The following is a 57671-nucleotide window of genomic DNA, read 5'->3' on the forward strand; positions in this document are numbered from 1 at the left end:
ACGGCGATCTCGTCGCCGCCCTCGGCGACCGCAAGCTCCAGCCCGGAATGCCGGTCGAGGTCTTCATCACCACCGAGGAACGCACCGCGCTCTCGTTCCTGACGAAACCCTTCGCAGACCACGCCAACAGGATCTTCAAGGAGAGGTGAAACGGAGCCGACACGAGGGGAGGGGCGTGGCAATGCTTCAGACAGGCGTGGCCCGTGGCCACGATCCCATCAGGGCAAGGCGCCTTGCCAAGCCTGCTTCTAACCGAACGGCCCTGACAGGGTGTCATTCTCGATATCGCCACGCAGTGTAGCTGCTTGGCTGAGACCTTGCACGGCAATGACGGCCTCCAGGCGATTGCGGGCGCGGAGCTTTTGCATCAGCAGCGTCATGTAGCCCTTCACGGTCCTTTCGCTCAGCGACAGGGCGCTTGCGATCTCCCTGTTTCGCTTGCCGCTGGAAAGCAGCCTGACGATCTGATGTTCCCGGGCACTGAAGTTCGGCATGGGCGTCGGTCGCGTGTTGGCGGGCTTGTGTTTCAGGGCGCCGATGATCCGGGCTGCGAATGAGGGGGAAATGAACACCTCGTCGCGGCGTATTGCATCGATCGCCGTACAGAGTTCATCCGTCGAGCTTGATTTCAGCACGAAGCCGCTGACACCCGCATCAAGAAGCGCGATGGCGAGATTGGTATCGCTCGAGGCGGTGAAGACCAGGACCTTCATTGCTGGCCAGCCCGAGAGAACTTCCAGAAGCGCGCGGAAGGCGTCTCCGGGCATATTGAAGTCGAGGATCATCGCATCGGGGCGGTGATCGGTGGCGATGGAGCGGATGTGCCCGACAGTGGAGCCCATCGCGCTCAATGTCAGGCCGGGTTTGCGCCGGACGAGCGCAGCCATGCCCTCCAGGAGAAGAGGGTGGTTGTCTATGATGGATATTCTGTATTCGGCCATTGATGTTCCCCTGAGGCTGCGGAGAAATCAATTTTTGTGTCTATGAATATTTGAGTGTTGAGAATTTTGTCTGGATTTTGGGGGGCGAATGAATGGGCGTCTCTGCGCATGATCGTTCGAATGATCGAAGCGCGGAGCTGAATTTCACGCCGTCTTGTTGTTGGGAGGATTGGCGGCGAAGGGCGGTCTCTCAAGGAGTTTGCTCCGCAATCTGGCCCTGCACGCGCCCATCTGCATGACCAGCCTGCAGAGTACCACGTGGCAGAGGCCCCACGAAGCGACGTTTCATCCTGCAGAAGCCGATGCAAGCCTGCCGTCGCGGCTGCAGTCCAGTCCGGCCGTCGGAGTTGCCAATGCGTCGGCGAGCCGAGGTTTCGTCCGGTCATCTCTTCTACTGCGGATTCCCGGTTACTGTCTCATATTTGTCTTCGCGTGCTTGGCGTGCGTTGCCTGCAGGGAAATCGGCCGAAGAGCCCATGAATACGGCTCGGGGGCACTGTTGCGCAGACGCTTATTATCCAAGGAATAAGATCACGCCCGATCGAATTTAATTGGAATCGAACGAATCGTTCGCCAAACTCGCGAGGCGTACCAGCAAAGCGTTGCCTACCTCATTATCAGTAGTTGGCGGGACATGGCTCGTACATCCGTAGATGGCAGGAAGCCGCCCCTCTCTAAAAGCCCCAGATGCATTGCGTTGGCTCTGCTTGGGGCGCTGCTGTTGAGCGCCTGCCAGGAATCCGGAATCGTCTCCTTCGAGAAGCAGGTCAACGCCACTCACTCGACGCGTTCGGTCGACGATGACGGCAAAAGGCGCCCCTTCGGACCCTATGCGAGCCTGCCGGACCCGAGTGGCGCCGGGCCGGCGCAGGCCGCCAAGGTCTTTTCGGGGGGAGAGTTCACCGGCAATCCCGACCAGTCGCGGATGCCGAGCGCTCTTCCGCGGGCGTCCGGGGGGCAGACTTATACACTCAATCTCGTCGATGCCTCGGTGACCGAAGGCGCGAAGGCCGTGTTGGGTGATATCTTCAAGACCAGCTTCACCGTCGATCCGAAGATCGAGGGCCGGATCACGATTCAGACGACGAGGCCGGTCGACAGTGCCGGCATCGCTGAACTCTTCGAGGCGTCCCTGCGGACCGTCGGCGCCGCGATCGTTCAGAACGGCAACATCTATCGGGTGGTGACGGCCGATCAAGCGGCGATGGGGGCGAGACTCGGCGGATCGGATAGCGGCGGCCAACAGATCGGGAACTCGGTCAAGGTGGTGCCGATGAGGTACATCGCGGCGACGGAAATGAAGCGCATCCTCGAGCCGATCGTGTCGTTCGGCGGAGTGGTGCGGGTCGACACATCCCGCAATGCGCTGCTGATCTCGGGCACGGCCCAGGAAATGAACTCCATCGAGGAGGCCATTTCAGTCTTCGACGTCAACGCCATGAAGGGTATGTCGTTCGCGCTCGTCCCAGTGCGAGGCGGAGAACCCGATGCCATTGTCGATGGGGTCAACCGCATCTTCTCATCGAATGCCGAAGGCGCGATGAGCGGCATGGTCCAACTGGTGCCGAACGCGAAGCTCAAGTCCATCCTGATCATAGCGAGGCAGCCGCAATATCTGCGTGAGGCCCAGCAATGGGTTCGCCGCCTCGACGATCAGGCCGCCGGGCCACAGCGGGAAATCCACAGCTACGTGCTCCGCAACCGGCAGGCCAAGGAACTCGTGGAGGTCCTGAATTCGATCTTCGCCAATGAGGTTACAGGCGGCGGAGATGCAGGCAGACGCGGCGGGCAGAGGGTGCGCAGCTCCGAGCCGGATGCCGCGGGCGTGCCGGGCCAGCTGGCCCAGGCCACGGGATTCTCGGGTGGCGGCTCGGGCGGTGACCGATTCGCAGGCGCTTTCGGGGGCGGCGCAGCACGCCGCAGCTTCGACATGTTCTCGGGCCTGCCCATCGGCGGTGCGACCCTGGCCACGGGAGGCCAGGAGAATGGCGCTGCCTCCGAAACGGCCGCGACGGGGTTCGGAGCGGGTGGGCCGGGCGGCGAGCCGCGGATCAAGGTCGTGGCCGACCCGGCGCAGAATGCGCTTCTCATCCTCGCCTCCCAGGAAGACTTCAAGCGGGTGGCCCGGGTCATCGCCAATCTCGACATCGTTCCCAATCAGGTCCTGATCGAGGCGACGATCGCCGAGGTGACGCTGAACGACGACCTCAAATTCGGCGTCCGCTGGTTCTTGCAGAACCAGCGCGGCAATCAGACGGGAACCTTCACCAACGCGATCGACGGGGCCATCAGCGCCGCGTTCCCGGGCTTCTCCTACGTTTTCAGGGCAGCCCAGGCCAACGTCACGATCAATGCGCTCGCCGAGGTCGGGCGGGTCAACGTTCTCGCTTCGCCGAGTCTCATGGTCGTCGACAAGAAGACCGCGACCCTGCAGATCGGCGATCAGGTGCCGATCACGACCCAGTCTGCGGTGAGCGTGCTGACGCCCGGCGCTCCGGTCGTGAACTCGGTCTCCTACAAGGACACGGGCGTGATCCTCAACATAACCCCGCGGATCAATGAATCGGGCCGCGTCCTGCTCGATATCGAGCAGGAGGTCTCGACCGTGCAAAGAACAACCACCTCCGGCATCGACTCGCCCACATTCGGGCGCCGGCGGGTGCGCACCACCGTTGTCGTCAATGATGGCGAGGGCATCACGCTGGGCGGCCTGATCCAGGACAGGACATCGCGGGTGGCGACGCAGGTTCCGGTCCTTGGCGACATCCCGCTGCTCGGCAATGCGTTCAAGGACAAGCGGGATCAGGTCGAGAAGACCGAACTCGTCATCATGCTGACGCCGCGTGTCGTGCGGGACCTGAACGAGGCGAAGGCGGTCACCGACGAATACCGGCGCAAGGTCGAGGCCTTTGCCCCGACGCGCGATCCCGGCCGCGTCGTGATCCAGAACGCCAAGCGCGTGCTACGATGATACGGAGATCATCAGGGCGATCTCCGGCACTGGGCTTCCGATGGAGGGAGCATGACCGAGCACGCTCGAACCGCACTGGCAGAAAACGATCCGCATAGCCGATCGTTTTCGGAGAAATTCGGAGCCTTCCTGCTGTCGCAGGGCCTTCTGGATGCGACATCGATAGGCCGCGCTCAACGCGCCGCGGCGACCGCCGGAGATCGCTTCGACCTCGTTCTGGCCAAACTCGGCATCATGTCCGAAGCGGATCTCGCGCTCAGCCTCGCACGCTATCTCGGGCTCCCGCTCTACGCGCCTGGTGACGAGAGCCTGCAGCCGCTTCTCACCGAGAAACTGCCGCCCTCCTTCGTGATCCAGAACCGGATTCTGCCGATCCGGCTGGAGGCGGGTACGCTGACGCTCGCCGTCGTCGATCCGCTAGACCAGATGCCGCTGGATTCGGTGCGCTTCGTCGTCGACCACGCGATCCGCCACGAAGTCATCACGCTTGCCGAGTTCGAGCGGCTCGCAGCGGTACTCTATGGCGAGATGAGCGCTGCCGAAGCGCTGGCGACACCTGTTCACGCGGGCGAGGATCCCAGCGAACACGACCTGCAGCGGTTGCGAGACAGCGCCAGCGAGGCGCCGGTGATCCGCCTTGTCAACCAGATCATTTCCGCTGCGGTCGATGCCMGCGCCTCGGATATCTATGTCGAACCGATCGGGAACGGGCTCTCCGTCCGGTACCGGATCGACGGGATGCTGCGCGTCACCGAAGAGGTGCCCGCGCGGCTGCGGGCCGCCGTCATCTCGCGCATCAAGATCCTGGCGAGGCTCGACATTGCCGAGCGCCGCCTGCCGCAGGACGGGCGCATCAAGCTCGCGATCCGCGGCAATGATATCGATTTCCGCGTCGCCACCATCCCCACCATCGACGGTGAGACGGTCACGATGCGCGTGCTCGACCGCAGCCGGGTCAAACTCGACTTTTCGAGCCTCGGCTTCGAGCCGGCACAGATCGCGGTGCTGCACAAGGTCATGGAGCAGCCGAACGGGATCATCCTCCTCACGGGGCCGACCGGCAGCGGCAAGACGACGACGCTCTACACCATGCTGAAACACGTCAATCGCCCGACGGTGAAGATCTTCACCGTCGAGGACCCGATCGAATATCAGCTCGCGGGCATCAGCCAGGTGCAGGTCCAGCAGACCATCAACCTCGATTTCCCGGCCTGCCTGCGGGCTATCCTGCGGCATCACCCCAACATGATCATGATCGGCGAGATCCGTGACACGGAGACCGCCCGGATCGCCGTGCAGGCGTCGCTGACCGGCCATCTCGTGTTCTCGACCTTGCACACCAACAGCGCCGCCGAGACGGTGACGCGCCTGATCGACATGGGGATCGAGCACTTCCTGCTCGGCTCGACCTTGCGCGGGATCATGGCCCAGCGGCTGGTGCGACGCTTGTGCATCTCCTGCGCAGAGCCGCACGAGGTCGCGCACGAGATCGCGGAGCAACTGACTGAAACGGTTCCGGCACTTCGCCAACTCGGCCCCGCGAAACTGCTGCGGCCCCATGGCTGCGAGAAATGCGGCTTCAGCGGGTTCCGCGGCCAGCTGTCGATCGCGGAGCTGCTGGTCGTCGACGATAGCGTGCAGCGGGCGATCCTGCAGCGCCTGCCGGCGATCGAGATCGAGCGCATGGCGCGCAGGGCTGGCGGAGGATCGATGTATGAGGATGGCGTCGCCAAGGCCTGGCGGGGGCTGACGACGGTCGAGGAAGTGCTGCGCGTGACGACCGCGCTGACGGTGGAGCAGCCATGAGGTTCCACTTCGAGGCCTTCGATGGGGCGGGAAACCTCATCGAGGATGATGTCGAAGCCGCGTCCACCGACGAGGCCCGAGACATCATTCGCGCTCGCGGTGTCACCCCCTACGAGGTTCGGGCCTCGGGGGGAGGGGATTTCCTGTTTCGCGAGATCAGCCTGGAGCGCGGCTCGCGGCGGGTCAACGATGCGCAACTCGCGCGCCTGGCTCGCGATCTTGCTGTGCTCCTGCAGGCCGGCCTGCCGCTCGACACCGTCTTGCGCATCGCCTCGACGACCACGGAAGAGCCGCGGATGCGGGCCCTCGCGCTTCAGTTGATGGAAGGGGTTCAGCAGGGCTCGATGCTTGCGGAGATCATGGAGGGAATGCCGGGCCGCTTCCGGCCCGAATACATCCGCATCGTTCAGGCGGGCGACGTCGGCGCCGATCTCGGCGGCGCCATGCAGGAACTGGCCGAACTGCTTGACCGGCGGGTCGAGATCAGGAGCCGGATTCGCTCCGCCATGGCTTATCCGGCCCTCCTGGTCTGCCTTGCCGCGGTGTCGATCTCGATCGTTCTGGGATTGCTGGTCCCAGCGGTGACGCCGCTCTTCCTGGAGAACGGCATGCCGCTACCCACGGTCCTGGCGGCCATGGAAGCGGTTCGGCAGAATGGAGCGTGGATCCTGGGCCTTGCCGCCGCGATACTGGTCATCGGTGGGTTGGGCATTCTCGCGGCCCGGCGGAGTACTGCGCTTCGGATCAAGCTGGACAGGCTCTACCTGTCTCTCCCCGTCATCGGGCGCATTGCGGAACTCCGCGAGGCGGGGCGCTTCATGCGCACGCTTGCGACCCTGGTCAAGGCCGGTGTCCCGCCGCTGCAGGCGCTGCAGGCCTCCTGTCCCCTGGTCAGGAACCAGCATACGCGCGAGCGGCTTGACCGGGCCGTCACGGATGTTCGGGCAGGCGTCAGCATCGGAGAGGCGGTCTCGGCAGCCGAGGCGCTGCCCTCTGTTGCTCAGCAGATGATCACGGTCGGCGAAGAAAGCGGCCGTTTGCAGGACATGCTGCTGCGCGCTGCCGTGATCCTCGAGCGCCAGGAACAGGTCCGGACCTCCCGCGCGCTCGCGGCGCTGACCCCGGTCATCACGATTTTCGTTGCGGGCATGATCGCGGTCATCATCTTCTCGGTGATGGGAGCGGTCCTCTCGATCAATGAATTGGCATTACGATGACCCGCACAGCACGCGCCATACCCGCCAACGCAGGCTTCACGCTCATCGAGGTGCTGATCTGCCTCGCCATCCTGAGCCTTGCCGTGACCATGGCTGCGCCCTTGCTGAGACGCACACCGTCGCAGGCACAGGTGACGGCTGACGCGACCCGTCTGGCGGCCGCACTTCGGGTCACCCGCGCTGCCGCCATGGCGCAGAGCCGGGACATGCTCTTCCTGATTGATGCGGACAGGCGTATCTACGCCTCGCCCGTGATCGGGGAAACGCAGATGGCGCCCCGTACCAGCATCGACATGGCGCTGGCCGAGGCCGAGCGCCGCTCCTCCAGCGTCGGCGGTATCCGCTTCCTGCCGAGCGGGCGTTCGACCGGTGGCGACATCCACTTGCAACTGAGCCAGGTCGGCGCGCGCGTTCGGGTCAGCTGGGCCACCGGCCATGTCACGCTCGATCAATAGCGGCACGCAGCGCGGCGTGAATGACCGTGCCCAGGCCGGCTATACGCTGCTCGAGTTCCTTGTCGCTTTTGCGATCCTGGTCGTAGTCCTGGCCTCGCTCCTGACAGCCTTTGCCGTCGCGATGCGCGGCGACCGCCAGGCCAGCTTCCTGACCTTTGCGACGCTGCTGGCCAGGAGCAAGCTGGCATCTGCCGGGCAGGACTTCCCCCTCAGGCCGGGAACGACGGCCGCGAGATTCGACAATGGCTATGAATGGCGCGCAGTTGTGCGCAGCTACGGCTCGGTCAAGCTGGGCGAGAACCGGCAGGTCGAGAGCCTCTGGGTCGATGTTACAGTCTCCGATCCCGCCAGCAACGGCACCCGCTCGGTGACCTTGTCGTCCCTCGAGGTCGCGCCGAGGTCCGGACCATGACCGTGGGGACCCATTCCGGAGCGCGGACCGGTGGCTTCATCCTTCTCGAGGTGCTGGTCGGGCTGATCCTGCTCTCCCTGACGCTCGGGCTTTTTGCCCTGACGCTGGGTTTTGCGAGCAGGATCGCCGAGGCGGGGCGTCTGCGCGACCGCGGCGCCGAGATCGCGGTCGGCGCTGCCGCAATCTCCGGCTGGCTGGCCGGCGCGCTGCCGCTCATTCAACCGCGTGCGACGGAGCGGCCGCTGGTGATGTTCGAAGGTCTCGCCGACAGGGTGTCTTTCGTCACCTTGAGCAACGGAGACGCACAGCCAGGGGGAATACTTGCGATCACGATTGCGAGTGAGAACGCAGATGCCCAGGGCGCCGGCGCCCTGGTCTTCGGCTCATCGCTCATGTCGATTGGTGCCGCCGCGTTGTCGGCCCAGAACACGGGAGAGGTCCTTGCACGGGGCGTGGCTTCGGCAACATTCAGCTATTTCGGCTCGCGGGAAGAGGGCGCCCCCGGGCGTTGGCATGATGAATGGAGAAATTCCGAGCGGCTGCCGCGTCTCGTCAGTCTACGTGTCAGGGTTATCGTCGAGCATAGATTTGAGGATTTTGAGCTAAATTTTCCTATTTTTACAGATTGATAGAATTGTATCTGTATTATTGTCGAAACTACTTGCTGCGAGGATCGGGTCTGGTGGATGGATTTTTTTTATATTTTTGATGTTATTCTTCGTCATAGGCTGTTTGGCAATCTGACGGTTCTGTAGAACCGTCTCGCTGTGATAGCATTCACGCGAGAGAAGAGGGTATTACGACCAAGGTCACGGACTTTGGTTCCATGCGCGGACMGACCTTCGCCCCTTCAGTTGCTTCCTCCTGAAAACTAGAATTCCTGCGATATTTTGCACGTTTTCAGCTCGGGGGAGGCGGTCGTGTATCTTCCACGCGAAACCACTGGCATCCGGTTGAGAGAAGCTCAGCGAGCCCTCGAGAACCGGCTCGAGATCGTCAAAGCCCTCTCGCTGGGCGAAATCACCAAACGCGACCTGCTGCGCTGGGGCTTTTTCACCGCCGGCGGGTTGCTGGTAGCGAAAAACGGGCTCAGTCCCTTCGCCAAGAGTGCCTATGCCCAGGTCCCGACCGGGGCGCCACGCAGCCCCACCTTTGGCGCGGTCAGGTATCACGACGCCATGCGGCGGCCCGAAGTCCAGAAGCCTGTGCCGCTTCTGCGTATGCCCAATGGCGATGCCGCCTGGCAGTTCGCCTCAGGAGGCCAGGAGCCGCCTGCCAAGAATTTCTCGTATCACACCGATTTCAGCAATTCCCGTGGCGCTGCCTACCGCAATCCGGTGACCGGAGTCGGACCCATGGAAGGGCGTCCGCCAGGCGAGTTCTTCGCCCATCAGCGCTGGGAGGAACTCTATCCGAAGCAGGGCTATCTGCTGTCGCTAGGGCAGGCTCGAGTGGGCAACAAGTTCTGCGATGGCATGCCTGACCAGAACCCGAACGCGATGTGGAGCTTTGGCCCTCGGCAGCCAGGACAGGCGGGCAATATGGCCGGCACACGCAACGGTCTCGGCATGCCGATCCTGATCAAGGCGCGCTATGGCGAACCGGTCCTCACCCGGATGTACAATGATCTCCCGGTCGACCGGGCGGCCAATGGCGGCTTTGGCCGGAACGAGGTCTCGATCCATTTCCACAACGCGCATAATGGCGCCGAKAGCGATGGCGCCTGCAACGCCTTCCACTTCCCCGGGACTTTCTATGACTATCACTGGGGAATAACCATGGCCCGGCGCGACATGCCGAGCCTCTGGCCGACGGGCGACCGCGACTATGTGCGCAAATGCTCCGGCCCCGACGACGGCGATGGTCTCGTCCCCGTTCCCGGAGATTTCCGGGAAATCCAGGGCAGCCTCTGGTTCCACGATCACCGCTTCTTCTTCACCGCCGAGAACGTCCACAAGGGCATGTTCGCGGTCTGCAATTTCTACAGCGGGCCCGACCGCGGGCGGGAGGATCTCGACGACGGCATCAATCTTCGATTGCCGAGCGGCACGCAGCTGAAATGGGGCAATCTCGACTTCGACGTCAACATGGTCATTTCGAACCCGGCCTTCGACGCCGATGGCCAGTGTCGGTTCGACATCTTCGACACCGACGGCTTCCTTGGCGACATGCTCTGCGTCAACGGCACCTATTATCCGCATTTCGAGGTGCTGCCGCGGCGCTACCGCTTCCGCTTCTTGAATGCGTCCATGTCGCGCTTCATCAAGCTCGCTCTGGGCGTGAACAAAAGCGCGCGGTTCTCGCAAGGCACGAAGGTGCCGTTCTACTTCATCGCCAATGACGGCAACCTGGTGGTCAACCCGATTCTGCTCACCGAACTGGACGAGCAGGGCGTTGCGGAGCGCTACGACATCGTTGTCGATTTCTCGGCCTTTGCGCCGGGCGACAGCGTCTTTCTGGTGAATCTGCTGGAGCAGACCGACGGGCGCAAGCCCAAGGGCGCCGTCTCCATGGATAAGGCCTTCAAGGGCAGGGATGACGACCCCTGCGTCGGTCCGATCCTCGAATTCAGGGTCGTCAGCCAGGTCCAGAGCGTCGACAACCCCGGCAAGGTCTACAACGCCAATAATCCGATCGACAAGGATCGCAGCGCCAACTTTGCCGATCCCGAGTGGAGAACCGGGGTCAAGACCCTGACCACCCAGGTTCCGATTGTCGCGCCCGTTCGCGAGCGGGTGATCGAGTTCGGCAGGTCGGGGGATGGCGATTCACTCGGGGCGGACGGGCAGTGCACACCCGATTGCGGAGACACCAAGGCCTTCCCCTGGAGTATCAAGGTCAACGGCCAGTCGGCGCACTCGCTCAACGCCAATCGTATCTCGGTCCTGATCCCTAAGCCGGGCGAGGTTGAGCACTGGACGCTCGTCAATGGTGGCGGGGGGTGGGACCATCCCATCCACCTCCATTTCGAGGAGGGGGTCACCATGGACCGTGGAAACCTCTCCATTCCAGATACGGAGCGGTTGGTACGCAAGGATGTCTGGCGCCTGCGTCCTTCGGGGAGGGTGAAATTCCAGGTGCGCTTCGGCGAATTCGGCGGCGCCTATGTGAACCATTGCCACAACACGGTTCACGAGGATTTCGCGATGCTGTTGCGCTACCAGCTGCTCACCCCGCCGCCAGGCGACCCCAACTACAAGGGGCAGCCGCAATATGTGCCGACGATGACGCCTATCCCGACACCCAATGGCGTCGTCTGGAAGCAGCCCGAAATTCTGCCTGAGGGCGATCCCAGGGTGGTGAAAGTCGCTTCCAAGACCTGAGCGGGCGTCTGCGCCCCGAGAAGGTGGGCCGAATTCGAGACCGCATTCGTTACTAAAGGGGCCGTTCATGCTCAGACGACTTTTTGCGATCAGCGCCATTCTCGCACTGTTTGGAAGTGTCGGCGGCAGCATCGCGGCCCCTGGTGGCTCGCCCTGGGGGCCAGGGTACCTGCCCAACGTCCCCGTCATCACGCAGGACGGCAAGACGCTGCGATTCTACGATGACGTGATCAAGGACAAGATCGTCGTCGTCAGCTTCATCTACACGACCTGTCGAGACATCTGCCCTGTGATGACGGCGCGCCTTGCGCAGGTGAAGGACAAGCTCGGCGATCTCGTGGGCAGCCGCATCTTCTTCGTCTCGATCAGCATCGAGCCGGAAGTCGACACCCCCGACAAGCTCAAGAATTATGCGGAGGTGTTCCAGACCGGACCAGGATGGGTCTTCCTCACCGGCAATGCCGCGGACATCACCGTGCTCCGGCACAAGCTTGGCGAGCGGAGCCGCAAGGTGTTCGAACATCGCAGCGATATCATGCTGGGCAACGACGTGACCGGCGAGTGGGCGAAGGATTCGGCCTTCAGCGACCTCAACACGCTCGCCATGACGATCAAGTCTATGGATCCAGATTGGCGCAACCAGATGGGGAAAGCCGAGACCGTCGCAACAGATGGTGTTGCCGCGCGCGGCGAGCGTCCCATTGCGGCGACCTCGACGGGATTGCCTGGCCAAGCCCTGTTCATCAAGGCCTGCGCCGCATGCCATACCATCGGCAGCGGCAAGCGCGTCGGCCCCGATCTCCAAGCGCTCACTGCGCGGCGKGATCGCGACTGGATCGTGAGCTACCTGATGGAGCCTGACCAGATGCGGGCGAAGAAGGACTCGATCGCGCTCGAGCTGGCGGGAGCCTACAAGATCCGCATGCCGACGCTGGGACTGTCGAAGAATGATGCGGCGGATCTGATCGCCTATGTCGACGCCATGTCCTATGTCTCTGCGTCGAACAAGAAGGCCCCCCCTGCGGGGCATCGTCACTGACCTGCATCCTGCGTGCCGGTGGTTGCCTGCCGATGGCCCGCAACCACCATTCTCGCTTTGGGAATGACATTTCCCGAGGGCAGCGCCACAGTCCCTGGTCCTTGCCTTGGATTCGGGCGGCAGATGATGAGAGCACGGCCGGGCTGCTATCTCCATAGCCGGCCTGCGGGAAGCCCGAGGCCAGCGGACTGCGTGGAAAGCCGCAGCGACAGCGGTTTTGCGCTGCTCGTCGTGATCTGGGCGACCGGGATCCTTGGCCTGCTGTTCATGACCTACATCGTGGCGGCGCGCTATCGCGCCATCGAGGCCGCGAGCCTGTCGCAGCATGCCCGCGCCGAGGCCATGGCGAATATCGGCATCAAGATCGCGATCCTCGATCTTCTCTCCGGCACCTCGCAGGGGAAGGCTCGCAGTGGCCGCTTCGGTGCTGACGGGACGCCTGTGGGCTGCAGTTTGGAGAATGGCTGGACGTTGGCGATCTCCGTCGCGGACGAAGGCGGCAAGGTCGATCTCAACACGGGCAACCTGGAACTGGTCGATGCGCTCATCCGCGGCGTGAGCGCGAACGGCGAGGCGGCAGCCCTGATCGTACGGAACATCCGGGGGTTGCGCGAGCTCACGGAGGACGCGGCCAGCGCGGCATCCGGGAGCTCATCCTCGGTGCGGGCGCTGAAATCCGTGGTCGAGCTCGATCAGATCCCCGGTATGAGCCGCGATCTGTTCCGGGCCCTCCTGCCTTTGATCACCGTCAATTCCGGGAGCACGGGGTTCGACCCCACCGTCGCACCGCTGCATTTGCTCGTGGCCCTGGCGCCGGGGGGCGCCGCCTTGTCGCGTGAGGTGGCCCGTCGGGACTTGCCGGCCCTCTACGTCTCTGAAACAGCAGGCAGGGCCTTCCTGATCGGGAGCGAGGCGTTGACCGGTTCCGGCGTGCGCTTTGCGCGCGACGCCGTCGTGGAGATCTCGCAGGACCTGCCGACGGGCTATCGTATTCGCGAATGGCGCGAAGGGGCGCCGCGTTCGGACGCAGGCACTGGTGGGCGAATGCCGCCATGCTGACGCACCATCCGTAAAGGGGGCCGGGGGATGCCGGATCTCGCTCACCTTGCAGCGCTGGCGATTCTCGTCGGGCTGACCTGCTACGCAGCCGCGGTGGATCTCCGGCAGATGATCATTCCCGATCCGGTGAACCTGGCGATCTTCGTATCCGGTATCGCGGCATCTTTCCTCCTCGGCGTCACCGGTCCGGTCTCGGCGCTCGCCGGGGCAGTGCTCGGAGGTGGCGGTCTCTGGCTCGTGCAACGGGCCTTTCGGGCCTATCGTGGCTATGACGGTCTCGGGCTCGGCGACGTCAAGTTCGCGGCTGCCGCAGGAGCCTGGACCGGCATGGAAGGTCTTGCCTTCGCGCTCGTCCTGGCTTCGCTCTCGGCCTTGCTCTACCTGCTGGCGCGCCGCCTCGTCGATTCCGGCTTCGACGCCCGGCAGCCAATGCCATTCGGCCCGTTCCTGGCGGTAGGTGTCGTGTCTGTCACCGGCTTCGCAATCCTGACCGGTGCGTCGATGGTCGAGATCATCGATGCCTGGTTATGGCGGTTGCACGGCGGCTAAAGCATCGGCCCGAAAAGTGGATTGCGGTTTTCGGCAAGGTCGGTCCATCTGAGCGCTCAACGCGTCATCGTGGCCGACTGGCCCTGCGCGCGGGCATGGAGCGGCAGCGTCACCTGCCGTGCTCCACGGGCCAGCGTCACCATCTCCGGATTGATCGATGCGACGACCCAGCCCTCATCGGTCGCTTCGCCCAGGGCGAACCATCGCCCGGCTTCGCGCAGCTGTCGGCGCAGCAGCGCCTTGCTCAAGCCCGAGGAGACGACGACGCCACCGATCAGATAGCTCGGTGGTKGCTCAAAGACCGGGCTCGCGACCGGCTCGGGCATGGGAGCCCTGGCGACGAAGCTTGCCGGTGGCCGCCTGCTGGAGGAGAACAGCGGCCTCGCATTCACCATGTCGGGCTGATAGCGCGGCGTTTCCGCCGGCGGAGCGAGGGCGTCGCTCGTGATTGATGCGGCCTTCGTCACCGCCGAAGCGGGCGGAGGCTCGATCGGATCCGCCAGGCTTCGCCAGGCGAAATTCACGGCGACGGCCGCCATTGCGGCGAGTCCTGCGAAGCCTGCAGCCTTGGCGAGGCCAGCTCCGCCGATGCTCAGCCCTTTGACCATCGCGTCACCCCATAGATCTCGATCGTGACGCCCAGTTTGTTGTCGCTGGCCTCCGCCTCGCCCGGCGCCGTCAGTTTCGCGTTCCGGATGAAGAGAAACGAGGGACCGTCCTCGAGGCTCGACAGAACCTCGGCCACGCGCGGCGTCGCTGCGGTGAACTCGACCCTCGCTCCGATCATGCGATGTCCGGACCAGTTGCGCGCCGGCAAGGTCGTCACCGAATTGAAGCTCACGGCGTGCTGATCGGCGGCCTCGCGGAGCCGGGTCAGCAGGTCGGCGGTCGAAAGGCTCTCGGTGTCACCCTGGAGAAAGCGCCGCCTGGCCCCGTCGACATCCTCCGGGCGCAGCGCGGACAGCGACTGCCTGCGCGCGACAGCCGAACCGAGATGCTCGATCATGACGGCGTTCTGCGTGATCTGGGTTTCCTGGTCCCTCAGGATCTGGAGCGCGGGGTCGATCACGAACAGGTAGATCCCCGCCAGGATCAATCCGTTCGCGGCGATGAAGGCGGTGAAACGGGTCCAGCTCTTGATCTGACGCCACATTTCATTTGCCCTCCTCGGTTGGGAGACGGGCCTTGCGCAGGGTGGCGCGGAGCGAGAAGTTCTCCTTGCCTGTGGCGCGGTCGAAGACCAGTGGCCCGGAAAGGGCCGCATTGTGCAGGATCGGCGATTCCTCCAGCAGTTTGATCAGGGCCGGAGCCGCATCGGAATAGCCGGTCGCGCGCAGATTGGCGCCGGTGATCTCGAGTTCCGTCAGGAAGGTTGAATCGGGAAGGATGCGGGACATCTCGTCCCAGACCTGGACGATGCCAGGTATGCTCCGCTGCGCTGTCAGCCGCGAGACGTCGTCGGCGAGCCCAAAGACGGATCTGAGGCTTTCCGTCGACTGCTGGGCGGGTCCCGAGATCTCGGCAATCTCCGCTTCCATGCTCTTCAGGAGCTGGGCCTGCCGCCAGGCGAGGACGAGATACCCGGTTACTGCGCCGAGCACCGTGAGCAGCACGAGCGCGATGGCGATCCGCTTGAACCAGGGGGAGGGTGTGTGTGGCTTCTGCGCAAATGGGACGGATACCGGGGGCAGGCCTTCGAAGACGGGCCCCTCCAGCGTCGCGATCTCGGAGGGAGCGACGGCAAGGCGCGCCAGCATCTGATCGAGCACCGCGCGGGGAAGCAGAAGATAGCGCAGTTCGAGCTTGCCGGCGGCTGCTCCCCTCAGATCATAGCCGACAAAGATGTCCTCGGGCTTGAGCGGTGTTTTCCGCGCGATGTGCTCCCGAACGATGCCTTCGGCCCGCGTCTGGGCGCKCCGCGGGATGACGAGCGACTGGGCGATGGCCTGAGGAGCCGAKAGCACGAGCCGGATTCGGCTGCTGGGTGCGAAGGAGGCCGCCTGCTCCTTGCAGCGGTTGAGCACGCTGCGGCTGTACTGCGCCCAGTTCGCGCGCTCGGCAAACAGCTCCCGGCCATCCGGCGCAAAGAGCGTGATGGTGACATGCTCCTCGGCAGGGACGATGACGAGCCGCAGGAAGCGGTCGGGCGCGGCCCATCTGCGGAGCGTATCGGGAAGAGAGGCCCGTAGCTCCTTGGCCCAGAACTCCGCGAGGGAGGCGATCCCTGAGCTCAGCCGACGGGAGCCGGTCATCGGGTCACGTTCCCGCGTGTCGCGGAAAGCTGCCTTTGCGCCAGGCTGTCCTCGCCTCCGCCCGGCCGGTCATTGCCGGCAATGGTGATCGCGAAACCGCGCCCATCATTCTGCACGGCATAGCCATAGGGCCTGCCCCACGGGTCGCGCGGAACAGTCGAGCCCTTGAGATAGGGGCCGTTCCAGGTTCGCAGATTCGACGGTGCGGCGACCAGAGCCTGGAGACCCTCCTGTTCCAGCGGGTAGCGGCCGTTGTCGATGAAGAACAATTCCACCGCGTTCGAGAGCGTCGTCGCCTGGATACGCGCGGTCGAGACCTTGGCATCGGTGAGATAGCCCACGACACGCGGGCCGATCAGGCCGACGACCAGGCCGATGATGCTAAGGACGACGAGCACTTCGACGAGGGTGAAGCCGGCCTGGCTCCGTCCCTTGTGCTGATGGCGGGTTGCCGCGACCATGCCACGCGATGACTGGTGCGGCAGGCCTTGCGATGTCGGGGGCTTGAGGCGATGCGGTTCCCGCTGATCCTCGCGTCCCGCAAGCTGAACCGCCGCCGGCATGCTTGCCGATTGCGTTTCCGGTCGCCAGCCAGGCCGCAGCTTCGCTGCGCTGGCGAGCATGGTGGCACGCATGCTGTCTGTCATCTTGGTCATGCCATTCCCCGCAGTCGAAGCCAGGTCCGAGGACGTCTATGGCGGGGACGCCGCCACGACGATCAACCTGGCGCACGGGCCGGGGAAACGCCTCGATGCACCGGGACCAGGCCCGGCGGAGGCTGTTCGATGCTTGAGGAACAGGCGCCGTATCACGTCGAGCGCTCCCTTCCGTGGTCCTCCATTATATCCCTCCTCGCCAGCGGTTTGGAACGGACCTTGGTCTGACGAGCTCGCCTCGTGGCCACCCTAGAAACGTCGGATGAAGCGCCCGCCCAACCCGGCGGGACCAATGGTTCCGGCGGACAGGCCTCTGCGCGATACTGGCGCCCGGATTGAGTCGTCTGGCCGCGCCCACGCAGCTCGACGGGATTTCAGCAGGGCAGAGAGCCATGGCAGGTCAGATGTTCGATGACGCGCCCGTACAGGTCGAGGTCGAGACGCCGGAGGGGGCGTTCCTTCTCGCCATCGACGTGGCGCGCGCGCCCCTGACCACCCGGAATTTCCTCGCCTATGTCGATGGCGGGCTCCTCGACAATGCCTCGGTCTATCGGATCGTGACGCTGGCCAACCAGCCGCCAGCGACGGTACACAAGATCGAGGTCATCCAATGGGGCTGGCCGGCGCCCGCCGACGAGCGCGAGCCACCCTTTCCGCCCGTGCCGCATGAGCCGACGTCGGTGACCGGGCTGCGGCATCTCGACGGCACGCTCTCGCTGGCGCGGCTCGCGCCAGGCACCGGCGGCCATGGCTTCTTCATCTGCGTCGGCGACCAGCCGGAACTGGATGAAGGCGGCGGCCGCAACCCGGACAGGGCGGGCTTTGCGGCCTTCGGCAAGGTGATCGCAGGGCGCGACGCGATTCAGCGGATTTTCGCGCGGGCCGAGCCGGTCGAATATCTGGAGACGCCGATCCGGATCCTGCGCGCACGGCGCCGGATACAGTCCTGAACGCGGCATGCTGCCATCAAAGCAGATCGCCCCGCGAACTGGGTTCGCGGGGCGATCGTGGACTGTTGTCCGACCTGACCATGCAGGCCTCGGACATGGGCTGATGGGGCTTACTCGCCCTGGTTCATCACGATCGGCTTCAGCACATTGCTGGGCAGGCCGTATTTGGCGATCAGCGCGTCATAGGTGCCGTTCGCTTGGAGACGATCGAGCGCACCCTTGACCGCATCGCGCAGCTGCGTGCCTTCGGCGGTCTTCGGGAAGGGGATGCCGGTCAGCGAACGGGTGAAGGGCGTGCCGAGCGGGACATAAGTGTTGGGCTCGAGCTTCTGGTTGTGGCTCATGGTCTCGCTGCCCTGGACACCGCCCTGCAGGCGCTGCGTCTTGAGCTGCGTGCGCGCATCGACCGAACCCTCGGTGCCGACGACGTTKATCGCGGGCTTGCCCTTGGCGACGCAATTGGCCTCGCTCCACTCGCCGATCTGGCGGGGCCAGTTAGTCGAGCGGCTGGCGCCGACGCTCTTGCCACAGAGGTCCTCAGGCGTCTTGATCGAGCCGGCAAGCGCGGTGACGGTGTAGAACTGGGCGCCCGAGACCATGTAGTCGATGAAGTCGGCAGTCTCGCGACGGGCCGGCAGGTCGCTCATGCCGGCCATGACCATGTCGACGCGGCCGGTATGCAGCGACGGCAGCATCTGGGCGAAGGCGGTCTCCTGCCACTCGGCCTTGACGCCAAGTTCCTTGGCGATGGCCTCGCCGAGCTCGTAGTCGAAGCCGGTCATCGTGTTGGTGGCCGGGTCCTTGTAGACGATCGGCGCATAGTTCGGCTGGGTCGCGATGATGATCTTGCCGGCGGTCTTGATGCGCTCCGGCAGGGCCTGGGCCTGGGCGGACAGCGCGGTGGCGGCGAGCAGCGTCGCTGCCAGGGTGAAACGAAGCATCGGGTTCTCCTTTTTGACCGATTATTTCAGAACGGCGGCGATGAAGTCGCGCGTGCGGGCCTGTTGCGGCGCCACCAGAACGGCATTGGGCGGGCCGCGCTCGACGATCTCGCCCTTGTCCATGAAGACGACATCGGTTGCGACCTCGCGGGCGAAGCCGAGCTCATGCGTGACGACGATCATCGTCATGCCGCTGGCCGCGAGATCGCGCATCACGGCGAGCACTTCGCCGACGAGCTCGGGGTCGAGCGCCGAGGTCGGCTCGTCGAACAGCATCAGCTTCGGCTTCATCGCCAGCGCGCGGGCGATCGCGATGCGCTGCTGCTGGCCGCCGGAGAGCTCGATCGGGTAGGCGTTGCGCTTTTCGGAGAGGCCGACGCGGGCGAGCAGCTTCTCGGCCTCGGCGATCGCCTCCTGACGTGGCCGCCTCAGCACCGTGACCGGGCCCTCGATGATGTTCTCGAGCACCGTCATGTGGTTGAACAGGTTGAAGCGCTGGAAGACCATGCCGGTCGAGAGGCGCTGGCGCGCGATCTCGGCGTCGCTCAGTTCATGCAGCTCATCGCCCTTGATGCGAAAGCCGATCAACTGGCCATCGACCCAGATCGCGCCCTGGTCGATTTTCTCGAGCTGGTTGATGCAGCGCAGCAGGGTGCTCTTGCCGGAGCCCGACGGCCCGATGATGCACTGCACCGTGCCGGGCGCAATGGTCAGCGAGACATTGTTCAGCGCGCGCAGGTCGCCGAAGCGCTTGGTGACGTTGGCKGCGGCGACGATCGCATTTGCAGGGGAGGCGTTCATGCTCCGGCCTCCTCGACGATCTGTGGCTTGGCACGGCGGTCGCCGCGCCCCTTGGAGAAGTAGCGCTCCAGGAAGAACTGGCCGATCTGCAGCAGCGTGACGACGATCAGGTACCAGCCGGCGGCGACGATCAGGAGCTCGATGACGCGGGCATTGGCATAGTAGATCGTCTGCGCATTGCGCAGGATCTCGGAGAACTGGATCACGCTGGCGATCGAGGTCAGTTTGACCATGCTGATCACCTCGTTGCCGACCGGCGGGATGATAACGCGCATCGCCTGCGGCAGCACGATCCGCCTCAGCGTCGTCAGTCGTGTCATGCCGATCGACTTGGCGGCCTCGGTTTGCCCGACATCGACGGAGAGAATGCCGCCACGCACCACTTCGGCGGTGTAGGCGCCCTGGTTCATGCCGAGCCCGAGCAGCGTCGCCATGAAGGGGCCAATGATGTCGATGGTGCGCCACTCGACCAGGCCGGGGATGCCGATCGTCGGGAAGACCAGCGCGAGGTTGAACCAGAGCAGGAGCTGCAGCAGCAGCGGCGTGCCGCGGAAGAACCAGATGTAGAACAGCGCGACGCCGCGCAGCACCGGGTTCGGCGACATGTACATGATGGCGAAGATGACGCCGAGCGCGATGCCGAGCGCCATGGCGCAGACCGTCATGATGATGGTGTTGACGAGCCCGCTCAGGATTGCGGGCGCGGTGAAGAACTGCCCGACGACCTTCCAGTCGATCTGGCCTTCGGCGAAAGCCTTCATCACCCAGGCCAACACCAGAATGATGAGCGCGGCAGCGACCCAGCGCCCGTAATAGCGGCGCGGCACGAGCTTCAGCCCGGCGATCCCGGCAAGGTCTCGCCCTATTCCAATTCCGACTGCGCTGGTCATCGCTGCGCTCCGCGGGTCCAAACGTCAAAATCCGCGAGCCAGATGCGGAACCGGCTAATCTGCTCGGCGACGCGCGCTGGCGCGGTGCCGCCAAAACCGCTGCGGGCGGCCACCGCGGCATCAAGGGTGAGACAGGCCCTTACATCCTCACCGAGGCGCGGATCAATGGCGCGGAGCTCGATCGGCTCGAGTTGTTCGAGCTCGCGCCCCATTTCCTCGCAGTAGCGGACCAACGTCCCGGTGATCTCGTGAGCTTCGGCAAAGGGCACGCCCTTGCGCGCGAGATAGTCGGCGACCTCCGTCGCCAGCGCGAAGCCGGTGCCGGCCTGCGCCCGCATCACCTGCGGATGCGCTTCCATGCTGGCGATCAGTCCGGCGAAGGCCGGCAGCACTTCGCCCAGCACGTCGACGGCATCGAACGCGGCGCGCTTGTCCTCCGCGAGGTCGCGATTATAGGCGAGCGGCAGGCCCTTGAGCGCGCCGAGCATGGTGACGAGGTCGCCGGTCAGCCGCGCCGCCCGGCCGCGCGAAATCTCGGCGATATCCGGGTTCTTCTTCTGCGGCATGATCGACGAGCCCGTGGCGAAGGCGTCGTCGAGCGTGACCCAGCCGAACTGGCGCGAGGTCCAGAGCGTGACCTCTTCGGCCAGTCGCGAGAGATTGGTCGCGAGCATGGCGGCGACGAACAGGAATTCCGCGACATGGTCGCGCGCACCGACGGCATCGACCGAGTTTTCGCAGGGCGCGTCATAGCCCAGTGCCTTGGCGCTGAGTTCGGGCGTCAACGCGATCGCCGAGCCGGCAAGCGCCGCCGCGCCGAGCGGCGACTGGCCGGAACGGCGCTCCCAATCCTGGAGGCGCGAGGCGTCGCGGGCGAGAACCTGGCCATGCGCCATCAGCCAATGGCCGAATGTCACGGGCTGGGCGCTCTGCAGATGCGTGAAGCCCGGGCAGACCGAGGCGGCGTGGGTGTCCGACTGGGCCGCGATGGCGTCCAGCAGTTCCACCAGCATGGCGCCGATCAGGCGAACCTGCTCGCGCAGATAGAGTTTCAGGTTGTTGGCCGCCTGGTCGTTGCGCGAGCGGCCGGCGCGGAGCTTGGCCCCGGCGTCGCCGATCCGGGCGATCAGGACGCGCTCGACGAAAGTGTGGACATCCTCGTCATCGGCGCTCGGGCTCAGGGTCCCGGCCTGGACCTCCTGCGAGATGGCTTCGAGGGCGGCAATGATCGCCTCCATTTCGGCGGCCGTGAGCAGTCCGGCGCGCAGCAATTCCGCTGCATGGGCCTTGCCGCCGGCGATATCCTGGGGGGCGAGACGGGCATGGGCGCTGGCGGCGCTCGAAAGCCGCATCAGCCGCGGATCCGGCTGCTTGCGGAAGCGGCCACCCCACAGGCGTGTCGTCTGGTTCATCGCTCTCCCCTTTGGTCTTTTGCAAAGACTGCCCCTTGACCCGTCAGCCAGCAAACGAAACGATCTCCGAAGGGTAGTCCAAAAAGGAATAGCTATTGTGGCCGGCAATCGCCTCCCGCCATCGACGACCGGACTCAGGGTTTTCCTCGCGGTTGCGCGGCTTGGCTCGACCGCGAAGGCGGCCGTCACGGTCAATCTGACGCAGAGCGCCGTCTCCAAGCAGATCCAGGCGCTCGAGGAGCATCTGGGGACGACGCTGTTCGAGCGCACGCCGCAGGGGCTGAAGCTGACGGAAGCGGGCTCCATCTATAACCCCTATGCCGAGGCTGCGATCGAGCAGATGGAACGCGGCGCGCGGCGCCTGAGCGAACGCGCCGCCCAGGGGCGGCCGATCCGCCTCCACATGATCGCCATCGCCGGGGAACGCTGGCTGATGGAGCGCTTTCCGGTCTTCGCCCAGGCCCATCCCGAGATTGACGTGCAGTTCACCAATTTCGTCAGCGAGGAGGAGACGGAGGAGCCCGATATCGACATCGGCCACCAGAGCGGGCCACTGCCGGGGCGCGAGTCACATTATCTCTTCGGACGACAGGTCGCGCTCGTGGCCGCCCCCTCGCTGGTCGAGCGGATGGGCGGCTTCCAGCGTCCGGCCGATATCCAGAAGATGACCCTGCTTCAGCATTTCCAGATGCCGACCTTCTGGGCCGAATTCACCGAGACGCATGGCCTGCGGGGCGCGGTTCCCGCGCATACCGTGCGCTACGGCTACTATTCGGTGATCATCCGCGCGGCGATGGCGGGGCTCGGCGTCGCGCTGGCGCCACGCTGCTATGTGGCGGAGGAACTGGCTTCGGGCGCCCTGATCAACCCGCTCGGTCTCGGCTTCGAGAGCGCAACCGGCTGCTGGCTCACCTTCAGCCCCAACACCGAGCACAGGCCGGGCTTCGAGGCGCTCGTCGCCTGGCTGCGCGAGGAGGCGGCGATCTTCGAGGCGGCGACGCTGGCCAAGGAGGCCAATGATGCGTCGGCCGTCGCCGCCAGCACTGCTCCGGTGCCCCGGCAGGCAAGACGCAGCAGCGCGTCCTGAGCCGCGCTTCCGTCCCCGATGGCCTGCAGGATCAGCGCTACAGGAAGCCCGTCGAGATCCACGGCACAGCGGCGACGATCACGAGGCCGATGAGCAGGGCGAGCATATAGGCTCCGATATATTTCAGGCCCTCGTCCGGGTTGACCTTGCTGATCGCGCAGGCGCCGTAATAGCCGACGCCGAAGGGCGGGGCGAAAAGGCCGATGCCCATCGCGAGCACCACCACCATCGCGTAATGGACCTCGTGCACCCCGACCTGCTTGGCGATCGGGAAAAGCAGGGGGCCAAACAGCACGACAGCGGGGATGCCTTCGAGCACGCTGCCGAGGATGACGAAGGCGAGGATGGAGATCGCCAGGAAGCCCCAGGTGCCGCCGGGAATCGCAGACATCATGCGGGCGAGATCCTGCGAGAAACCCGATTGCGTCAGGCCCCAGGCCATGGCGGTGGCGCAGCCGATGATGAAGATGATCGCGCCGGTCAGCGAGGCGGTATCGACCAGCATCTTCGGCAGGCGCCGCCAATCGAACTGGCGGTAGAGCAGCAGGCCGGCGAGCACGGAATAGGCGATGCCGATGGTCGAGACTTCGGTCGCCGTGGCGACGCCCTCGACAACCGCGGCGCGGATGACGAAGGGCAGGGCGATGGCGGGCAGCGCGATCAGCGCGAGCTTGCCGATCTGCCGGCGCGACTGGCGCACGACATGGCCGAGATCCTCGTGGCGATAGCGCCATCTGACGACGCAGCAGAGTGCGACGCCGAGCACCATTGCCGGCAGCAGGCCGCCGGTGAACAGGGCCGCAATCGAGACGCCGGTGACCGAGCCGATGGTGATCAGCACGATCGAGGGCGGGATCGTCTCGGTCTGCGCGCCGGTCGCCGAGAGCAGGGCGACGAGATCGCCCGGCGCCGCGCCGCGCGCCTTCATTTCGGGGAAGAGCACCGGCGCGATCGCGGCCATATCGGCGATCTTCGAGCCCGAGATGCCGGAGACCAGATACATCGCGCCGATCAGCACATAGGACAGGCCGCCGCGGACATGGCCGAGCAGCCCGGCCAGGAACTCGATCATGGCACGCGCCATGCCGGTCATCTCGATCAGCGCGCCAAGGAAGATGAAGAGCGGCACGGCGAGCAGCATGATGTGGCTCATGCCCTCATCGAGCCGTCCGACCATGACGATCAGGGGGGTCGAAGTCGTCAGCGCGAGATAGCCGAAGGTCGCCAGCGCAAAGGAGAAGGCGATCGGCACGCCGGAGAAGACGTTCAGCGCGACGACGCCGACGAAGAAGATCACCAGGTTGAGTTTGCCGAGCGGCTTCAGGACGGGGCCGGCAAGCCAGAACAGCAGCAGGAGGGCGGCCGTCAGGGCAATCGCGATCAGGGCCGGCTTGAACGAAGGCAGGCGCAGCATCCGGCAGAAGGCGACGACCAGCATCAGGCCGATACCGGCCGGGATTGCGGCTGCGCGCCAGGCATTGGTGATTTCGAGCGCCGGAGTGACGATGAACGCCTCCTCCTCGGCATACTCGAGCGCATGCGGCAGGAGCAGCAGCAGGAAGGCAATGCCGGCGGTGATCGCCAGCGCCTCGAGGCAGGCCCGCGTCTGCGGGCCGACACGGCTGACCAGGCCGGTCATGCGCATATGCTCGCCGCGCCGGAGCGCAACCACCGCGCCCAGCATGGAGAGCCAGAGGAACAGGATCGAGGCCAGTTCGTCCGACCAGACCAGCGGTGCATGGAAGACGTAGCGCGCCGTGACGCCGGCGCCGAGCAGGCCGATCTCGATGACGACGAGCACGGCCACGACCAGTTCGACCAGCCCGCCGACGCTGCGGTCGACGAGGCCGACAGCGCGGCCGAGGCCGCTGGAGGGCCGGATGGCAGGCGCTTGCGACGCTGCGGCCTGAAGCTCCATGACGTTTCTTCCAGTCGTTGTTTTCGTGCCTTATAGGCGTGCGCGTGGCATCAGGCGAGCGCGATGGCAGCCGCTTCCCGGGCAACGGGTATTCGCTGGAGTCCGGCCTGAAACTGGCGAATCCACGGAGCGGGAATTGCGCAGCCGGCGCTGCTATGCTGTTGCGGGCGGCTGCTACCCCAGAAACCCTGCCGCCCCAGAAGCCGAGTGAACCCGTGATTCCCTGGATCCAGATCGATACCGCGACGATGCCGGGTGGCGGCGGCGAAATCCGCCTCAAGCAGCGCGGTGCGGAGTTCTCGATCATGCTGGGCGCGATCGAGCTGATGAACAGCCGCCTCAGCGGCTCGGAGGAGGCACTGGCAACGCTGGTCGCGGCGCGTCTTGCCGGCCGGCCGGAGCCCCGCATCCTGATCGGCGGGCTCGGCATGGGCTTTACCCTGCGCGCGGCGCTGGCGGCGTTCGGGCAAGGCGCGCAGATCGTGGTCTCGGAGCTCGTGCCGGCCGTCGTCGCCTGGGCCCGCGGTCCGATGGCTCAGGTCTTCGGCGATTGCCTCGCCGATCCCCGTGTCACCATCCGCGAGGAGGATGTCGCACGGACGATCGGCGCCGCTCCCGCGGCGTTCGATGCGATCCTGCTCGATGTCGACAACGGCCCGGAGGGGCTGACGCGCCGGGCGAATGACGATCTCTACGACATGGCGGGCCTCGCCGTCGCACGCGCAGCCCTGCGTCCTGGCGGCGTCCTCGCCGTCTGGTCGTCCGGTCCCGATCATGGCTTCACCCAGCGCCTGCGCAAGAGCGGCTATGCCGTCGAGGAGGTGAAGACGCGCGCCAACGGCAAGCGCGGGGGCGCAAGGCACGTGATCTGGCTCGCGACCGGTCCGGGTGCCGCCCAGTCCGAGCGCGCGCGGCGGGCCGGTTCATGATCGCTCCTGACAGGAGGGCGCGCGCAGCGTCGCTATAGATCCGACATGCCGAGACGTCCGCCAAAACCCCTCTCGATCAGCCCGTCGCAGGCCCGCCGGATCTGGCTACGCGCCCAGCKGCTCGATACGCTCGCTCCCTTTGGCGACGGCTCCGAAGCCACGCCGGCGGCGGTGGACCATCTCGGCTATGTGCAGATCGACACGATCAACGTGGTCGAACGCTGCCATCATCACATCCTGTGGACGCGCATTCCGGACTATCAGCGCGCGCATCTGCGCCAGGCCCAGAGCATCGACAAGAGCGTCTTCGAATACTGGACGCACGCGCTGGCCTATGTCCCGACCCAGGATCTGCGCTTCTTCCTGCCCGAGATGAAGCGGCGGCGCGAAAACCCTCCGAGCTGGTTCAATTCGGTGACGAACGAGGACCTGCGCAAGGTCATGGGCCGCGTTCGGCGCGATGGCGCGCTCTCGATCCGAGACATCGACGATGATGTGCTCATCGAGAAGGATCATGCCTGGGCGAGCCGCAAGCCCTCGAAACGCGCCCTGCAGCTCGCCTTCTTCAGCGGTGCGCTGACGATCTGCGAGCGCGCCGGCATGCTGAAGAGCTACGAGCTTCCGGAGCGGCATTTTGGCTGGGAGCGCGCCCCACGCCCGGCGACCGAGAAACAGGTTCTCGACTATCTCCTCGACCGGGCCTTGCGATCGCAGGGCATCGTCAGCCTCGACTCGGTCTGCCATCTCGACGCGCCGCGCAAGCCCGCGATCCGCGAGTTGATCGAGACGAGGCTACGCCGMAGAACGCTCGTGCCTGTCACGATCGAAGGGGCGGGAAAGCAGGAGCATTGGGCGCAACCCGCCATGCTCGAACCGACGCCGGCACCGGATGCCGAGCTGGTCCATATCCTTTCGCCCTTCGATCCGCTGATCATCCAGCGCAAGCGGCTGAAGCTTTTCTTCGGCTACGATCACCTGTTCGAGGCCTATGTGCCGAAGGAGAAGCGGGCGATGGGATATTTCGCCCTGCCGGTTCTGGTCGGCGACGAGATCGTCGCGGCGATCGACCTCAAGGCCGATCGCGCGAACGGGACGCTTCTCGTCCAGCAATGGAACTGGGTCGGCAAAGGCTCTCCCGAGCGGCACAAGGCGGCCATCGAGGACGCGTTGCACCGGTTCGAGCGCTTCCAGCTGGAGACCTGATCCAGCTGGCTCAGGCTTGCGTTCAGCCGAAGAGATTGCGGAACTGCCGCGGCTGGGAGCGCAGATACTGGTTGGGCGCCTTGACGCTGGCACCGAGATGGGCGGCGGCGTGCCAGGGCCACCGCGGATCGTAGAGGATGCCGCGCGCCAGCGCGACGAGATCGGCATCGCCGGTGCCGACGATCGCTTCGGCCTGATCCGGCTCGGTGATCAACCCGACGGCGATGCTCGGCAGATTGGTCGCCTGCTTCACGGCCCGGGCGAAGGGGACCTGGTAATTCGGCCCAAGCGGGATCGCCTGCTTGGCCGAGAGCCCGCCGCTGGAGACATGCATGAAGCTGCCGCCGCGCGCCTCGACCGCCCTTGCGAAAGCGACGGTCTGTTCGACGTCCCAGCCGCCCGGGACCCAGTCGGTGCCGGAGACGCGGAAGCCGACCGGGATCTCCGCAGGGACCACGGCCCGCACGGCATCATAGACTTCGAGCGGCAGGCGCATGCGGTTCTCGAGCGAGCCGCCATACTCATCCCCGCGCTGGTTCGAGAGCGGCGAGAGGAACTGGTGCAGGAGATAGCCGTGGGCGGCGTGCAGCTCGATCGCCTGCAAGCCCAGCCGCACGGCGCGCTTGGCCGATGCGGCGAAGTTCTCGCGGATGCGGGCGATGCCTGCGAGATCGAGCGCGAGCGGCGCCCGGGGATGATCGCCAAACGGGATGGCGGACGGGGCAAGCGTCTGCCAGCCGCCTTGGTCGAGCCCGAGCTGGCCGCCGCCTGTCCAGGGCGCGGCCACCGAGGCCTTGCGCCCGGCATGGCCGAGCTGGATGCCGATCGGCATGTCGGAATACGCACGGACCGCCGCCAGCGTCCTGGCCAGGGCCGCTTCCGTCTCGTCCGACCAGAGGCCGAGGTCCAGCGGGCTGATCCGGCCCTCCGGCTCGACGGCCGTCGCCTCGATGAACATCAGCGCGGCGCCGGACAGGGCGAGATGGCCGAGATGGATCGTATGCCAGTCGGTCGCCCGGCCATCCTCGGCCGAATACTGGCACATCGGCGCGATCACGATGCGGTTGGCGAGTTCGAGGCCGCCGAGCTTGTACGGGGTGAAGAGCTGGCTGGTCATGATGCCTCCGGCGGTTCCATCGCGCCGCGCGGACGGACCCGCCGACCGGCTGTTTCTAGCCGTCTCGCCAAGCCGCTGACTACAGGCAACAGCGCAAGGGMACGGTTGCAGTTGCGAAGAGAGCGCTACGGCGCTCCCGTGGCAGCCGAGACCAGCCAGATCGCGACGGGGAAGGTCAGCGCCGCCAGGGCCGTGGAGAGCACGATCGCAGCCGCGATTGGCCGGCTATCGGTCTCGAAGCGCTCGGAGATGACGAAGACATTCGCCGCGATGGGGAGGGCCGAATAGAGCACGCCGGCCGTGACCCAGAACGCGTCAAGCTTGAGCACGACGGCAAGCACGATCCAGGTCACCAGCGGGTGCAGCACGAGCTTGCCGACGACCAGTGGTGCAATCCCGAGGGCCGGGAGCTTGCTGCCGCCACCGCTCCATTGTCGCGCCGCGAGGCCGAGCGCGAAGACGCCGACCGGCGCAGCCGCATTTCCGAGGAAGGAGAGGAAGCGGTCGACCGGTTCCGGGATCGCGACCCCGCTGACCGAGAGCGCGAGGCCGCCTGCGATCGACAGCATGAAGGGGTTGAGGATCGTGCCGCGAATGAGCCGGCCGGCAATGGCGGGTGCCGAACCGGCGCCGCGCCCGGCCTCGATCAGCCCGATCGACAGGGGCACGACCAGCGCCGTGTCGCAGATCAGGCCGATCGCGATCGGCGCTGCGGCGCGCTCGCCGAGGAAGGCCAGCATCAGGGGAATGCCGAGAAAGGCGAAATTGCCGCCGACGAGGCTCTGCCCGCGCGAGACCGCATTGGGGAAGGGCAGGGCGCGCAACCGCGTGCCGATGAGGATGCCAAGCGCCATGATCGTCACGCCGATTGCTGCCAGCGCCACGAAGAAGGTCGTGTTCCAGAGCTCGGCGATCGGCTGCCGCGACATCACGCGCAGCACCATTGCCGGTGTCGCGATCATGAAGGCGAAGGTGTTGAGCACCCTGACGGAATCGGGGCCGAACAGCGTGCGGCCGGAAACCAATGCGCCGAGCGCGATCACCGCGAAGAACGGCGTGCTGGTGGCAAGGAATTGAAGCATCGATTGCGCTGACGGCTGGAGAACCCGCGCGTCGTCCCGGCCGTGCCTGTCCCGGCACCGGAATGACGCGCGTTGTCCTGCTCTCTACCAGCCGGGACTTGGCATTGGCCATGCGGCCCGATGCCTGACCGCCCGCCGCCAACGCAGGCCCCGTCGTGATCAGTTCGCCTGGAAGGCGCCGATCATGTAGCTCTCATTGCCGATCTCGGTGACGCGGCCCTTCACCTCGTAGCTCGCGAGATCGACGATCCAGACCACGCTGGAATTCGACTTGCCCTTGGGCGCTCCGGTGATCGCGGCATATTTTCCGTCGGGGGTGATCGCGATGCCGCGCGGGCGGGAGGGCTCGCCGCCGGGCGTCTTCAACTCGACCCTCTTGATCGTTGCCGGCTGCCCGGCGATGGCCTTGGCGACATCGATGATGTCGATATTGTTCGAGCGGAAATGCGTCGACAGGATGCGCTTGCCGTCCGGCAGGAACGCCGCCACGAAGGGGCGTGTCGGCACGGACTTGTCGTCGGTGCCGACCAGCACGCGGGCGACCTCGGCCTTGGCAGGGTCCGACAGCGCCTTCTCGACATCGATGATCGAGACGGTATTGCCGGGCCTGTCGGTCTGCGCGTTCTCGCGCGAGGCATGCGCCACAAGCTTGCCGTCCGGGCTGGTCGAGATGCCGAAGCCGCCCGCCTGCACGGGAATGCGCGCGATCTCCGCTCCGACTTCACCCGCAATCGCCTTTTGCAGGCTGATCACCGAGATATCGTCCGTTCCGCCATTGGCGCCGAAGATCGTGCCCCCACCGAGCGGACTGATCGTCACGCCGTTGGTGTCAGGGAAACAGCCGAATTTCGGGTCGGGCGCGCGGTGCGGCACGGGATCGGGAGGGCATGGGAAGCCGGGCTTGCCGAAAGCCTGCTCGACCCGACGAATGACCTTGTTGCTGGCGAGGTCGACGATGCTGATATGGCGGCCGCCATCCTCGTCGCCCTTCTGTTCGGCATGGGCGAGCGCGGCATGCCGGCCGTCAGGAGCGATCGCGAAGCCGGTCGGCCCAAAGCCTTCCGTCTCGATATAACCCTCGACGGCCGCAAGCGTGCCGTTGCTCGCCGGATCGAGCGCCTTCTTGAGATCGACGATGGTGACGGTGCCGGCATGGCCGTGCTGGAAGGCGGCGGCATCGTCGGGCCTGGTGCGGCCGGAATGATTGACCACATAGGCGCGCCGGTAATCCGGCGCGATGGTGATGGTGATCGGCTGGCCGCTGGAGATTGTGTCGGCCTTGCCGGTCCCGGTCGCGTCGATATCGGGCGTGACGCGGATGCGGTTCACCACCGCTTTCGGCGTGCCGTCATTGGCCGGATCGATCGCCCTTTCGAGGTCGATCACCAGGACGACATTGTCCCAGCGCCCGCTTGCGAGGAAATAGTCCTTTGCCATGGCGGCCTGTATTCCTCCGGCAGCGATCAGCGCCGTGACGCCAGTCAGAAGCATCGTCCTTAGCATCGTCCGTCCTCCTTCGGCTCACCCGTTTGTCCGGGTCCTTGGTTGGGATGCCTGCTGCCGCTCCGGCTTTTCGCGTCAGCCCTCCAACGCCATGTCGAGCACGCGGGCGACATGCAGCGCCTCTCGGCCTGCACCATCGTGGATCTGGTGGCGGCAACTCGTGCCATCGGCAACGACGAGGTCCTGCGCGCCTGCCTTGCGCACTGCCGGCAGCAGCGAGAGCTCGGCCATGGCGAGCGAGACATCCATGGTGTCCGCGCCGTAGCCGAAGGCACCCGACATGCCGCAGCAGCTCGACTCGATCGGCTTGACGTCGAGACCCGGAATCGCGCGGAGCGTCGCCTCGACGGCGCCCATCGCCGCGAACGCCTTCTGGTGGCAATGCCCGTGCAGATGGGCGACGCGGCCCGCCTGGTCCTTCAGCGGCAACGTGGTCGTCCCCGCCTTGATATCGGCCGCGAGCAGCTCTTCGAGCAGGAAAGCCGCGCTGGCCGCGGGTTCAACCTGCTCCTTGGGCAGGATCGCGCCAAACTCGTCGCGGAAGGTCAGCAGGCAGGACGGTTCGAGCCCGACGATGCGGGCGCCCCCGGCAATATAGGGCGAGAGCGCATCGAGCGTGCGCTTGGCCTCGATGCGCGCCTCGTCGACCAATCCGGCCGAGAGGAAGGTCCGTCCGCAGCAGAGCGGCCTGCCGCCGTCAGCCGGTTCGACCTTGTGGATGCGATAGCCGCCGGCCGCGAGCACGCGCTCAGCCGCCTCCATATTCTCGCGCTCGTAGTAGCGGTTGAACGTATCGCCGAAGAGCACGATGTCGCGGCCGTCGCCCTTCACATCGCCAGGCGTTGCCGGGTTGCCGGCCTGCACCCAGGGCTTGCGCCAGACCGGCAGCGAGCGGCGCGCGCTGAAGCCGAGCCAGCGCTCGCTCAGTTTGGCCAGAGCAGGGATGCGATCGCGCAGGTTCATCAGCGGCGCCAGTTTCGCGGCATAGGGCGCATAGCGCGGCAGCCAGGCGATCAGCCGTTCCTTCAGGGGCAAGCCATGGCGCTGGTGATAATGGTGGAGGAACTCGATCTTCATCCGGGCCATGTCGACGCCGGTCGGGCAGTCGCGCTTGCAGCCCTTGCAGGAGACGCAGAGATCGAGCGTCTCCTTCATCTCAGGCGAGGTGAAGGCGTCGGGGCCGAGCTGCCCGGAGATCGCGAGGCGCAGGCTGTTGGCGCGCCCGCGCGTCAGATGGGTCTCGTCCCTGGTGGCGCGATAGGACGGGCACATCGTGCCGCCGGAGAGTTTCCGGCAGGTGCCATTGTTGTTGCACATCTCGACGGCGCCGCCGAGCCCGCCCCAATCGGACCAATCGAGTGCGGTTGCGGCCGGGATAGGCGTCGCATAGCCCGGCGGAAACCGCATCAGGCTGCGATCGTCCATCTTGAGCGGCCGCACGATCTTGCCGGGATTCAGCCGGTTCTCCGGGTCGAACCYGTCCTTCACCGCCTCGAAGGCGCGCGTCAGCGGGCCGCCGAACATCGGTTCGACGAATTCCGAGCGGGAAATGCCGTCGCCATGCTCGCCGGAATAGGAGCCCTTGAACTGGCGCACGAGGTCGCAGGCGGCCTCGGCGATGCCGCGCATCGCCTTGACCCCGGCCTCGTCCTTCATGTTCAGGATCGGGCGGACGTGCAGGCAGCCGACCGAGGCATGGGCGTACCAGGTTCCGCGCGTGCCGTGACGGGTAAAGAGCTCGGTCACCGCGTCGGTATAGTCGGCGAGATGTTCGAGCGGGACGGCGCAGTCCTCGATGAAGGAGACCGGCTTCCCGTCGCCCTTCATCGACATCATGATATTGAGGCAGGCCTCGCGCACCTCCCAGACCGGCTTCTGCCGTGCCGGTTCGACGACCTCGACGACCGCGTCGGCAAAGCCGTGATCGGCCATGCACTGGTCGAGCCGCTTCAGGTCGTACTTCAGCGCCGCGAGATCGTCGCCGGCGAATTCGACCAGCAGCAGGCAGTTCGGCTGGCCCCTGGTGATGTCGGCGAGCGTTCGCACGAAGAGCGGGATATCGGCACCGAGCACCAGCACATTGTTGTCGACGAGCTCGACCGCGACCGGACCCAGCGCCACGATATGCTGCGTCGTCTCCATCGCCGCACGAAAATCCGGGAAATGGCAGACGCCCATGACGCGGTGGGTCGGCAGGGGCGAGAGCCTGAGCGTCGCCTCCGTGGTGATCGCGAGCGTGCCTTCCGAGCCGACCAGCAGATGCGACAGGTTCGGCCGGGCCGGGAGCAGCTCGTCGAGATTGTAGCCGCCGACCCGGCGCTGCACCTTCGGGAAGATGCGCTCGATCTCGTCGCGGTGCCCGTCCGCCAGGGACAGCATCCGCGTCATCAGGTCCCGCGTCCTGACCGAGGCATTGTCGCCGACCGGGTTCTCGCCCAGCGCAAAGGCCTCGCCGTCATGGAACTGCGCCCGCAGGGCAATGACATTGTCGACCATCTTGCCGTAGCGCAGCGAGCGCGCGCCGGAGGAGTTGTTGCCGGCCATGCCGCCAATGGTGCAGCGGCTCGCGGTCGAGGGCTCGACCGGGAAGAACAGGCCGTCCTTCTTCACATGGCTGTTGAGCTGCTCCAGCACGATGCCGGGCGCGACCGAGACCGTGCGCGAGGCCGGGTCATAGTCGCGGATCGCGTTAAAATGCCGGCTCATGTCGAGGATCAGCGCATCGCCGATCGGCTGGCCGTTTTGCGACGTGCCGCCGCCGCGCGCGATCACCGGAACGCCGTGCTCGGCCGCGATCTGGAGCGCGGCCGCAATGTCGGTCTCGCTCTTCGGAAAGGCGATACCCTGCGGGATGATCTGGTAGATCGAGGCGTCGGTGGCATAACGCCCGCGCGTGAATGCGTCGAAGCGGACCTCGCCTTCGAGCGCCTGGGCGAGGCGCCGTTCGAGCCCGAGATTGCGCGAGCCCTGTTTGGCGAGGGGGGCAGCATGGGTCATCGCGTCACGTATCCATTCCAGTTCATCTCGACCCGGCTCTGCGTTTCAATTTGGCCGGGACGACCCGCGTTCGCGTCCGAACGCATTCTCACTCGGCGGCTTCTGCCGCCTTTCCGGCCCGGCCGCTTCTGCGCCGCACCGCCCCGATCAGGTCCGACACCGGCCCCCAGAAGAGCAGGATCATCGCGAGCGCAACCAGTGTCGTGACGAGCCCGTTGGCGAAGAAGACCCCGAGACTGCCGCCCGAGCCGAGCAGGGCCTGCCGGAAAGCGTCCTCGGCCCGGTCGCCCAGGACCAGCGCCAGCACCAGCGGCGCCAGCGGGTAGTCGAGCTTCTTGAAGACATAGCCGATGATGCCGAAGATCAGCATCAGCCAGATGTCGAAGATCGAGTTGGAGATCGTATAGGCGCCGATAGCGCAGACGATCAGGATCACCGGCGCGACGAAGGAGAAGGGGATGCGCATGATCGCGGCGAAAAGCGGCACGGTCGCCAGCACGATGATCAGGCCGGCGAGGTTGCCGAGATACATCGAGGCGATCAGCCCCCAGACGAAGTCCTTCTGCTCGACGAAGAGCATCGGCCCGGGCTGAAGCCCCCAGACCAGCAGGCCGCCGAGCAGCACGGCCGCCGTGGCCGAGCCCGGGATGCCGAGCGCCAGCATCGGCAGCAAGGCGCTGGTGCCGGCGGCATGCGCCGCGGTCTCCGGCGCAAGCACGCCCTCGATCTCGCCCTTGCCGAAATTGGCGCCGCGCCGCGAGAAGCGCTTGGCGAGGCCATAGCCCATGAAGGAGGCGGCGATCGCGCCGCCGGGCGTCACGCCCATCCACATGCCGACGAGGCTGGAGCGGACGAGCGTCGCCCAGTAGCGCGGCAGCCCGGCCCAGGTCCGCAGCACGACCTTGAGATCGATCGTCGCCTGCTTGCCCTTGAAGACCAGTCCCTCCTCGACGGTGAGCAGGATCTCGCTGACGCCGAACAGGCCGATTACGACGATAAGGAAGTCGAAGCCGCGCATCAGCTCGGTCGAGCCGAAGGTCATGCGCAGATCGCCCGAGATCGAGTCGAGCCCGACTGCCGCCAGCAAGAAGCCGATGCAGAGCGAGGCCAGGATCTTTGCCCGGTTTTCCCGGCCCATGCCGATGAAGGAGCAGAAGGTCAGCAGGAAGACGGCGAAGAACTCGGCGGGCCCGAAGCGCAGCGCGAAGGAGGCGACCAGGGGGGCGACGAAGGTAATCAGGATGACGCCGGACAGCGCCCCGATGAACGAGGCCGTGAAGGCGGCCGTCAGTGCCTCGGCCGCCTTGCCCTGCACCGCCATCGGATAGCCGTCGAAGGTGGTCGCGACCGACCAGGCCTCTCCGGGAATATTGAACAGGATCGAAGTGATCGCGCCGCCGAACAACGCCCCCCAGTAGATCGAGGAAAGCAGGATGATCGCCGAGGTCGGGTCCATGCCGAAGGTCAGCGGCAGCAGGATCGCGACCCCGTTCGGACCGCCKAGGCCCGGCAGCACGCCGACAATGATGCCGAGCACCACGCCGATCACCATGAAACCGACATTGTGCCAGGAGAGCGCGACCTGGAAGCCGGCGATCAGCGAGGAGAGGTCTTCCATCAGCGCAACCTCAATAGCCGAGCATGGCTTCGAGCGGACCCTTGGGCAGGGGCACGCGGAACTGCTGTTCGAAGATCCAGAAACAGACGATCGGCACGAGGACGGCCGTCAGCACGATGCTCCACCAGCGCGAGGTCGCGACGACGGCCATGAAGACGAGGATGAAGACGCTCGCGGCGACATAGAGCCCGAGCGGCTGGATCAGCGCGACGAAGAGAACGAGCGGGCCGAGCACGCGCGAGACCTGCCCGAGCTGCTCGAAGGTGACGAAGACGCTGTTCTCTGTGCGAAAGGACTGCACCAGGATGAACAGCGAGGCGGCCAGGAACAGCCAGCCGACGCGGGCGGGGAAGAAGCCGTTCTGCGGGCCATTGTCCCAGCCGGCCCCGCGGCCATAGGAATCCCAGAGCACGACGAAGGCGAGGCCGATCAGGATCGCGGCCGTGCCAAGTTCGACGGGGCGGCGCGAGAGGCCGCGCGGCGCTTCGCCTTCAGGATGAGCGGACATCGACATCTCCGGACGTCGGCAGAGGGTTGAGGCCCGCCGTGACGGCGGGCCGGTCGGGCTCAGGCATCGGCCCKAAAAGTGGGCGCGGTTTTCGGAAAAGCCGATGCAAACGTAGAAGGCTGCATGATCGGATCGGATATGTTTCCGGTCCGATCATGCAAGGGCTACTTCGCCGTGAAGCCGGCTTCGCCCATCAGCTTGGCGTGCTTCTCCTCATCGGCCTTGAGGAAGGTCACGAACGCCTCGCCGTCGCGATAGTCCGGAACCAGCGCGCTGCGGGCGAGGTAGTCCTTCCATTCCGGCGTCTCGGAGACCTTCTTGAACAGGTTCACGTAGAAAGCCTGCTGCTCCTTGGTGACCTTGCCGGGCATGAACATGCCGCGCAGCATCTGGTAGGTGACGTTCAGCCCCTGCGAGGCGCAGGTCGGGATATCGGCCCAGGATTTTCCGTCGGCGACCGGCGTCGAGTAGGTCATCTTCTGTTCGGAGAAGACGCAGATCGGCCGTGTCGCCCCGCCGCGCCAGTTGGCGACGTCCTCGGCCGGGTTGTTGGTGCTGGCGTCGATGTGATTGCCGGAAAGCTGGGTCGAGGCCTGGCCCCCGCTGGTGTGCGGGATATAGGCGAACTTGACCCCGCCAGCCTTCTCCATGCCGAAGACGATCAGGTTGTCCTCGCGCTTCGACGAGGTGCCGCCGATCTTGAGCGGGGGCGAGGCGGCCTTGGCTGCCGTCATGAAGTCGCCGGCGGTCTGATAGGGCGCCTTGGCGTTGACCCAGAGCACGAAGGAATCCTGCGCCATCATCGCGATCGGCGTGTATTCGGTCCAGTTCAGCGGCAGCTTGGTCGCCATCGGCGTCATGAAGATGCCGCTCGACGTGGTGATCAGCTTGTGCGGGTCGCCCGCCGCCTTCTGGATGTCGAGCATGCCCTCGGCGCCGCCGGCGGCCGGCTTGTTGACGACGATGATCGGCTGCGAGGTCAGGTTATTCTTCTGGATGATGCCCTGCATCGTCCGCGCCATTTGGTCGGAGGCGCCGCCGGCCGAGAAAGGCACGACGATTTCGATGGCCTTGGTCGGCTCCCAGGCGAGGGCGGGGGTCACTGCTGCGAGCGCCGCGCCAGCGGCAAGCCAATGCTGCTTCATCTCTTCCAACCTCCCTGCAACGCGCTCTGTCGGCGCCGTGGCGAGAGCCTAGAATCAAAAAATTTTGCATTCAATCTGAAAAATGATGATGGCCGAATTGACGACGACACTGCCCGGTCGCCACCCCGTATCAATGCCGGGGAGGTCTCAGGCTGGGGTTGGACTCAGGCAGGGCTGTTCTCGTCGTCCGTCTGCGCGGCGCTCTGATGCTGCGCGGCTTTTCGCTTGTTGCGCAGATGCAGGAACATGATGTCGCTGAGCTCGCTGCCGGCGCGTCGGCGCAGGGCATCGAGGATCGCCTCGTGCTCGCGCATCGCCTCGCCCCAGCGGTCGCGCTCCTTGTCGAGATTGGCGGAATAACGCACGCGCCGGATGCGGCCGGCAATGCTGTTATAGGTCGCGCTGAGCGTCGCATTGCCGGCGGCCGCGACGATCATGCGGTGGATGTCCTGATTGCACTGGAAATAGCCGTGCATGTCGCGCCGCAGGTAGAAACGGTACATCTCGTGATGAGACTGCTCGATTTCGGCGATTTCCTCGTCGCTGATGCGTTCGCAGGCCAGTCGCMCCGCCAGGGCTTCGAGCCCGCCCATCACGTCGAACAATTCACGCAGATCATCGGCGCTCAGGGCGCGCACGCGTGCGCCGCGATTGGGCAGCAGGTCGATCAGCCCTTCCGCGGCCAGGACCTTGAGCGCCTCGCGCAGCGGCGTGCGCGAGATGCCGAACCGGTCGCAGAGCAGGCGCTCGGGCACGCGTGCGCCATCGGCGAGATTGCCCTCGACGATATAGTCGCGCAGCGCGGCCAGAAGTTCGCCGTGCAGCGATGTCTGCCCGGCGCCGTCCTCGCGCCGCAGCGGCGGGTTTTCGGTCGTCTCAGTGTCGAGCGCGATAGTCGTCATCCTGGTTTGCTACGCGAGTGGACGGCCCCGTGTCGAGATCGGTCAGCATAATATTGCACGCGCGAACGGTGTTGCCAAAGGCAAAAATGAATGCAAAACATCGGCGATCATGAGCGGCGAGCCGGACGCGCCGCCACGTCCGAATAGGGAGTTTATCGCCATGGCATCGCAGCAGGGCCGCCATTTCCTCCAGATTCCCGGCCCGAGCCCGGTGCCCGACCGGATCCTGCGGGCCATGGACATGCCGGTGATCGATCACCGCAGCGCCGAGTTCGCCAAGCTCGGGCGCGAGGTGCTCGACGGTGCCAAGTCGGTGTTCAAGACCAGCCAGCCGGTGGTGATCTATCCGTCCTCCGGGACCGGTGCCTGGGAAGCCGCGATCGTCAATACGCTCTCGCCGGGCGACACCGTGCTGATGGCCGAGACCGGCCATTTCGCCACGCTCTGGCGCCAGATCGCCGGGCGTTTCGGCATCGAGGTCGATTTCATTCCGGGCGACTGGCGCCGTGGCGCCGATCCGGCTGCGATCGAGGCAAAGCTAGCCGAGGATCGCGGCCGCAAGATCAAGGCGGTGATGGTCGTCCATAACGAGACCTCCACCGGCTCGACGAGCCGGATCGCCGAGATCCGCAAGGCGATCGACAGGGCCGGCCACCCGGCGCTCTTCATGGTCGACACCATCTCCTCGCTGGCTTCGGTCGACTACCGGCACGACGAATGGCAGGTCGACGTTACGGTTTCCGGCTCGCAGAAGGGTCTGATGCTGCCGCCGGGCCTCAGCTTCAACGCGATCTCGGAAAAGGCGATGGCCGCCTCCCGGGCGAACACAATGCCGCGCTCCTATTGGGACTGGCAGGAGATGGTCAAGATCAACGCCAACGGCTTCTTCCCCTACACGCCGGCGACGAACCTGCTCTACGGCCTGCGCGAAGCCGTCAGGATGCTGCATGAGGAGGGCCTGGATGCCGTCTTCGCCCGCCATGAGCGGCTTGCCGCGGCGACGCGGGCCGCGGTGAAGGCCTGGGGCCTCGACATCCTCTGCGAGAACCCGGCGGAATATTCGCCGGTGCTGACCGCCGTGCTGATGCCGCCGAGCCACGACGCCGACCATTACCGCAAGGTGGCGCTCGAGAAGTTCAACATCTCGCTCGGCTCCGGCCTCGGCAAGGTGGCCGGCAAGGTCTTCCGGATCGGCCATCTCGGCGAATGCAACGAACTGACCCTGCTTGGCGCGTTGTCCGGCGTCGAGATGGGGCTGGCGGCGGCCGGCGTGCCGCATCGCAGCGGCGGCGTGCAGGCCGCAATGGCCGCGCTCGAAAGCCGCGAGGAAGCCAATACACCGAAGGTTGCGGTCGCCTGACGAGGGGAGGAGTCCCGGGGGCCCTCTGAACCGAGAGGGCTCCCGGGGCTTCGCGCTCGCCTCGCGAGCATTTCTGCGCTCCCCATGCGCAGGATTCGGAGTGCCGCAGGCCGAAATGCCCATGGTAGAACCGGGGCAATCGCCGCTCCGGAACCCGCCGATGAACGATCCCTCCAGTTCCATTCTGTTGACCGTCGAGGCCGGCGTCGCAGTGCTGACGCTGAACCGTCCCGACGTGCTGAACGCCTTTGACGCGGCTATGGCCGAAACTTTCCTGGCCCGGATCGAGGAGGTCGCGGCGCGCCGGGATGTCCGTGCCATCCTGCTGAAGGGCGCGGGCAGGGGGTTCTGCGCCGGTGGCGACGTCTCGCAATTCACCGCTGGCGGCGACCCCGAAGCCGCGATCGAGGCGATCATCACGCCTCTGCATGCCGGGCTGAAGCGGCTCGATGAATTGCCGCAGCCGGCGATCGCCTGCCTGCATGGCGCGGTGGCCGGCGCCGGATTCAGCCTGGCGCTTGCCTGCGATCTGGCGATCGCGGCCGAGAACGCGAAATTCACGCTGGCCTATGCCCGGATCGGTGCGACACCGGACGGATCCGGGACCTACCATCTGCCGCGTATCGTCGGCATGAAGAAGGCAAAGGAGCTGGCGCTGCTCGCCGAGACGATCGATGCCGGCGAGGCGCTGCGGCTCGGCCTGATCAATCGCACCGTGCCGGCCGAGTGTCTCGATGCCGAAGCCATGGCGCTGGCGCGCAAACTGGCTGCCGGGCCGACCCAGGCCTATGGCCGCATCAAGGCGCTGCTCGGCGCTTCGCTGAGCAACACGTTGAGCGCCCAGCTCGACGCCGAGCGCGACGCCTTCCACGCCTCGACCCGGACCGCGGATTTCAGCGAGGGTGTCTCGGCCTTCCTGGAGAAGCGGCCAACCCGGTTCACGGGCCAGTAGATCACCGGGGCCGGATATCGGGTCCGGTCCGACGATCTCGCCCTTTTAGTATTTGCATCGGCTTTGTCCGAAGGCCGCAAACCACTTTCCCGCCGATGCTTGAGAGGATTGGCAATGCAGGATTCCCACGGCGTTCTCTTCACGAGCCCGGCCGAGTTCGTCGACAGCGACCATCCGATGGTGATCGCCGAGGCGCGCCTGCTGACCTCGGGCATCAGCGACCCTGCCGGGCAGGCCGGCATCCTCTATCAGGCGGTGCGCGACGGCATCCGCTATGACCCCTATGGCGACTATCTCAACCCCGAGACCTATCGCGCCAGCTCCGTGCTGGCGGCCGGCATCGGCTACTGCGTCGGCAAGGCCGCGCTCTATGCAGCCTATTGCCGGGCCATCGGCATTCCAGCCCGCATCGGGCTCGCCGACGTCAAGAACCATCTCGCCACGCCGCGCCTGCTGGAGGCGGTCGGCACCAATGTCTTCGCCTATCACGGCTATACCGAGGTTTTCCTCGACGGGCGCTGGCTGAAGGCGTCGCCGACCTTCAACGCGCGCCTCTGCGACAGGCTCGGCGTTGCGACCCTCGGCTTCGACGGCAAGAGCGATGCGCTGCTGCAGAGCTTCGACGGGCAGGGCCGCAGTTTCATGGATTATGTCGCCCAGCACGGCAGCTTCTTCGACGTGCCGGTGAAGTTCCTGATCCGCGAGATGTCGCGGCTCTATCCGAAACTCTGCGTCCCGGGCGGACTGCGAGGCAGCATGGAGCAGGAAGCGCGGGCCTCGCTGTCGGGTTGACGCGGACATCGCCACCGCCCGGCGGAAGCGGATGTCGGCCTTAGCGCGCGTCGTGAAAGATCAGCCCGGTGGTGTAGCGCTCGCCCGAGCGCACCCGGCTGACGCCATGGCGGAGATTGACGCGGTAAGTGCCGCGGGAACCCCGCATCGGCCGGTGCTGCACGGCGAAGATCGCCGCTTCTCCCTGAGCCAGCGGCACGACCTCGGGCCGTGACTGCATGCGCGGCCGCTGCTCGACCAGGGTGAACTCGCCACCGGTGAAATCGACGCCTGGCTGCGAGAGCAGGATGACCATCTGGAACGGGAAGAACAGGTCGCCGTAAAGGTCCTGATGCAGGCAGTTATAGTCGCCGGCGCCGTATTTCAGCAGCAGCGGGGTCGGCCGGGTCTGTCCGGCCTCGTGGCACAGGGTCAGGAAGGCGCCGAGCGCGTCGGGATAACGCTGCGCGATCCCGAGGGTCTCGTTCCAGCGGTTCGCCACGGGGGCGAGGCGCTCATAGATGGCCGGCCGCAGGGCCGCCAGCATCTCCGGCAGCGGATGGGCGAAATACTGGTACTCGCCACTGCCAAAGCCGTGCCGCGCCATGACGATGCGGCTGCGGAAACGGCTCTCGTCGGCATAGAGCGCAGCCAGCGCGCGGCATTCCGCCGGGCTGAGCAAGGGCCCGGTCAGGCCGACGCCATGGGAGTCGAGTTCGGCCTCGATCCGGCGCCAGTGCAGCGCGTCGACGCGCGCCGCGAGGGATGGAGGTTCGGGCAATTTTGCTGCGGCTGGCATGGCGGGGGCCTTCTTCGACTGGCATGTGCGTGTCGAGGAAGGCTCCCATGCCTCGGGCACCGGCTTCCACCCGGTTTCTGCGCGGCCTGCTGGATATCCGGACCACGTCCCGGTCCGGGCCGGTGCCTTAACCCGCGGGCTTGAGATAGGGCATCTTTATGCCCTGTTCGGCCATCGTGCTGCGATTGCTCGCCTGCCGCTTCTTGATCTCGGCACGGGCGACCGTGCGCAGATGCACCTCGTCCGGCCCGTCGATGAAGCGCAGCGCCCGGCCCCAGCTATAGATGAAGGCGAGCGGCGTATCATTGGAGAGACCGGCGGCGCCAAAGACCTGAATGGCCCGGTCGGCGATCTTGGTCTGGAGCCGCGTCGCCACGACCTTGATCGCGGAGACCTCGGTGCGCGCGGCCTTGTTGCCGTGCTTGTCCATCATCCAGGCGGCGCGCAGGCAGAGCAACCGCGCCTGGTCGATTTCCATGCGCCCTTCGGCAATCCAGTCCTGGACATTGGCATAGTCTGAGAGATGCCGGCCAAAGGCCTTCCGCTGCAGCGCGCGCTCGACCATCAGTTCGAGCGCGACCTCGCATTGGCCGATCGTGCGCATGCAGTGGTGGATGCGGCCGGGCCCGAGCCGCGCCTGCGCCAGCGCAAAGCCCGCGCCTTCCTCCCCGAGCATGTTGGCGGCCGGCACGCGGACAGTGTCGAAATCCGTTTCGGTATGGCCTTCCGGCGAATGGTGGTTGAGCAGCGGCAGGTTGCGCATCACGCTCACGCCCGGCGTATCCATCGGCACGATCACCATGGAATGGCGCTTGTGCGGGTCGGCCTCCGGGCGCGTGTCCGAGAGGCCCATGACGATGCAGAACTTGACGTTTGGATGCAGGGCGCCGGTGGTCCACCATTTCCGGCCGTTGATGACATAGTCATCGCCGTCGCGGGTGATCGTGGTCTGCAGATTGGTCGGATCGGAGGAGGCGACGCCGGGCTCGGTGATGCCGACGCAGGAGCGGATCTCGCCCTTCATCAGCGGCACGAGAAAGCGTTCGCGCTGCGCCGGCGTCGCGAACATGTGCAGGATTTCCATGTTGCCGGTGTCCGGGGCGTTGCAGTTGAACACCTCCGATGACCAGAAGATCCGGCCCATGATCTCCGCCAGGGGGGCGTATTCGAGATTGCTCAGCCGTGTGCCGGGCTCGTCGGGCTTCAGCGCCGGCAGGAACAGGTTCCACAGGCCCTCGGATTTCGCCTTCTCCTTCAGCCCGTCGATCAGTGCCAGCGGATAGCGCCCGGCCTCGACCTCATGTTTCCATATGGCGTCGGCCGGCTGCACATGGGCATCCATGAAGGCCTGCAGCCGTGAGCGGAGCTCTTCGACCCTGGCGGAATAGGCGAAATCCATGGTGATCCCCGTTCAACTCTGGTCGATGATGGTTGCGGCCTGCCGCGCGAAGCTCTCCGCCATCCCGCCGACCGCGACCGCATTCTCCGCCGCGGCATTGCCGGCCCTGGCGCGCGCCGCGATGCCGTCGAGAATGACGGCGAAGCGGAAGAGCGAGAAGGCGAGATGGAAGCGTCCCGGCCCGTCCTTGCGCCCGGCCGCTGCGCAATAGCGGGAGAGGTATTCGGCTTGCGTCGGGATGCCGAGCGCCTCGCGGTCGAGGCCCATGATGCCCTGATACATGGCGGGGCCGGAATGCCAGGGCAGGCAGGAAAAGGCGGCGTCCGAGAGCGGATGACCGAGCGTCGAGAGCTCCCAGTCGAGCACGGCGACGACGCGCGGCTCGACCGGGTGAAACATCAGATTGCCCAGCCGGAAATCGCCGTGGACGATGGTCGTCTCCGCGCTTTCATCGAGATGGGCGGTCAGCCAATCGATCAGCCGATCGATCTCGGGGATCTCGCGGGTCCTGGTCTCGCGCCATTGCCGGCCCCAGCGCGCGAGCTGTCGGGCATAATAGTTTCCCGGCTTGCCGTAATCGGCGAGCCCAGCCGCCTGCCAGTCGAAGCGATGCAGCGCTGCCAGGGTCTCGGCCATGGCGAAATACATCTGCCGACGCTCGGCCGGCACCACGCCCGGCAGCGCCGCGTCATGGAAGACACGGCCGTCGAGCCGCTCCATCAGATAGAAGGGCGTGCCGACGATATCGTCTTCCGCGTGGAACAGCAGCACCGGCGGCACCGGCACCTGCGAACCCGCGAGCGCCTTGAGGATGCGGTATTCGCGGTCGACCGCATGGGCCGAGGGCAGCAGCGGGCCCGGCGGCTTCTTGCGCATGACCAGCCGCGTGCCGGCTTCGGGAAAGGAGAGGAAGAAGGTCGGGTTCGACTGCCCGCCGCTGATCCGCTCCAGCGCCATCGCGCCGGCCGCCCGCCCGGGCAGGGCGGAGCGCAGGAAGGCTTCGAGCCGAGCAGGATCGAATTCGGGGGCGGCGGAGGCGGGGCCGGCGGACATGCCGGCATCATCGGGGCGGCAGGAGGCGAGGTCAACGCGGCAGGGAGCGTGGGGGGCTTGCGGAGCGCGCCACGATGAGAGCCGCGAGGAGGTTGGCGCCGGCGCAGGCGAGGATCGCGATCGCATAGCTCTGGTTCAGGTCGAAGATGAGCCCTGCGGCCGTCGGTCCGATCAGGGTTCCAAACGCGACGCTCGTATAGAGAATGCCGATGATCCCGCTGACATTGCGCCCGCCGAAATTGTCCATGACGACCGCCGGCAGCACGGCGACCCAGCCGCCATAGAAGACGCCATAGAGCAGGGCGAAGACGGCCAGCATCGCGAATCCGCTCGAGAGCCACCAGATGCCCAGAGCGCCGGCCATGCCCAGGAACATGACGAGAAGGGCGCGGTGGCGGCCGATCCGGTCCGCCAGATTCCCGAGGCAGAAGCGGCCGGCCGTGCTGCCGACACCGATCAGCGCGAGCAGCAGGACGGCCCGGCCCTGCGGGACGCCGCGATCCAGCGCGTAGGGCACGAGGTGGACGAAGGGGACGAAGGCCCCGAACGAGCCGATCAGGCAGGCTGCGTAGAGCCTGATGAAGGGCCGTGACCACACCGCCTCGCGAATCGATAGACCGGTCGCCTGTGCCGTGATGCCACCTGGGGGCAGAGCGTCCCCGTCCGGCAGCAGCCCGCGTTGGCGCGGATCGCTTTCGATCAGGAGCGCCATCGCTGCACCAATGATCGCCGCGAGCCCGCCAAGCGTGAAATAGGCGTTCCGCCAGCCGATCTGCTCGATCAGGAGCGAGGCGAGCGGCGGCATCACGAGCGTGCCGACACCGATGCCGCTGACCGCGAGACCCGATGCGAAGCCGCGGCGCTTGACGAACCAGCGCTGCACCGCGCCCAGCGCTGGAACATAGGAGCAGCCGATGCCGAGCCCGACGCCAAGGCCATAGGCCAGGTAGATCTCGGTCAGGCTCCGCGCCGCTCCCGCCGCGGCCATGCCAAGCCCGGTGAGGAGCATGCCGAGGAAGACAAGCCTACGGGCTCCCCAGCGGTCCGCAAGCGGGCCGCTGATCAGTCCGAAGCCGAAATAGAGAAAGCCGGCGAGGGAGAAGACCAGGGAAACCGAAGCGCGGGAGGCGGAAAAATCCGCCTGCAGGGATTCGACGAAGGCGCTGAAGGTATAGGCGCTGCCGAAACCGACGAAGGTGACCGCAAACGCCGCCGCGACCACAAGCCAGCCATGGAAGATCGGGGAGGCGGGACGCGCCGGATTGGTGCTCATCGCAAGGCTCCTCAAAGGGTTGGGTGCTGGCGGTGCCATGTGGTCTCTGCCTGGAAGGCTGTGCCGGCACGGATCAGCATGTCCTCGCCCAGTTGCGCTGCAACGAGCTGGAGCCCGATAGGCATTCCCTCGCAGAAGCCGCCGGGCAATGTGAGCGTCGGGTTGCCGGTCATGTTGAAGGGGCAGGTATAGCGCTGCAGGTCGGCGATCAGCCCGGGCTGCTCTCCCAATGTACTGATCGTCGCGAGCGTCAGCGGCGCGAAAGGCTGAACCGGGGTCAGCAGCAGATCGATTGTGCCGAACAGGGCGGCGATGCGTCCACGAAAGGCCATGCGTCGCAGCAGGAGGCGCTGATAGTCGAGGCCCGACAGCGCGCGGCCCGTCTCGATGACCGAGGCGAGAACCGGGCCGTATTCGTCCTTGCACGCGGGATAGGTCGCTTCATGAGCGATGGCGGCTTCCACTGCGCAGTTCGGTGCCCAATCGGCGACGATCTGCTTCACATCCGGAAAGCGGACCTCGATGATCTCGGCTCCGAGCGCGCGATAGGTTGCGATGGCCTCGTTCAGAGCCATTTGCGTCGTCGCATCGACCCCTTCGCTGTTCCAGGCTGGATCGATGCCGATCCGTACGCCGCCGACGCCTTGCCAGGTCGCGGCGCGATAGTCGGGAACCGGCGCGCCGAGCGCGGTCGGATCCGCGGGATCGGCACCGGCGATGACGTGCAGGATCGCGGCGACATCCCTGGCATCGCGCGCCATCGGCCCGACATGGTCCAGCGTTGCGGCCAGCTCGAATACGCCGTGACGGCTGACGCGGCCCCAGCTCGGTTTCAGCCCAGTCAGGCCGGTCGCGGCGCAGGGCCAGCGGATCGACCCTCCGGTATCTGAGCCGAGCGAGCCGTAGCACAGGCCGGCCGCCGTCGCCGCAGCCGAGCCGCTCGACGAGATTCCGGTCCAGTACGCGGCATTCCAGGGGTTACGGGGCGGCGTCACCATGGGGTGGTGGTCGGAATAGGCCCCTTCCGTCATCTGCAGCTTGCCCAGCACCACGGCTCCCGCTTCCCGCAGGCGGCGCACAACCGTCGCATCCTCCCGCGGCCTGTGCTGCTTGTGGATCAGCATCCCACCGGCCGTCGGAAAGCCTCGCGTCCAGAACAGGTCCTTCACGGCAATCGGCACGCCATGCAGCGGTCCGCGATAGCGCCCGGCCGCGATCTCTGCCTCCGCGGCCTCTGCCTCGGCCAGCGCGGTATCGGCCATCACGCCGGCAAAGCTGTGAAGCTCCGTGTCCAGGCGTTCGATGCGCTCGAGCTGCGACCGCGTCACTGCCACGGGCGAGATGTCGCGCGTCTGGATGCGCGCCGCGAGCTCCGACAATGAGAGGTAATGCGTCGCGTCGGGGAGGCTAGGCATGCATGGCTCCGGCTCGAATGGATAAATCAATGATTGAGTTTTTCTCTTGCTGATCACTTCAAGGGAGCKGGCGATCCGCTGCAATGAAGTGATCAGTTGTAGCTAGTTTGACGAATGACCGGGCTGGGGGCAAACTAGCAATCCTGCAAAAACAAGTTAGAAAAACTAAATGAAACCCGATCGGCTGCCACCGCTGAATGCTCTGCGCGCCTTCGAGGCCACGGCTCGGCATCTCTCCGTGAAGGAGGCCGCCGATGAGCTCTGCGTGACGCCGGGCGCGGTCAGCCAGATGCTCAAGGCCCTGGAGCTTCATTTCGGCACGCAGCTCTTCCGGAGGATCAATCGCGGCATGGCCCTCACGCCCGCCGGGCAGAGCCTGATGCCGCCGGTGCGCAACGCCTTCCGGCAGATCGCCGAGGCATCAAGGCGCATTGTCGCCGATCCCGGCACGGGCCCGCTGACGATCAGCACGACGCCATTCTTCGCGAGCGCCTGGCTGGTGCCACGCCTCAAGCAGTTCCACGACGCCCATCCCGATATCGATCTGCGGGTCGTGACCGGTACTGCTCTGGTCGATTTCGTCCGCGACGGGGTCGATGTCGCGGTCCGGCATGGCTTCGGCCATTATCCGGGATTGCGCAGCGAGCTTCTGGTTGCGGTCGAGGTCGTTCCCGTCGCGGCTCCGGCCCTGCTCGCATCCCTTGGCAGGCCGAAGGATGCGGCTGGCCTGGCGCGCTGGCCGCAGGTCCATGACAGCGAGCGCAAGGCCTGGCAGCGCTGGTTCCAGGCGCAGGGCATCGAGGAATTCAGTGCGCCGCGCGGGCCGTCCTTCGACGATTCAGGCCTGATGCTGAAAGCGGTGCTTTCCGGTCAGGGCGCAGGATTGCTGCCGGCGGCGATGATCGAAACCGACATCGCGGAGGGGCGGCTCGTCCAGCTCGCGAATGTCGCGCTGCTCGAGGATTTCGCCTATTTTCTCGTCTTCCCCGATACAGGCCGGGTGCGGCCCAGGGTTGCCGCGTTCTGCGCCTGGATGCGGGAGGTCGCCGCCGCCTATAGGCAGGCGGCGTAGCTGGGCTGGTAGCTGATCGCCGCCTCAGGCCGTCCTCCGTTCCCTGCCCTGTGCCAGCAAGCCTCCCGCGATGATCAGGCCGCCGCCGAGGAGCGAGACGGGGGAAGGCAGGGTCGTGAATAGGAGGGTGTCGATCAGCATCGCCCAGAGCAGGCCGGAGAATTGCCAGGGTGCGAGTCCGGAGGCTTCGCCGCGCCGGAGCGCGCCAGCGATACAGGCGAGGGCAGCCGTCTGGATCACCGTGAAGAGCAGAACGAGGGCGAAGGCCTCCGCGCTGACCTGATGCCAGAACCAGAGCATCGTTGCCGCGAGCAGCGCGAAACCGACAACCGCGACCTGCATGGCGGTATCGAGGCTGTTCGCGACATCGCGCAGCCGGCGCACCAGGATCTGATACAGCGCGTAGCTGGCGGCCGCGGCAATCGAGGCGAGGATACCTGGCCAGGCTCCGCCTTCGCTCGGCCTGACGATCAGCAGCATGCCGGCAAAGCCGCTCGCAGCACCGAGCCAACGTCCGAGCGAGACGCGCTCGCCGAGCAAGAGCCCGCCCAGTGCAGTGAGCAAAAGCGGCGCCGTGAATCCAAGCGCCGAGGCTGCCGTGACCGGCATGAGGCTATAGGCGACGATCGCCAGCACGTTCGAGGCGACCAGCGCGGCAGCCGCGGCGCGCTGTTCCCATGCGCGCGGCGGGTGCAGCAACCGCGCCCGCGTGACGCCGCTCCTTGGCCGGGCCAGCAGGACGAGGCTTCCCGCCAGGACCAGAAGACAGCGCAGGAAGGTCACCTGCAGCGCGCTCAATCCGTAGGAGGAGACCAGGGTCTTCGACAGGGAGTAGCCCAGGACATAGAGCAGGCTGGAGGACAGCACGAGGCCGACCGCCAGCAACATCGTTCGGCTGCTCCGCTTGTCCCTGACCATCTCGACTCGCATCACCATGCCCGGCACCTCGCGATCACGGGCCGGACCATGCGCGCCCAAAGCGGTGCTGGTAAGTGGCGAGATAGACGACTATCGTAAAAATCATGCCAAAGCGCATAAAGGCATCTCCGCAGGCCCCGCACCGCGTCGTCGCGGTTGCCTATGACCGGCTCTGCACCTTCGAATACGGCATTGTCGCCGAGGTGTTCGGCTCGCGCCGGCCCGGGCTGCCGGAAAACTGGTACGAATTCCGCACCGCCGCCGGCGAGGCCGGGCGTTTGCGCGCCCATGGCAGCCTTGCGGTCGAGGCTGATGGCGGGCTCGACCTGCTGCAGGGGGCGGGCACCATCATCGTTCCCGGCTGGCGCGGCCTGGCCGAGCCGGTGCCGGAGCCGCTGGCGGGCGCGCTTCGCGCGGCGCATCGCGGCGGCAGCCGCGTCGTCTCGATCTGCGGCGGAGCCTATGTGCTGGCGGCTGCCGACCTGTTGGCCGGGCGCAGGGCGACGACCCATTGGCAGTACGGTGCTGATTTTGCGAAGCGCTACCCCGCGGTGCGCCTCGAGCCCGATGTGCTCTATGTCGACGAGGGCGACATCCTGACCTCGGCCGGCAGCGCGGCCGGCATCGACCTTTGCCTGCATATCGTCMGCCGCGACCATGGGCCCGAGGCTGCGAACCTGGTGGCGCGCAGCATGGTCGTGCCGCCGCATCGCAGCGGCGGCCAGGCACAGTTCGTCCGTCGCCCGCTACCGCCGCAGACCGGGTCGCGCCTGTCGCCATTGCTCGACTGGATGCGTTCGTCGCTGGCCGAGGACCTGACCTTGCAGCGGCTCAGCGACCGGGCCGGCATGAGCCAGCGCACGTTCTTCCGGCGTTTCACAGAGGCCACTGGCAGCGCGCCGGGCGAGTGGATCCTCAACGAGCGTGTCGCCCATGCCTGCGATCTGCTGGAGACGACCACGCTCGGGGTCGACGAGGTCGCCTATCGCGCCGGGCTCGGTTCCGCGGCGGCGTTGCGCCACCATTTCCGGCAGCGTCTGCGCACCACGCCAACCGCCCATCGGCTGCAGTTCTCGCGCGGCTAGGCGGCTTCGGCCGCGTGTTGCATCAGCTGGGCTCCAAACCGCGCGCTGTGCTGCGCGCGGTCGTGACGCGCTGAGGATCAGGCCGCATCCAGCCCATAGAGCGAGTGCAGCGTCCGCACGGCGAGCTCGGTATAGGCGGCGTCGATCAGCACCGAGAACTTGATCTCGGAGGTCGTGATCGCGCGGATGTTGATGCCCTTCTCGGCGAGCGCGTGGAAGGCGCGGGCCGCTACACCGGCATGGCTGCGCATGCCGACGCCGATGGCCGAGATCTTCACCACGTCGGTGGCGCCCTGCAGGCTCTGGTAGGCGATGCTGTCGTGGCGGCTCTCGAGCAGCGTCTTGGCGCGCTCGTAATCGGCGGTCGGGACGGTGAAGGTGATGTCGGTGGTCGCCTGGTCGTCCGAGACGACCTGGATGATCATGTCGACATTGATGTTCGCATCAGCGAGCGGACCGAAGATGGCCGCGGCCACGCCCGGCTTGTCGGCGACACGCCGGAGCGTGATCTGGGCTTCGTCGCGCGAAAACGCGATGCCGGTGACGATCTGCTGTTCCACGATGTCGTCCTCGTCGCAGATGAGGGTGCCTGGATTGGGATTGTCGGGGTCGTCGAAGGAGGAGCGCACATAGGTCGGTACGCGCTGGACCATGGCGATCTCGACCGAGCGCACTTGCAGCACCTTCGAGCCGAGCGAGGCCATTTCCAGCATCTCCTCGAAGGAGACCTTGTCCATGCGCCGGGCCTTCGGCACGACGCGCGGGTCGGTGGTATAGACGCCGTCGACATCGGTGTAGATGTCGCAGCGATCGGCCTTGAGGCCGGCGGCAAGCGCGACCGCGCTGGTGTCGGAGCCGCCGCGCCCGAGCGTAACGATGCGTTTCGTCGTTGCGTGCATGCCCTGGAAGCCGGAGCAGACCGCGATCTCGCGATTGCGGTCGAAGCCGGCGAGGATGCCGGCGCCGTCGACGCCCTCGATGCGGGCGGAGCCATGGGCGTCCGAGCCGAAGAGCGGGATCTGCCAGCCCTGCCAGGAGCGCGCCGGCAGGCCCATGGACTGGAGCACGATTGCCATCAGGCCGGAGGTGACCTGCTCGCCGGATGCGACCACGGCGTCATATTCCGCGTGATCGTAAAGCGGTGCCGCTTCCTTGCACCAGGCCACGAGTTCGTTGGTCTTGCCCGACATGGCGGAGACGACKACTGCGACCTGGTTGCCGGCGTCGAACTCGCGTTTGACGTGGCGGGCGGCATTCTTGATACGCTCGACAGTGGCGACGGAGGTCCCGCCGAATTTCATCACCAGACGGGCCATAGCGGTCCAAGGGCTCTCTAGAAACGCCCGGCGACGTGCCGGGACGAAAGGTCCCCCTCGCGCCGGGCGAAGGGCGGGTGTAGATGACGGGCAGCACCGCAAGTGTCAATGCGGTCCGCGCCCGATTGGCACAAAGGGGGAATTACGCATGGCATCCGCAGCGTCTCAAACCGGCTCGACGATCGATGCTGCCGAGGTTGCGCGCTTCGATGCCATGGCCAGGACCTGGTGGGACCCGAAGGGTCCCATGGCCGTGCTGCACAAGTTCAATCCGGTGCGGCTCGGTTTCGTAAAGGATCTCGCCTGCGAACGCTTCGGGCGCGATCCGAAATCGCTGCGATCGCTGGAGGGGCTGGCGCTGGTCGATATCGGCTGCGGCGGCGGCGTGCTGTCGGAGCCCCTGGCGCGGCTCGGCGCCGAGGTCACGGGGCTCGATCCGGCTCCGACCAATATCGCGGTCGCCCGAGCCCATGCCGAACGCAGCGGGCTTGCGATCGACTATCGCGAGACGACGATCGAGAGCCTCGTCGCCGAGGGGCGGCGCTTCGACATCGTGCTCGCCATGGAGGTGGTCGAGCATGTCGCGGATGTCGAGGCCTTCGTCGGCGCCTGCTGCGCGGCGGTGAAGCCCGGCGGCCTCTTGGTGATGGCGACGCTCAACCGCACGCTGAAATCCTATGCGCTGGCGATCGTCGGTGCCGAATATGTCCTGCGCTGGCTGCCCCGCGGCACGCATGACTGGGAGAAATTCGTCACGCCGGCGGAACTCGAGGCTGCAATCGCGCGCAATGGGCTGGAGCTCGGCGAAAGCACCGGGGTGGCCTACAACCCCTTCACCGATCGCTGGTCGGCGTCGCGCGACATGGATGTGAACTATATGCTCGCAGCGGCGCGGCCGGTCTAGCGGCCGGTCCCGTCAGCGCTCGGCTGGGGCCAGTCGCTCTTCCAGGGCGTTCAGGTCGTCCAGGAACCACAGGGCCTGGCCCTGGTTTGCCTCGCGAACGAAATCGCGTAGCGCCTTGCTCTCGGCGCTCCAGCGCGAGAGGTCGCCGATGATCGCGAGCTGCATCCGGTAATTGACGAATTTCTGGGCGACTTCGCCGGCGAGACGCGTGCTGAGCTTGAAGAAATCGTCGCTCAGGCGCGCGACCGGGATCACGACCAAATCTGCATCTTCGGCCCAGGCCGAACCCAGGAAATCGCCGATGTCGCGCTCGCTGGCGAGCAACGGGCCGTCTTCGGCGCATAGCAGCACGCGCCTGCCGCGAATCTCGAGGGAACTGTCCATGCCGGCGATTGTCTTGACCAAGCGGCAGGAAAGCAAGCGACCTCAGATCACCCGCTTGGCGACCCCGCCCGCCACGAGCGCCAGAATCCCGGCTGTGGTGGCGGCAATGGCGGTGGCCATTTGCCGGTTCGCAATGATCACATAGCCGAGCCTTCGCCACAGGATCGCGCCGACAATGGCGCCGCCGACGAGGACGATGGCATTGGGAATGATGCCGAAGCCGTGCTCCCCAAGGATGCCGTCGGCAATCCAGCCCAGCAGCAGCGCGCAGCCGGCAGCGAAGCCAAGGAAGACCAGGAATTCCGGCAGTGGAAGGTCAGGAAGGCCGAGCAGTAGCAGCAATAGACGCATGGTCGATCGCTCCAAAGTATTTGCGGGCTGAAATTAGCACGGCTGGGCCGCTGGTCATGCAGGCTCGTGCTGGTGAGGTTAAAAAACGTCTGCAGATCGTTTCAAAATTCACAGCGAAGGACATGAGGCAAGGGGAGCTGATCTTCGGCTGCAGCGTATCGGCCGCCGCCCGACGAGCCCTGGGCGGAGATGCGCAATCTTCTCAGGCACGATCTTCGCGTTCCATCGGAACATAAGCCGGGATTCGGACTTGTTTTTTGCAGTGCGACATAATTCCTTAGGAGGATAGCGCAGCGCAGCATCGAGCCGCATGATCACCTCAACTCCGTCGGCCGCCCTTTCGCGGCGCAAGGCGGCGAGGAAGACCAAGGGGAGAGAGCCATGTCCAAGCCGCAGCCTGTTCCGCACCGCCCGCTGAAGGATCTCTACGAACTGAACGAGCTGCCGCCGCTCGGGCATGTCCCCGCCACCATGTATGCCTGGACCATCCGGCGCGAGCGCCATGGCCCGCCGCAGGAGAGCTTCCAGGTCGAGGTCGTGCCGACCTGGGCGATCGGCGAGGAGGAGGTGCTGCTGCTCGTGATGGCTGGCGGCGTCAACTATAACGGCATCTGGGCCGGGCTCGGCCAGCCGATTTCGCCCTTCGACGTCCACAAGGGATCGCTTCATATCGCCGGCTCCGATGCGTCCGGCATCGTCTGGGCCGTTGGTTCCAAGGTGAAGCGCTGGAAGGTCGGCGACGAAGTCATCGTCCATTGCAACCAGGACGATGGCGACGACGAGGAGTGCAATGGCGGCGACCCGATGTTCTCGTCCTCCCAGCGCATCTGGGGCTACGAGACGCCGGACGGCTCCTTCGCCCAGTTCTGCCGGGTGCAGTCACGCCAGCTGATGCAGAAGCCGAAGCACCTCTCCTGGGAAGAGTCGGCTTGCTACACGCTGACCCTGGCGACCGCCTACCGCATGCTCTTCGGGCACGCCCCGCATACGATCAAGCCGGGCGACAACGTGCTCATCTGGGGGGCGTCGGGCGGGCTCGGCGTCTTCGGTGTGCAGCTGTGCGCGGCTTCGGGCGCCAACGCGATCGGCGTGATTTCGGACGAGAGCAAGCGCGACTACGTGCTCGGCCTCGGCGCCAAAGGCGTGATCAATCGCAAGGAGTTCAATTGCTGGGGCCAGATGCCCAAGGTCAATTCGCCCGAATATACCGAATGGACCAAGGAGGCTCGCAAGTTCGGCAAGGCGATCTGGGACATCACCGGCAAGAAGGATGTCGATATCGTCTTCGAACATCCCGGCGAGGCGACCTTCCCGGTCTCCTGCCTCGTCGCCAAGCGCGGCGGGATGGTCGTCTTCTGCGCCGGCACCTCGGGCTTCAACATCACCTTCGACGCCCGTTATGTCTGGATGCGGCAGAAGCGCGTGCAGGGCTCGCATTTCGCCCATCTCAAGCAGGCGAGCGCCGCCAACCAGTTCGTGCTCGACCGGCGCGTCGACCCCTGCATGTCCGAGGTCTTTCCCTGGGAGAAGATCCCGCTCGCCCACCACAAGATGTGGAAGAACGAGCATGCTCCCGGCAACATGGCCGTGCTGGTCTATGCCCCGCGCACCGGCCTGCGGAATTTTGACGATGTCGCGGAGGCGCTTGGCGGCTGAGCCGCGCGCGGCCGGCGAAGGCTCTGTCAGGACCGCCTCACCAGCCTGATCCGCGGGAAGCGCCCCGTCCAGGCCGGGATGCGTCGCGCGCATGTCCCCGGCCGGCTAGCGCGCCAACAAATGTTTCGACTACGGTGACGCAAGGCCAGATCCACAACGGATTCGGCCGGGACGCTTCGCGACGGCTGACCCTTGCTCCCTGAAGCGCCCGCAAGACTGGCAGGTGAGATTTATGGCGCTTCATCGTTTCGTCCCGCATTCCTATTCCAATGTCATGGCCACGCTGCCCCCGGTCCTCACGGTCGCCAGCGGCGACACGATCGTGACGACGACACTCGATGCCGCCGGCATCGACCATGAGGGCGTGCAGCGGGCCCCGCGCGGCAACCCGATGACCGGTCCGTTCGCCGTTGCGGGAGCAGAGCCGGGCGATGCGCTGATCGTGACGATCGACAGGATGACGCCGAACCGCAAGACCGGCTGGACCTATTCGCCACTCTCGCAACAGGTGGTCGATCCGCGCACGGTGGCCGAGCTGCCGAAKAGCGAGCGCTTCGAATGGGCCATCGACGCCGAGAAGGGCACAGTCAGGCTGATCGGCGCCTCGGAGCGCATCTCGGGCTGGAGCTTTCCGCTGGCACCGATGATCGGTTGTTTCGGCGTGGCTCCGGCCGGCGGCCAGGCGATCTCGACTGCGACCAGCGGCTCCTATGGCGGCAATATGGACTATCGCCGCTTCGGGCCGGGCGCGAGCATCGCTTTCCCGGTTTCCGAGGCGGGCGGGCTGTTCTTCCTGGGGGATGGCCATGCCTGCCAGGGTGATGGCGAGATCGTCGGCACCGGCATCGAGACCAGTTTCGAGATCGCGTTCACCCTGCATCTGCGCAAGAATGCGCCGGGCCGGTGGCCGCGTTGCGAGACCGCGACCGAGATCATGACCCTGGCCAGCGGCCGCCCGCTCGACCAGCCGCTCCAGTTCGCGACGACCGAGATGCTCCGCTGGATCGTCGACGACCTCGGTGTCGATACCGTCGAGGCGAGTCATCTGCTCGGCCAGTTGGTCCGTTACGACGTCGCCAACATCTTCAACCCCGCTTATTGCGTGGCCTGCCGGCTGGAGAAGAACGACATCACCAGAGCGATGTCGCTGCTCGGCAAGTAATCCCTGGCGAGGCGTCGCCCGGCTGGCAGTCCAGGGCAATAACGGTCGGGCAAGAGCTCAGCCGGCCTGTAGCGGCTTGCGATAGAACACCACCCGCTCGGTTTCCTCGAAACCGAGCGCCTCATGCGTCTGCTGCGAGACGGCATTGGACAGATCGGTGTCCGAGGCGAGTTCGACGCAGCCATGGCCCTTTGCCCAGGTCTCGACGGCTGCGCAAAGTGTCCGGGCGACGCCGTGGAGCCGCCGGCCGGGCGCGACATAGATTCCTTCGAGGAAGCCGACGGGCGAGGTTTCGCAGCCATTGACGTAGTCGTGCCGCAGGGCGGCCTCGGCAAGGCCGATGGCCAGGCCAGCATCGTCCCGCGCGATGAACGCCGTATCGTTCGGGCTTGCGAGAATGCCTGCGGCTTCGTCGCGATGCTCCTGCGCTGTCGAATCCGGCCACAGCGCCAGGCGCAGCCTGACCCAGTCCTCCAGCATCTCATCCGTGCAGGTTTCGATCAGCATCGGACCAGCCGCGTCCCTCTTGCCAGTTGGATCGGCAACAATGCGGTCGCGCCCGCCGGTCACGACGCCAGGCGTTCCAGCATGGTGTAGGGACCGCCCTTGTAGGTGGTGCTTCCGAAGGGCCGGTATCCGAACTTGTCCGCCAGGCGCAGCGAGGCGACGTTTTCGGGGGTGATGATGCAGACGGTGCGGGCAGGGGCGTGCGTGCGGGCAAGCCAGTCATGGCTCGCGGCGACCGCCTCCGCAGCCAGGCCCCGTCCATGCGTCGAGCGCGCCATGATCCAGGAGGCTTCCGGGAATCCGTCGAAGCGCTCGCCCAGGCCGCGGTGGAAATCGGCGAGGCCGACATCGCCGACCAGTTCGCCGCTTGCCTTGTCGAAGACGGCGAACATGCCGTAGCCGAGCAGCGACCAATGGCCGGCATAGCGCAGCAGCCGGTTCCAGCCATCCTCCCGCGACAATTGCGGCACGGCAATGAACCGGAACAGGTCCCGGTCCGAAAACATCGCGTACCAGGGTTCGAAATCCTCCAGCGCGTGAGGGCGCAGGAGCAGGCGTGGTGTCTCGATCATGGCGGGTCAGAAAGCAGCAGCACGACTCGGCGTCAACGCAGGAGAACGCCCTAGAGCCCCGCGATCGCTTCGCCGGGGTCGGCCCTTGGCGCCCGCGCGATCGCGAAGGCAGCGTTCAACTCCGCGCCATAGAGGAAGATCGCGGCGAGCCAGTACAGGAAGACGAGCGCGATCATCGCCGTCGCAAGGCCGGCATAGGTCGTGACATAGGCACCTGCAAAGCCGTCGAGATACCAGCCGAAGCCGAGGCCGCCGACGAGCCAGAAGGCGAGGGTGACGAGAATGCCGGGCCAGAGCGTCCGGATATGCGGGGCGCGGGCCGGCAGCGTGCTGTGTGCGACGATCAGCGCCAGCACGATCAGCATGGTCGCGCCAGCGACGCGCAGGAAGCTGAGCAGGATGGAGAGTGGCGCCAGCCAGGGCGCGAAGCCGATCAGCCAGCGCAGGACCAGCGGCCCGAGCACCACGAGAAACGCGAAGGAGAGCATGAACACGGCGCCGCCGATCACGTAGAGGATCGATTCCAGCCGTGTGTGCCACCAGGCCCGCCATTCATAGGCCTCGTAGGCACGGTTGAGGCCGATGCGCAGCGCCTCGACGCCGGACGACGAGAAATACAGCGCCAGCAGCGCGCCAAAGGTCAGCGCGTCGCTGCGGACCGCCGTCAGCACCGAGCGCACCTCGCGTGCGATCGGGATGGCGATCTCCTTGGGCCAGGCCTCGAGCAGCAGCGCGGTTGCCTCATCGGCCGCATTCTGCGTGCCGAAGACGCCGCCGAGCGCGGTCACCAGGATCAGGAAGGGGAAGAGCGACATCAGCACGGAGAGCGCGATATGGCTCKCGATCGCCCAGGAATCATGGGCGAGGAAACGCTCGAACGCGAGGGAGGGGACGGACAGCAGCGACATGCGGAGACTCGGGCGAGCGGGCGCTGATTGTGACCTCAACCCGCCCCGCCGTCATCCAGGCTCTGTGCCCGATCCACCCGCGGCCCCTCGCTGGCCCGGCATGACGCATTCGTTCCCTCCCCCGGACATGC

The 57671-nt window shown here is 66.0% G+C and carries 52 protein-coding genes; 22 read left to right on the forward strand and 30 right to left on the reverse strand.

What is annotated here, in order from left to right:
* Positions 1-248 precede the first annotated feature (248 nt).
* Positions 249-941 carry a LuxR C-terminal-related transcriptional regulator gene (locus AC1DIO_RS21585; protein ID WP_476776510.1) on the reverse strand — a complete coding sequence of 231 codons (693 nt, stop codon included), beginning with the start codon at positions 939-941 and terminating at the stop codon, positions 249-251.
* A gap of 697 nt (positions 942-1638) precedes the next feature.
* Here AC1DIO_RS21585 and gspD point away from each other — a divergent pair.
* The 10 genes from gspD (at position 1639) to AC1DIO_RS21635 (ending at position 13772) form a co-directional block, all read left to right on the forward strand.
* Entirely contained in the window at positions 1639-3912 is a 2274-nt protein-coding gene (gene gspD / locus AC1DIO_RS21590) for a type II secretion system secretin GspD (RefSeq protein ID WP_441504846.1), read from the forward strand.
* Between the two features lie 51 nt (positions 3913-3963).
* Positions 3964-5718 (forward strand): GspE/PulE family protein, encoded by a 1755-nt coding sequence (locus tag AC1DIO_RS21595; RefSeq protein WP_476854047.1) that lies wholly within the window; start codon positions 3964-3966, stop codon positions 5716-5718.
* Positions 5715-6935, forward strand: a complete 1221-nt coding sequence (locus tag AC1DIO_RS21600; protein ID WP_441488823.1) for a type II secretion system F family protein — start codon at positions 5715-5717, stop codon at positions 6933-6935. Before AC1DIO_RS21595 ends, AC1DIO_RS21600 begins: the two co-directional genes overlap by 4 nt.
* Positions 6932-7390 (forward strand): GspH/FimT family pseudopilin, encoded by a 459-nt coding sequence (locus AC1DIO_RS21605; protein ID WP_476776508.1) that lies wholly within the window; start codon positions 6932-6934, stop codon positions 7388-7390. The genes AC1DIO_RS21600 and AC1DIO_RS21605 overlap by 4 nt, the downstream gene beginning before the upstream one ends.
* Positions 7371-7802, forward strand: a complete 432-nt coding sequence (locus tag AC1DIO_RS21610; RefSeq protein WP_476776507.1) for a prepilin-type N-terminal cleavage/methylation domain-containing protein — start codon at positions 7371-7373, stop codon at positions 7800-7802. Before AC1DIO_RS21605 ends, AC1DIO_RS21610 begins: the two co-directional genes overlap by 20 nt.
* Positions 7803-7852: 50 nt before the next feature.
* Positions 7853-8431, forward strand: a complete 579-nt coding sequence (locus tag AC1DIO_RS21615; protein ID WP_476776506.1) for a hypothetical protein — start codon at positions 7853-7855, stop codon at positions 8429-8431.
* A gap of 291 nt (positions 8432-8722) precedes the next feature.
* Positions 8723-11125, forward strand: coding sequence for a multicopper oxidase domain-containing protein (locus tag AC1DIO_RS21620; protein ID WP_476854048.1), 2403 nt, complete (start codon positions 8723-8725; stop codon positions 11123-11125).
* 67 nt (positions 11126-11192) lie between these two features.
* Positions 11193-12164: an SCO family protein gene (locus AC1DIO_RS21625; protein WP_476776504.1), complete on the forward strand. Its 972-nt coding sequence runs from the start codon at positions 11193-11195 to the stop codon at positions 12162-12164.
* A gap of 192 nt (positions 12165-12356) precedes the next feature.
* Positions 12357-13223, forward strand: a complete 867-nt coding sequence (locus AC1DIO_RS21630) for a hypothetical protein (protein WP_476776503.1) — start codon at positions 12357-12359, stop codon at positions 13221-13223.
* 27 nt (positions 13224-13250) lie between these two features.
* A complete protein-coding gene (locus AC1DIO_RS21635; RefSeq protein WP_476776502.1) occupies positions 13251-13772 on the forward strand; it encodes a prepilin peptidase in 522 nt (173 codons plus the stop codon).
* 56 nt (positions 13773-13828) lie between these two features.
* Here AC1DIO_RS21635 and AC1DIO_RS21640 read toward each other — a convergent pair whose 3' ends face one another.
* Genes AC1DIO_RS21640 through gspG form a run of 4 tightly spaced genes read right to left on the reverse strand, consistent with a single transcriptional unit; the run spans position 13829 to position 16680 of the window.
* Positions 13829-14380 (reverse strand): hypothetical protein, encoded by a 552-nt coding sequence (locus AC1DIO_RS21640; protein ID WP_476854049.1) that lies wholly within the window; start codon positions 14378-14380, stop codon positions 13829-13831.
* Positions 14365-14925, reverse strand: a complete 561-nt coding sequence (gene gspM, locus AC1DIO_RS21645) for a type II secretion system protein GspM (protein WP_476776500.1) — start codon at positions 14923-14925, stop codon at positions 14365-14367. Before gspM ends, AC1DIO_RS21640 begins: the two co-directional genes overlap by 16 nt.
* A gap of 1 nt (position 14926) precedes the next feature.
* A complete protein-coding gene (locus AC1DIO_RS21650) occupies positions 14927-16024 on the reverse strand; it encodes a PilN domain-containing protein (protein WP_476854050.1) in 1098 nt (365 codons plus the stop codon).
* Positions 16021-16680 carry a type II secretion system major pseudopilin GspG gene (gspG, locus tag AC1DIO_RS21655; protein ID WP_441504837.1) on the reverse strand — a complete coding sequence of 220 codons (660 nt, stop codon included), beginning with the start codon at positions 16678-16680 and terminating at the stop codon, positions 16021-16023. The genes AC1DIO_RS21650 and gspG overlap by 4 nt, the downstream gene beginning before the upstream one ends.
* Before the next feature lie 392 nt (positions 16681-17072).
* Here gspG and AC1DIO_RS21660 point away from each other — a divergent pair, with 392 nt between their 5' ends.
* Entirely contained in the window at positions 17073-17630 is a 558-nt protein-coding gene (locus AC1DIO_RS21660) for a peptidylprolyl isomerase (RefSeq protein WP_441488811.1), read from the forward strand.
* 110 nt (positions 17631-17740) lie between these two features.
* On the opposite strand, the gene AC1DIO_RS21665 is transcribed toward AC1DIO_RS21660, so the two are convergent.
* Genes AC1DIO_RS21665 through argH form a run of 4 tightly spaced genes read right to left on the reverse strand, consistent with a single transcriptional unit; the run spans position 17741 to position 21674 of the window.
* Entirely contained in the window at positions 17741-18571 is an 831-nt protein-coding gene (locus tag AC1DIO_RS21665) for an ABC transporter substrate-binding protein (RefSeq protein ID WP_069877090.1), read from the reverse strand.
* Between the two features lie 21 nt (positions 18572-18592).
* Positions 18593-19372, reverse strand: a complete 780-nt coding sequence (locus tag AC1DIO_RS21670; RefSeq protein WP_441504836.1) for an amino acid ABC transporter ATP-binding protein — start codon at positions 19370-19372, stop codon at positions 18593-18595.
* Complete coding sequence (locus AC1DIO_RS21675) at positions 19369-20262, reverse strand: amino acid ABC transporter permease (protein WP_441504835.1); 894 nt, start codon at positions 20260-20262, stop codon at positions 19369-19371. The genes AC1DIO_RS21670 and AC1DIO_RS21675 overlap by 4 nt, the downstream gene beginning before the upstream one ends.
* Positions 20259-21674 carry an argininosuccinate lyase gene (gene argH / locus AC1DIO_RS21680; RefSeq protein WP_441488808.1) on the reverse strand — a complete coding sequence of 472 codons (1416 nt, stop codon included), beginning with the start codon at positions 21672-21674 and terminating at the stop codon, positions 20259-20261. The genes AC1DIO_RS21675 and argH overlap by 4 nt, the downstream gene beginning before the upstream one ends.
* Before the next feature lie 97 nt (positions 21675-21771).
* Here argH and AC1DIO_RS21685 point away from each other — a divergent pair, with 97 nt between their 5' ends.
* Complete coding sequence (locus tag AC1DIO_RS21685; RefSeq protein ID WP_441504834.1) at positions 21772-22761, forward strand: LysR family transcriptional regulator; 990 nt, start codon at positions 21772-21774, stop codon at positions 22759-22761.
* 37 nt (positions 22762-22798) lie between these two features.
* Here the strand turns inward: AC1DIO_RS21685 and AC1DIO_RS21690 are convergent, their stop codons facing one another.
* On the reverse strand, positions 22799-24679 hold the full coding sequence (locus AC1DIO_RS21690; RefSeq protein WP_441504833.1) for a TRAP transporter large permease: 1881 nt from the start codon (positions 24677-24679) through the stop codon (positions 22799-22801).
* A gap of 215 nt (positions 24680-24894) precedes the next feature.
* Between AC1DIO_RS21690 and AC1DIO_RS21695 the strand changes: the two genes are divergently transcribed.
* Together AC1DIO_RS21695 and AC1DIO_RS21700 are read left to right on the forward strand one after the other, a co-directional pair.
* Complete coding sequence (locus AC1DIO_RS21695) at positions 24895-25608, forward strand: spermidine synthase (RefSeq protein ID WP_441488805.1); 714 nt, start codon at positions 24895-24897, stop codon at positions 25606-25608.
* A gap of 45 nt (positions 25609-25653) precedes the next feature.
* A complete protein-coding gene (locus tag AC1DIO_RS21700; RefSeq protein ID WP_476854051.1) occupies positions 25654-26811 on the forward strand; it encodes a winged helix-turn-helix domain-containing protein in 1158 nt (385 codons plus the stop codon).
* Between the two features lie 22 nt (positions 26812-26833).
* Here AC1DIO_RS21700 and AC1DIO_RS21705 read toward each other — a convergent pair whose 3' ends face one another.
* The 8 genes from AC1DIO_RS21705 to AC1DIO_RS21740 all read right to left on the reverse strand — a co-directional run bounded on the left by AC1DIO_RS21705 (position 26834) and on the right by AC1DIO_RS21740 (position 37683).
* Positions 26834-27928 carry an NADH:flavin oxidoreductase/NADH oxidase gene (locus tag AC1DIO_RS21705; protein WP_441488803.1) on the reverse strand — a complete coding sequence of 365 codons (1095 nt, stop codon included), beginning with the start codon at positions 27926-27928 and terminating at the stop codon, positions 26834-26836.
* A 125-nt stretch (positions 27929-28053) separates the two neighbouring features.
* On the reverse strand, positions 28054-29010 hold the full coding sequence (locus tag AC1DIO_RS21710; protein WP_441488802.1) for an AEC family transporter: 957 nt from the start codon (positions 29008-29010) through the stop codon (positions 28054-28056).
* 159 nt (positions 29011-29169) lie between these two features.
* Positions 29170-30513, reverse strand: a complete 1344-nt coding sequence (locus AC1DIO_RS21715; RefSeq protein ID WP_441504831.1) for a YncE family protein — start codon at positions 30511-30513, stop codon at positions 29170-29172.
* Positions 30514-30588: 75 nt separating this feature from the next.
* Positions 30589-33510: an FAD-binding and (Fe-S)-binding domain-containing protein gene (locus AC1DIO_RS21720; RefSeq protein WP_476854052.1), complete on the reverse strand. Its 2922-nt coding sequence runs from the start codon at positions 33508-33510 to the stop codon at positions 30589-30591.
* 88 nt (positions 33511-33598) lie between these two features.
* Entirely contained in the window at positions 33599-35128 is a 1530-nt protein-coding gene (locus AC1DIO_RS21725; protein WP_441488799.1) for a tripartite tricarboxylate transporter permease, read from the reverse strand.
* 10 nt (positions 35129-35138) lie between these two features.
* Positions 35139-35636, reverse strand: a complete 498-nt coding sequence (locus AC1DIO_RS21730) for a tripartite tricarboxylate transporter TctB family protein (protein WP_441504829.1) — start codon at positions 35634-35636, stop codon at positions 35139-35141.
* 164 nt (positions 35637-35800) lie between these two features.
* Entirely contained in the window at positions 35801-36781 is a 981-nt protein-coding gene (locus AC1DIO_RS21735) for a Bug family tripartite tricarboxylate transporter substrate binding protein (RefSeq protein ID WP_441488797.1), read from the reverse strand.
* Positions 36782-36945: 164 nt separating this feature from the next.
* Positions 36946-37683: a GntR family transcriptional regulator gene (locus AC1DIO_RS21740; RefSeq protein WP_476854053.1), complete on the reverse strand. Its 738-nt coding sequence runs from the start codon at positions 37681-37683 to the stop codon at positions 36946-36948.
* Between the two features lie 160 nt (positions 37684-37843).
* On the opposite strand from AC1DIO_RS21740, the gene AC1DIO_RS21745 reads away from it, so the two are divergent.
* The 3 genes from AC1DIO_RS21745 to AC1DIO_RS21755 all read left to right on the forward strand — a co-directional run bounded on the left by AC1DIO_RS21745 (position 37844) and on the right by AC1DIO_RS21755 (position 40787).
* Positions 37844-39043 carry a pyridoxal-phosphate-dependent aminotransferase family protein gene (locus AC1DIO_RS21745; protein ID WP_476854054.1) on the forward strand — a complete coding sequence of 400 codons (1200 nt, stop codon included), beginning with the start codon at positions 37844-37846 and terminating at the stop codon, positions 39041-39043.
* Positions 39044-39203: 160 nt separating this feature from the next.
* Positions 39204-39995 (forward strand): enoyl-CoA hydratase/isomerase family protein, encoded by a 792-nt coding sequence (locus AC1DIO_RS21750; RefSeq protein ID WP_476854055.1) that lies wholly within the window; start codon positions 39204-39206, stop codon positions 39993-39995.
* Between the two features lie 114 nt (positions 39996-40109).
* On the forward strand, positions 40110-40787 hold the full coding sequence (locus AC1DIO_RS21755; protein ID WP_476854056.1) for a transglutaminase-like domain-containing protein: 678 nt from the start codon (positions 40110-40112) through the stop codon (positions 40785-40787).
* A 40-nt stretch (positions 40788-40827) separates the two neighbouring features.
* Here AC1DIO_RS21755 and AC1DIO_RS21760 read toward each other — a convergent pair whose 3' ends face one another.
* From AC1DIO_RS21760 to AC1DIO_RS21780, 5 genes are all read right to left on the reverse strand, one after another.
* Positions 40828-41565: a 2OG-Fe(II) oxygenase gene (locus tag AC1DIO_RS21760; protein WP_441504823.1), complete on the reverse strand. Its 738-nt coding sequence runs from the start codon at positions 41563-41565 to the stop codon at positions 40828-40830.
* 127 nt (positions 41566-41692) lie between these two features.
* On the reverse strand, positions 41693-42964 hold the full coding sequence (locus AC1DIO_RS21765; protein WP_476776490.1) for an acyl-CoA dehydrogenase family protein: 1272 nt from the start codon (positions 42962-42964) through the stop codon (positions 41693-41695).
* 12 nt (positions 42965-42976) lie between these two features.
* Complete coding sequence (locus tag AC1DIO_RS21770) at positions 42977-44017, reverse strand: phosphotransferase family protein (protein WP_441488790.1); 1041 nt, start codon at positions 44015-44017, stop codon at positions 42977-42979.
* Positions 44018-44048: 31 nt separating this feature from the next.
* On the reverse strand, positions 44049-45290 hold the full coding sequence (locus AC1DIO_RS21775; protein WP_476854057.1) for an MFS transporter: 1242 nt from the start codon (positions 45288-45290) through the stop codon (positions 44049-44051).
* A gap of 11 nt (positions 45291-45301) precedes the next feature.
* Positions 45302-46705 (reverse strand): amidase, encoded by a 1404-nt coding sequence (locus AC1DIO_RS21780; protein WP_441504820.1) that lies wholly within the window; start codon positions 46703-46705, stop codon positions 45302-45304.
* Between the two features lie 169 nt (positions 46706-46874).
* Here AC1DIO_RS21780 and gcvA point away from each other — a divergent pair, with 169 nt between their 5' ends.
* On the forward strand, positions 46875-47777 hold the full coding sequence (gene gcvA / locus AC1DIO_RS21785) for a transcriptional regulator GcvA (RefSeq protein ID WP_441504819.1): 903 nt from the start codon (positions 46875-46877) through the stop codon (positions 47775-47777).
* A gap of 24 nt (positions 47778-47801) precedes the next feature.
* On the opposite strand, the gene AC1DIO_RS21790 is transcribed toward gcvA, so the two are convergent.
* Positions 47802-48713, reverse strand: coding sequence for a DMT family transporter (locus AC1DIO_RS21790; RefSeq protein WP_476854058.1), 912 nt, complete (start codon positions 48711-48713; stop codon positions 47802-47804).
* Positions 48714-48799: 86 nt separating this feature from the next.
* Here AC1DIO_RS21790 and ftrA point away from each other — a divergent pair, with 86 nt between their 5' ends.
* The gene (gene ftrA / locus AC1DIO_RS21795) at positions 48800-49780 is read left to right on the forward strand and encodes a transcriptional regulator FtrA (RefSeq protein ID WP_476854059.1); all 981 of its coding nucleotides are present in this window, start codon (positions 48800-48802) and stop codon (positions 49778-49780) included.
* A 77-nt stretch (positions 49781-49857) separates the two neighbouring features.
* Here ftrA and AC1DIO_RS21800 read toward each other — a convergent pair whose 3' ends face one another.
* Positions 49858-51096, reverse strand: a complete 1239-nt coding sequence (locus AC1DIO_RS21800; RefSeq protein ID WP_441488784.1) for an aspartate kinase — start codon at positions 51094-51096, stop codon at positions 49858-49860.
* Between the two features lie 148 nt (positions 51097-51244).
* Between AC1DIO_RS21800 and ubiG the strand changes: the two genes are divergently transcribed.
* Positions 51245-52000 carry a bifunctional 2-polyprenyl-6-hydroxyphenol methylase/3-demethylubiquinol 3-O-methyltransferase UbiG gene (gene ubiG / locus AC1DIO_RS21805; RefSeq protein ID WP_476769602.1) on the forward strand — a complete coding sequence of 252 codons (756 nt, stop codon included), beginning with the start codon at positions 51245-51247 and terminating at the stop codon, positions 51998-52000.
* Positions 52001-52012: 12 nt separating this feature from the next.
* Here ubiG and AC1DIO_RS21810 read toward each other — a convergent pair whose 3' ends face one another.
* Together AC1DIO_RS21810 and AC1DIO_RS21815 are read right to left on the reverse strand one after the other, a co-directional pair.
* Complete coding sequence (locus tag AC1DIO_RS21810; protein WP_441488782.1) at positions 52013-52384, reverse strand: DUF4180 domain-containing protein; 372 nt, start codon at positions 52382-52384, stop codon at positions 52013-52015.
* 42 nt (positions 52385-52426) lie between these two features.
* Positions 52427-52735 (reverse strand): hypothetical protein, encoded by a 309-nt coding sequence (locus tag AC1DIO_RS21815; protein ID WP_441504815.1) that lies wholly within the window; start codon positions 52733-52735, stop codon positions 52427-52429.
* Positions 52736-53116: 381 nt separating this feature from the next.
* Between AC1DIO_RS21815 and ccrA the strand changes: the two genes are divergently transcribed.
* Entirely contained in the window at positions 53117-54391 is a 1275-nt protein-coding gene (gene ccrA / locus AC1DIO_RS21820) for a crotonyl-CoA carboxylase/reductase (protein ID WP_441504814.1), read from the forward strand.
* Between the two features lie 232 nt (positions 54392-54623).
* Positions 54624-55553 carry an acetamidase/formamidase family protein gene (locus AC1DIO_RS21825; protein ID WP_476854060.1) on the forward strand — a complete coding sequence of 310 codons (930 nt, stop codon included), beginning with the start codon at positions 54624-54626 and terminating at the stop codon, positions 55551-55553.
* A 57-nt stretch (positions 55554-55610) separates the two neighbouring features.
* Here AC1DIO_RS21825 and aac(6') read toward each other — a convergent pair whose 3' ends face one another.
* From aac(6') to AC1DIO_RS21840, 3 genes are all read right to left on the reverse strand, one after another.
* Complete coding sequence (aac(6'), locus tag AC1DIO_RS21830) at positions 55611-56057, reverse strand: aminoglycoside 6'-N-acetyltransferase (RefSeq protein WP_476776511.1); 447 nt, start codon at positions 56055-56057, stop codon at positions 55611-55613.
* A 62-nt stretch (positions 56058-56119) separates the two neighbouring features.
* A complete protein-coding gene (locus AC1DIO_RS21835) occupies positions 56120-56632 on the reverse strand; it encodes a GNAT family N-acetyltransferase (protein WP_441504812.1) in 513 nt (170 codons plus the stop codon).
* Positions 56633-56682: 50 nt separating this feature from the next.
* Positions 56683-57540, reverse strand: a complete 858-nt coding sequence (locus tag AC1DIO_RS21840; RefSeq protein ID WP_476854061.1) for a YihY/virulence factor BrkB family protein — start codon at positions 57538-57540, stop codon at positions 56683-56685.
* Between the last annotated feature and the right edge of the window lie 131 nt (positions 57541-57671).

The sequence above is a fragment of the Allobosea sp. 05T439 genome (assembly GCF_056396005.1).

Coding starts and splice junctions, on each gene's coding strand:
- AC1DIO_RS21585 (WP_476776510.1), bottom strand. CDS start 941: ATGGCCGAATACAGAATATCCATCATAGACAACCACCCTCTTCTCCTG.
- AC1DIO_RS21600 (WP_441488823.1), top strand. CDS start 5,715: ATGAGGTTCCACTTCGAGGCCTTCGATGGGGCGGGAAACCTCATCGAG.
- AC1DIO_RS21605 (WP_476776508.1), top strand. CDS start 6,932: ATGACCCGCACAGCACGCGCCATACCCGCCAACGCAGGCTTCACGCTC.
- AC1DIO_RS21610 (WP_476776507.1), top strand. CDS start 7,371: ATGTCACGCTCGATCAATAGCGGCACGCAGCGCGGCGTGAATGACCGT.
- AC1DIO_RS21635 (WP_476776502.1), top strand. CDS start 13,251: ATGCCGGATCTCGCTCACCTTGCAGCGCTGGCGATTCTCGTCGGGCTG.
- gspM (WP_476776500.1), bottom strand. CDS start 14,925: ATGTGGCGTCAGATCAAGAGCTGGACCCGTTTCACCGCCTTCATCGCC.
- gspG (WP_441504837.1), bottom strand. CDS start 16,680: ATGACCAAGATGACAGACAGCATGCGTGCCACCATGCTCGCCAGCGCA.
- AC1DIO_RS21660 (WP_441488811.1), top strand. CDS start 17,073: ATGGCAGGTCAGATGTTCGATGACGCGCCCGTACAGGTCGAGGTCGAG.
- AC1DIO_RS21675 (WP_441504835.1), bottom strand. CDS start 20,262: ATGACCAGCGCAGTCGGAATTGGAATAGGGCGAGACCTTGCCGGGATC.
- argH (WP_441488808.1), bottom strand. CDS start 21,674: ATGAACCAGACGACACGCCTGTGGGGTGGCCGCTTCCGCAAGCAGCCG.
- AC1DIO_RS21690 (WP_441504833.1), bottom strand. CDS start 24,679: ATGGAGCTTCAGGCCGCAGCGTCGCAAGCGCCTGCCATCCGGCCCTCC.
- AC1DIO_RS21705 (WP_441488803.1), bottom strand. CDS start 27,928: ATGACCAGCCAGCTCTTCACCCCGTACAAGCTCGGCGGCCTCGAACTC.
- AC1DIO_RS21710 (WP_441488802.1), bottom strand. CDS start 29,010: ATGCTTCAATTCCTTGCCACCAGCACGCCGTTCTTCGCGGTGATCGCG.
- AC1DIO_RS21715 (WP_441504831.1), bottom strand. CDS start 30,513: ATGCTAAGGACGATGCTTCTGACTGGCGTCACGGCGCTGATCGCTGCC.
- AC1DIO_RS21730 (WP_441504829.1), bottom strand. CDS start 35,636: ATGTCCGCTCATCCTGAAGGCGAAGCGCCGCGCGGCCTCTCGCGCCGC.
- AC1DIO_RS21735 (WP_441488797.1), bottom strand. CDS start 36,781: ATGAAGCAGCATTGGCTTGCCGCTGGCGCGGCGCTCGCAGCAGTGACC.
- AC1DIO_RS21745 (WP_476854054.1), top strand. CDS start 37,844: ATGGCATCGCAGCAGGGCCGCCATTTCCTCCAGATTCCCGGCCCGAGC.
- AC1DIO_RS21750 (WP_476854055.1), top strand. CDS start 39,204: ATGAACGATCCCTCCAGTTCCATTCTGTTGACCGTCGAGGCCGGCGTC.
- AC1DIO_RS21755 (WP_476854056.1), top strand. CDS start 40,110: ATGCAGGATTCCCACGGCGTTCTCTTCACGAGCCCGGCCGAGTTCGTC.
- AC1DIO_RS21760 (WP_441504823.1), bottom strand. CDS start 41,565: ATGCCAGCCGCAGCAAAATTGCCCGAACCTCCATCCCTCGCGGCGCGC.
- AC1DIO_RS21765 (WP_476776490.1), bottom strand. CDS start 42,964: ATGGATTTCGCCTATTCCGCCAGGGTCGAAGAGCTCCGCTCACGGCTG.
- AC1DIO_RS21770 (WP_441488790.1), bottom strand. CDS start 44,017: ATGTCCGCCGGCCCCGCCTCCGCCGCCCCCGAATTCGATCCTGCTCGG.
- AC1DIO_RS21775 (WP_476854057.1), bottom strand. CDS start 45,290: ATGAGCACCAATCCGGCGCGTCCCGCCTCCCCGATCTTCCATGGCTGG.
- AC1DIO_RS21780 (WP_441504820.1), bottom strand. CDS start 46,705: ATGCCTAGCCTCCCCGACGCGACGCATTACCTCTCATTGTCGGAGCTC.
- gcvA (WP_441504819.1), top strand. CDS start 46,875: ATGAAACCCGATCGGCTGCCACCGCTGAATGCTCTGCGCGCCTTCGAG.
- AC1DIO_RS21790 (WP_476854058.1), bottom strand. CDS start 48,713: ATGGTGATGCGAGTCGAGATGGTCAGGGACAAGCGGAGCAGCCGAACG.
- ubiG (WP_476769602.1), top strand. CDS start 51,245: ATGGCATCCGCAGCGTCTCAAACCGGCTCGACGATCGATGCTGCCGAG.
- AC1DIO_RS21810 (WP_441488782.1), bottom strand. CDS start 52,384: ATGGACAGTTCCCTCGAGATTCGCGGCAGGCGCGTGCTGCTATGCGCC.
- AC1DIO_RS21815 (WP_441504815.1), bottom strand. CDS start 52,735: ATGCGTCTATTGCTGCTACTGCTCGGCCTTCCTGACCTTCCACTGCCG.
- ccrA (WP_441504814.1), top strand. CDS start 53,117: ATGTCCAAGCCGCAGCCTGTTCCGCACCGCCCGCTGAAGGATCTCTAC.
- AC1DIO_RS21835 (WP_441504812.1), bottom strand. CDS start 56,632: ATGATCGAGACACCACGCCTGCTCCTGCGCCCTCACGCGCTGGAGGAT.